48 protein-coding genes and 1 pseudogene (1 of these 49 running past the window's edge) are annotated in these 57,671 nt (G+C 66.5%); 30 read left to right on the top strand and 19 right to left on the bottom strand.

Going from position 1 to position 57,671, the window contains the following annotated elements; genetic code table 11:
- From NET02_RS03375 to NET02_RS03355, 5 genes are all read left to right on the top strand, one after another.
- On the top strand, positions 1–495 hold the 3' portion of the coding sequence (locus NET02_RS03375; protein WP_284055963.1) for a hypothetical protein. 339 nt of this gene lie to the left of the window's left edge; 495 of the gene's 834 nt are visible here — the last part of the coding sequence; the start codon falls outside the window, past its left edge; it ends in the stop codon at positions 493–495.
- Positions 496–525: 30 nt separating this feature from the next.
- Positions 526–1,191, top strand: coding sequence for a hypothetical protein (locus tag NET02_RS03370; protein ID WP_284055962.1), 666 nt, complete (start codon positions 526–528; stop codon positions 1,189–1,191).
- A 130-nt stretch (positions 1,192–1,321) separates the two neighbouring features.
- Complete coding sequence (locus NET02_RS03365) at positions 1,322–2,344, top strand: COG1361 family protein (protein WP_284055961.1); 1,023 nt, start codon at positions 1,322–1,324, stop codon at positions 2,342–2,344.
- Positions 2,345–2,387: 43 nt separating this feature from the next.
- Positions 2,388–2,879 carry a hypothetical protein gene (locus NET02_RS03360; protein WP_284055960.1) on the top strand — a complete coding sequence of 164 codons (492 nt, stop codon included), beginning with the start codon at positions 2,388–2,390 and terminating at the stop codon, positions 2,877–2,879.
- A gap of 22 nt (positions 2,880–2,901) precedes the next feature.
- Positions 2,902–3,381 carry a hypothetical protein gene (locus NET02_RS03355; RefSeq protein WP_284055959.1) on the top strand — a complete coding sequence of 160 codons (480 nt, stop codon included), beginning with the start codon at positions 2,902–2,904 and terminating at the stop codon, positions 3,379–3,381.
- Between the two features lie 1,111 nt (positions 3,382–4,492).
- On the opposite strand, the gene NET02_RS03350 is transcribed toward NET02_RS03355, so the two are convergent.
- From NET02_RS03350 to NET02_RS03335, 4 genes are all read right to left on the bottom strand, one after another.
- A complete protein-coding gene (locus NET02_RS03350) occupies positions 4,493–4,858 on the bottom strand; it encodes an APC family permease (protein ID WP_284055958.1) in 366 nt (121 codons plus the stop codon).
- Positions 4,859–4,930: 72 nt separating this feature from the next.
- Complete coding sequence (locus tag NET02_RS03345; RefSeq protein ID WP_284055957.1) at positions 4,931–5,581, bottom strand: cyclase family protein; 651 nt, start codon at positions 5,579–5,581, stop codon at positions 4,931–4,933.
- A 9-nt stretch (positions 5,582–5,590) separates the two neighbouring features.
- Positions 5,591–6,577 carry a metallophosphoesterase family protein gene (locus NET02_RS03340; protein WP_284055956.1) on the bottom strand — a complete coding sequence of 329 codons (987 nt, stop codon included), beginning with the start codon at positions 6,575–6,577 and terminating at the stop codon, positions 5,591–5,593.
- A gap of 53 nt (positions 6,578–6,630) precedes the next feature.
- Positions 6,631–7,407: a hypothetical protein gene (locus tag NET02_RS03335; RefSeq protein WP_284055955.1), complete on the bottom strand. Its 777-nt coding sequence runs from the start codon at positions 7,405–7,407 to the stop codon at positions 6,631–6,633.
- Positions 7,408–7,670: 263 nt separating this feature from the next.
- On the opposite strand from NET02_RS03335, the gene NET02_RS03330 reads away from it, so the two are divergent.
- Positions 7,671–8,192, top strand: a complete 522-nt coding sequence (locus NET02_RS03330) for a GNAT family N-acetyltransferase (protein ID WP_284055954.1) — start codon at positions 7,671–7,673, stop codon at positions 8,190–8,192.
- A 131-nt stretch (positions 8,193–8,323) separates the two neighbouring features.
- Here NET02_RS03330 and NET02_RS03325 read toward each other — a convergent pair whose 3' ends face one another.
- The 6 genes from NET02_RS03325 to NET02_RS03300 form a co-directional block, all read right to left on the bottom strand.
- The gene (locus NET02_RS03325; protein ID WP_284055953.1) at positions 8,324–8,701 is read right to left on the bottom strand and encodes a hypothetical protein; all 378 of its coding nucleotides are present in this window, start codon (positions 8,699–8,701) and stop codon (positions 8,324–8,326) included.
- A gap of 37 nt (positions 8,702–8,738) precedes the next feature.
- Positions 8,739–9,068: a winged helix-turn-helix domain-containing protein gene (locus tag NET02_RS03320; RefSeq protein ID WP_284055952.1), complete on the bottom strand. Its 330-nt coding sequence runs from the start codon at positions 9,066–9,068 to the stop codon at positions 8,739–8,741.
- 146 nt (positions 9,069–9,214) lie between these two features.
- Entirely contained in the window at positions 9,215–10,105 is an 891-nt protein-coding gene (locus NET02_RS03315; RefSeq protein WP_284055951.1) for an ABC transporter permease, read from the bottom strand.
- A 41-nt stretch (positions 10,106–10,146) separates the two neighbouring features.
- The gene (locus tag NET02_RS03310) at positions 10,147–11,091 is read right to left on the bottom strand and encodes an ABC transporter permease (protein WP_284055950.1); all 945 of its coding nucleotides are present in this window, start codon (positions 11,089–11,091) and stop codon (positions 10,147–10,149) included.
- 45 nt (positions 11,092–11,136) lie between these two features.
- Complete coding sequence (locus NET02_RS03305; protein ID WP_284055949.1) at positions 11,137–12,849, bottom strand: ABC transporter substrate-binding protein; 1,713 nt, start codon at positions 12,847–12,849, stop codon at positions 11,137–11,139.
- A gap of 311 nt (positions 12,850–13,160) precedes the next feature.
- Positions 13,161–13,871 carry a GntR family transcriptional regulator gene (locus NET02_RS03300; protein WP_284055948.1) on the bottom strand — a complete coding sequence of 237 codons (711 nt, stop codon included), beginning with the start codon at positions 13,869–13,871 and terminating at the stop codon, positions 13,161–13,163.
- Positions 13,872–14,061: 190 nt separating this feature from the next.
- On the opposite strand from NET02_RS03300, the gene NET02_RS03295 reads away from it, so the two are divergent.
- From NET02_RS03295 to NET02_RS03275, 5 genes are all read left to right on the top strand, one after another.
- Positions 14,062–15,159 (top strand): C45 family autoproteolytic acyltransferase/hydrolase, encoded by a 1,098-nt coding sequence (locus NET02_RS03295; RefSeq protein ID WP_284055947.1) that lies wholly within the window; start codon positions 14,062–14,064, stop codon positions 15,157–15,159.
- A gap of 150 nt (positions 15,160–15,309) precedes the next feature.
- Positions 15,310–17,151, top strand: coding sequence for a peptide ABC transporter substrate-binding protein (locus NET02_RS03290; protein WP_284055946.1), 1,842 nt, complete (start codon positions 15,310–15,312; stop codon positions 17,149–17,151).
- 85 nt (positions 17,152–17,236) lie between these two features.
- On the top strand, positions 17,237–18,211 hold the full coding sequence (locus NET02_RS03285; protein WP_284055945.1) for an ABC transporter permease: 975 nt from the start codon (positions 17,237–17,239) through the stop codon (positions 18,209–18,211).
- Positions 18,208–19,164 carry an oligopeptide ABC transporter permease gene (gene opp4C / locus NET02_RS03280; RefSeq protein ID WP_284055944.1) on the top strand — a complete coding sequence of 319 codons (957 nt, stop codon included), beginning with the start codon at positions 18,208–18,210 and terminating at the stop codon, positions 19,162–19,164. Before NET02_RS03285 ends, opp4C begins: the two co-directional genes overlap by 4 nt.
- Positions 19,165–19,202: 38 nt before the next feature.
- Positions 19,203–20,069 carry an alpha/beta hydrolase family protein gene (locus NET02_RS03275; protein WP_284055943.1) on the top strand — a complete coding sequence of 289 codons (867 nt, stop codon included), beginning with the start codon at positions 19,203–19,205 and terminating at the stop codon, positions 20,067–20,069.
- Between the two features lies 1 nt (position 20,070).
- On the opposite strand, the gene NET02_RS03270 is transcribed toward NET02_RS03275, so the two are convergent.
- Positions 20,071–21,249 carry a hypothetical protein gene (locus tag NET02_RS03270; RefSeq protein ID WP_284055942.1) on the bottom strand — a complete coding sequence of 393 codons (1,179 nt, stop codon included), beginning with the start codon at positions 21,247–21,249 and terminating at the stop codon, positions 20,071–20,073.
- 91 nt (positions 21,250–21,340) lie between these two features.
- On the opposite strand from NET02_RS03270, the gene NET02_RS03265 reads away from it, so the two are divergent.
- Positions 21,341–22,012 carry a helix-turn-helix transcriptional regulator gene (locus NET02_RS03265; protein WP_284055941.1) on the top strand — a complete coding sequence of 224 codons (672 nt, stop codon included), beginning with the start codon at positions 21,341–21,343 and terminating at the stop codon, positions 22,010–22,012.
- Positions 22,013–22,034: 22 nt separating this feature from the next.
- Here NET02_RS03265 and NET02_RS03260 read toward each other — a convergent pair whose 3' ends face one another.
- Both NET02_RS03260 and NET02_RS03255 read right to left on the bottom strand, forming a co-directional pair.
- Positions 22,035–22,604: a peroxiredoxin gene (locus tag NET02_RS03260; RefSeq protein WP_284055940.1), complete on the bottom strand. Its 570-nt coding sequence runs from the start codon at positions 22,602–22,604 to the stop codon at positions 22,035–22,037.
- Positions 22,605–22,628: 24 nt separating this feature from the next.
- On the bottom strand, positions 22,629–23,783 hold the full coding sequence (locus NET02_RS03255) for a M24 family metallopeptidase (protein ID WP_284055939.1): 1,155 nt from the start codon (positions 23,781–23,783) through the stop codon (positions 22,629–22,631).
- A 193-nt stretch (positions 23,784–23,976) separates the two neighbouring features.
- Between NET02_RS03255 and NET02_RS03250 the strand changes: the two genes are divergently transcribed.
- The 7 genes from NET02_RS03250 (at position 23,977) to NET02_RS03220 (ending at position 35,576) form a co-directional block, all read left to right on the top strand.
- On the top strand, positions 23,977–25,878 hold the full coding sequence (locus NET02_RS03250; protein ID WP_284055938.1) for a CocE/NonD family hydrolase: 1,902 nt from the start codon (positions 23,977–23,979) through the stop codon (positions 25,876–25,878).
- A gap of 582 nt (positions 25,879–26,460) precedes the next feature.
- Positions 26,461–30,966 (top strand): LAGLIDADG family homing endonuclease, encoded by a 4,506-nt coding sequence (locus NET02_RS03245; protein WP_284055937.1) that lies wholly within the window; start codon positions 26,461–26,463, stop codon positions 30,964–30,966.
- Positions 30,967–31,446: 480 nt separating this feature from the next.
- Entirely contained in the window at positions 31,447–31,779 is a 333-nt protein-coding gene (locus tag NET02_RS03240) for a hypothetical protein (protein WP_284055936.1), read from the top strand.
- A gap of 10 nt (positions 31,780–31,789) precedes the next feature.
- Entirely contained in the window at positions 31,790–32,098 is a 309-nt protein-coding gene (locus NET02_RS03235) for a hypothetical protein (RefSeq protein WP_284055935.1), read from the top strand.
- 230 nt (positions 32,099–32,328) lie between these two features.
- The gene (locus NET02_RS03230; protein ID WP_284055934.1) at positions 32,329–33,765 is read left to right on the top strand and encodes a radical SAM protein; all 1,437 of its coding nucleotides are present in this window, start codon (positions 32,329–32,331) and stop codon (positions 33,763–33,765) included.
- A gap of 35 nt (positions 33,766–33,800) precedes the next feature.
- Positions 33,801–35,033 carry an MFS transporter gene (locus NET02_RS03225; protein ID WP_284055933.1) on the top strand — a complete coding sequence of 411 codons (1,233 nt, stop codon included), beginning with the start codon at positions 33,801–33,803 and terminating at the stop codon, positions 35,031–35,033.
- A gap of 3 nt (positions 35,034–35,036) precedes the next feature.
- Positions 35,037–35,576, top strand: coding sequence for a GNAT family N-acetyltransferase (locus tag NET02_RS03220; protein WP_347710993.1), 540 nt, complete (start codon positions 35,037–35,039; stop codon positions 35,574–35,576).
- 1,209 nt (positions 35,577–36,785) lie between these two features.
- On the opposite strand, the gene NET02_RS03215 is transcribed toward NET02_RS03220, so the two are convergent.
- The gene (locus tag NET02_RS03215) at positions 36,786–37,541 is read right to left on the bottom strand and encodes an SDR family NAD(P)-dependent oxidoreductase (protein ID WP_284055932.1); all 756 of its coding nucleotides are present in this window, start codon (positions 37,539–37,541) and stop codon (positions 36,786–36,788) included.
- A 380-nt stretch (positions 37,542–37,921) separates the two neighbouring features.
- Between NET02_RS03215 and NET02_RS03210 the strand changes: the two genes are divergently transcribed.
- The 4 genes from NET02_RS03210 to NET02_RS03195 all read left to right on the top strand — a co-directional run bounded on the left by NET02_RS03210 (position 37,922) and on the right by NET02_RS03195 (position 43,515).
- The gene (locus NET02_RS03210; RefSeq protein ID WP_284055931.1) at positions 37,922–38,572 is read left to right on the top strand and encodes a PadR family transcriptional regulator; all 651 of its coding nucleotides are present in this window, start codon (positions 37,922–37,924) and stop codon (positions 38,570–38,572) included.
- 183 nt (positions 38,573–38,755) lie between these two features.
- On the top strand, positions 38,756–40,438 hold the full coding sequence (locus tag NET02_RS03205; protein ID WP_284055930.1) for an MFS transporter: 1,683 nt from the start codon (positions 38,756–38,758) through the stop codon (positions 40,436–40,438).
- Positions 40,439–40,500: 62 nt separating this feature from the next.
- On the top strand, positions 40,501–41,805 hold the full coding sequence (locus tag NET02_RS03200) for a glycosyltransferase family 4 protein (RefSeq protein WP_284055929.1): 1,305 nt from the start codon (positions 40,501–40,503) through the stop codon (positions 41,803–41,805).
- A 72-nt stretch (positions 41,806–41,877) separates the two neighbouring features.
- The gene (locus NET02_RS03195) at positions 41,878–43,515 is read left to right on the top strand and encodes an FAD-dependent oxidoreductase (RefSeq protein WP_284055928.1); all 1,638 of its coding nucleotides are present in this window, start codon (positions 41,878–41,880) and stop codon (positions 43,513–43,515) included.
- Positions 43,516–43,690: 175 nt separating this feature from the next.
- Here the strand turns inward: NET02_RS03195 and NET02_RS03190 are convergent, their stop codons facing one another.
- Positions 43,691–45,475 (bottom strand): M28 family peptidase, encoded by a 1,785-nt coding sequence (locus NET02_RS03190; RefSeq protein ID WP_284055927.1) that lies wholly within the window; start codon positions 45,473–45,475, stop codon positions 43,691–43,693.
- 283 nt (positions 45,476–45,758) lie between these two features.
- On the opposite strand from NET02_RS03190, the gene NET02_RS03185 reads away from it, so the two are divergent.
- The 5 genes from NET02_RS03185 (at position 45,759) to NET02_RS03165 (ending at position 50,518) form a co-directional block, all read left to right on the top strand.
- The gene (locus NET02_RS03185; RefSeq protein WP_284055926.1) at positions 45,759–46,538 is read left to right on the top strand and encodes a hypothetical protein; all 780 of its coding nucleotides are present in this window, start codon (positions 45,759–45,761) and stop codon (positions 46,536–46,538) included.
- Positions 46,539–46,760: 222 nt separating this feature from the next.
- Entirely contained in the window at positions 46,761–48,659 is a 1,899-nt protein-coding gene (locus NET02_RS03180) for a S9 family peptidase (RefSeq protein WP_284055925.1), read from the top strand.
- A gap of 28 nt (positions 48,660–48,687) precedes the next feature.
- Positions 48,688–49,551: an EamA family transporter gene (locus NET02_RS03175; RefSeq protein ID WP_284055924.1), complete on the top strand. Its 864-nt coding sequence runs from the start codon at positions 48,688–48,690 to the stop codon at positions 49,549–49,551.
- 348 nt (positions 49,552–49,899) lie between these two features.
- Complete coding sequence (locus NET02_RS03170; protein ID WP_284055923.1) at positions 49,900–50,211, top strand: hypothetical protein; 312 nt, start codon at positions 49,900–49,902, stop codon at positions 50,209–50,211.
- The gene (locus NET02_RS03165; RefSeq protein WP_284055922.1) at positions 50,189–50,518 is read left to right on the top strand and encodes a hypothetical protein; all 330 of its coding nucleotides are present in this window, start codon (positions 50,189–50,191) and stop codon (positions 50,516–50,518) included. The genes NET02_RS03170 and NET02_RS03165 overlap by 23 nt, the downstream gene beginning before the upstream one ends.
- Positions 50,519–50,772: 254 nt before the next feature.
- Here the strand turns inward: NET02_RS03165 and NET02_RS03160 are convergent, their stop codons facing one another.
- On the bottom strand, positions 50,773–52,050 hold the full coding sequence (locus tag NET02_RS03160) for a hydroxyacid-oxoacid transhydrogenase (protein WP_284055921.1): 1,278 nt from the start codon (positions 52,048–52,050) through the stop codon (positions 50,773–50,775).
- Between the two features lie 373 nt (positions 52,051–52,423).
- Between NET02_RS03160 and NET02_RS03155 the strand changes: the two genes are divergently transcribed.
- Positions 52,424–54,118 carry a M48 family metallopeptidase gene (locus tag NET02_RS03155; protein WP_284055920.1) on the top strand — a complete coding sequence of 565 codons (1,695 nt, stop codon included), beginning with the start codon at positions 52,424–52,426 and terminating at the stop codon, positions 54,116–54,118.
- Between the two features lie 79 nt (positions 54,119–54,197).
- Complete coding sequence (locus tag NET02_RS03150; protein WP_284055919.1) at positions 54,198–54,563, top strand: hypothetical protein; 366 nt, start codon at positions 54,198–54,200, stop codon at positions 54,561–54,563.
- A 689-nt stretch (positions 54,564–55,252) separates the two neighbouring features.
- On the opposite strand, the gene NET02_RS03145 is transcribed toward NET02_RS03150, so the two are convergent.
- From NET02_RS03145 to NET02_RS03135, 3 genes and pseudogenes are all read right to left on the bottom strand, one after another.
- Positions 55,253–55,600 (bottom strand): hypothetical protein, encoded by a 348-nt coding sequence (locus tag NET02_RS03145; RefSeq protein ID WP_284055918.1) that lies wholly within the window; start codon positions 55,598–55,600, stop codon positions 55,253–55,255.
- A gap of 129 nt (positions 55,601–55,729) precedes the next feature.
- Positions 55,730–56,347, bottom strand: coding sequence for a DUF4352 domain-containing protein (locus NET02_RS03140; protein WP_284055917.1), 618 nt, complete (start codon positions 56,345–56,347; stop codon positions 55,730–55,732).
- A gap of 304 nt (positions 56,348–56,651) precedes the next feature.
- Positions 56,652–57,671 (bottom strand): annotated as a pseudogene (locus tag NET02_RS03135) (glycosyl hydrolase); the annotation flags it as partial.

Raw genomic sequence — 57,671 nt, 5'->3', positions numbered from 1 at the left:
CGGGTACGCTGGCCGCCGACGACGGAGCGGCACACTTATACGGCATACAACGTGGATCTCGTCGTGGTGTGGGTCGATCTGGCCAGTGGCCAGGTCGTGCAGGTGGAGCCGACCGGCCCGTACACCACGGTGGCGCGGGAGGAGGATCCGAGCGAGTTGAAGGAGCCGCTGCGCTCGCGAGCCATCGAAATCGCTCTCAAGGAGCCGTGGCTGGCAGCGGTGCTGGCCGGTTCCAGCTACCGGATCGAGAGTGTAAGCCGGATCCAGGCACCGGACGGCACGCTCGTCGGGGCGCTCGTGTGGGTGAAGACGGAGGGGCCGGTCACGCTCGGGGGCGAGGTCCCGATTGTCACCCGCGATTTTGAGGGGGGATGGCAGTGGCCGCTTCCCACAGCGGCGCGCGCGAGCCGGGACCTTCCTGATCGGCCAGTAACGAGTATTGTCGTGCTCGTCGACTTCGATGCGAACCGGGCTGTCCTCTACCACGGTGAGTAATCGAGGAATGACGAACGCGAGGTGGGAGCAATGCTACGACTGGTGTCACGCGCTGCTATCCTGCTCGCGTTGATCCTGATAGCACTCGGCGCGGGGTCGGCGCTGGCTAACTCAACGACGACCTACCAGGTGCTCACCTTCGGCGATGACTCGTTCTATAACTGGGACAATGAGACGACGCAATGCGGAGGCTCGGGACAACCGGCGTGCACGGACCGGGTCGACTGGCCCGTGAACATGATCTTCTACCCGAACGCGGACGTCAACAAGGCGAAGGATGCAGTTGGGAGAACCAACCACCTTGCCTCTTCAATGAACTTCCGTGGCAACGATGGAGCCGGATGGTTCTGGGATTCGGACGAGGGGGAAAAGCACCAGTGGTCAGGGGATAGCGATAGCTTTCACCATATCCGAATCTACGCGCCACCGTCGACCGACTACTTCTACAACACTAGGTGGAGCCGCTACGTCGTCGCTACCACCCATATCGACAAAGATGAATCGTCATTCTCTCCAAAATATGGCTGGAGCGAGACAGCCGAGGAGTATTTCGTTGGGAAGCTTCGCGACAAGGGCTACCACGTCGTCGATGATGTTACCTGGATGGCGAACAACGATAGCTGGCCGACTACCCGCCAGGATGGCAACGATTACTATCTGAACAACGGCTATGCGTCGCAAGTTACTCTCCCGTAAGGCACGATAGACTGCTTGTTTGAGCCCAGCTTTTCCGCTCTGGTCCACAGGGGGTGAGCACAGGGCGGTGGGACTGGCGCCGCTATGGCAGGTGACTGGGATTCAAGGACAGCAGCCCGGGAGTACAGGCGTGCGGGCGATACGACTAACTGCCGTACTGCTCCTGATGGTGACCGGCCTTGGATCTTCCGTCGCTGCATCTGAGGAGCCGAGACGGATCGCTGGCTACGGTTACTGGTCGCTGCGCGAGCTCGGCGCAACCCGGCTGGAGTGGCGCGACCCACGACCGGGGCGCTATACCCTCGCCCGCTACACGCTGGCGGACGCGAGTCAAGGATCCGGACGAACCATCGTCGTCTGGCTTCACTATCGGATCGTCCTGGCACCGGACACAGCACCGGGCGAGCTGCAGCTCTGGGACATGGCCAACGAGTGGAGCGCAACGCTGGTTCGGGTGCGCGTCCATCGAGCAGACGACGGAAACGTGTTCCTCACCTGGAATACGCTCGACCTCTACGACGGGGTGCGAGTGGGGACGGCGCTCGGGACGGCGTTGGAGCTGGTGGTGCGGAACGCCGTGCCGTTCCAATGGCCTCGCCTCGGCGAGAACACTTTGCAGCTCGGGATCGATATGACACCAGGGGTACGGGTGTCCCGGCTTGTCGTGGAGGACGACTCCGGGATTCAGGTAGCCCGCCGCGGGCCGCCGCAGCTCAGCCTCGAGCTGGGCCTGCCGCGTGGCCCGCTCGCTGTGCGCGAGGATGTGACACTGCGCTTCCGGGTGCGCAATACCGGCAGCGAACCGGCACGCGACGCGGTGGTGCGCGTCGACGATCCGACTGGCGCATTCGCCGTAGCCGGTGCGCCGGCATGGCAGGCACCGGTCGTCGAGCACATGGCTACTGGTGCATTCCACCTACACCTGCTCAAGGCGGGGACATTTCCGGTCGCGGTGGAGGCGGCTGCGCGCGGCGGTGGCGGCGAACGACTCGAACTTCGGGTCACAGTTGGGCCGGCGGAGGGGACGAGGGCCGTAAGGTGGCAGTGGTGGGCGCTCGCCGCCGGGGCAGGGCTCGTCCTGATCGGGCTGCTGGCAGGATGGTGGGAACGGCGACGTGGTCCGCTGCGGACCGCAGCAGGGCCACAGCGGTGAGCGACCCTTGCGCTGGACCTGCCGCCCGTCAAGGGCTGGCGTGATGCGGAAAGTGGTGGAGGTCAGCGGTGTTCGCCTGGCACTGCCGGCTCAGCCGGGTGATGGGAGGGATAGGACTGGGACTGGCCGCGATCGCGATGTTCTTGGCTGGGTTCGGCTTCGCGATCCTGACGAGGTGCACGGCGACACCCGGCTGAGCTGGGCGGCAATGGGCGCGCTGGCGCTCGGGCTGGCGAACGGCGTGGCTGCGGGGACGATGCTCTCCTGTCCACGCCGGACCTGGGTATGGGGGCTGGCTGCACTCGTTGCCGGGGTCGGTACCGGACTCGGTATGGTTTGGTGGGGCAGCGTAGCGACCCTCCACCTGGCCGTTACCGAGGGCCGACCGGCCTTCGCCTGGGCGCGGATGAGCTCGCTGCCACTCGTGTTCAACGCCCTGCTCGTGCTCTATCCCTGGCTCGCAGCCCTCGTGCTCCTCGGCGCAGCCAGGGGTGGTTCGCGGCGAGTGGCAGCGCGAGATCGGGCGGCGCAGTAAGAGTTGACAAGGAGGCGATCTCGTGGAGTGGAGCACCGTGGCTCGTCGCGTGCTCGGGCTAGTTGTGCTCGGCTGGTCGGCATTGCTCTCCTGGTGGGCCGGCTGGTTCGCAGCCGACCCGCCGAGGTGGCTCGTGCCCGAGTCGGTGCTCGATGCCGCTGGGTTGGCACGCTGGTTAACAGGGTACGCGCTGCTCGGGGCGCAGGGAGCCCGGCCGCTGCTCTTCGGGCGCGATGACCGGCGCCGGTGGTTGCTCCTTGCTGGGCTGTCGCTCGCTGGCTTCCTGGCCTGGCCGCTGTACCTGATCGTCGAGGCAGTCATCGCTCTGCGGTCTGTCTTCTTGCCACTCGGGATAGGCGCCGATGGTCTTCCGGTGCCCGCACGACCAGGATGCCTAATCCTGGCCATCATGTCCCTGGGGTTCGCGCTTCGTGCTAAACGCTCCTGGCCCCGCGACGCGGTGGCAGCCCCGGGATCGACAGCCGAGTCCGAGCCGCTCTGACGCCAGCAAGCTGCCAGTGCGGCACCTGGAAGCATGCTACGGCATACGTCCCGATTCGGTCCTCAGGAAAGCTCTAGGGTCATGGCTTAACTGCACGATCGAGGGACCTGTTCGGGAATCGGAAGGTGGTCATGATACGGGCATCTCAGGACCCCTAAACACGCCGGGCCAGCTCGCGGGCCGGCAGGGTGGATCCAGCGCGATGATATGGCGCTTAGTGTGGACCCAGAGCGGCACAATCGGCTTAATTAAGCCAAGGGCTCTTGCGCGGCAGCGAGCTGACCACGATCCGCACCCCCTCGCCGGTCTGTTTGACGTGAAGGTTGCACTCCCGCATCCAGCCGCGCACCACCTAGCCGCCGTACCAGGGGAACCCGCAGCAAGGCCATCTTGCCGCGTGTGGCCACCGTCTCGGGCGTGAAGGCGGCCCGGAGGGTGCGGGGGTGTGAGGAACCCTGCCTCAGCGCCGCGATCCGCTGCTGACTGCACGCATGGAGGGCGGTCCGCTCGTTGTCGCTCAAGTGATGGGCAATCGATGGTACGGTCTTGCCGCGGGCGCTGGCGAGCAGGATCTGGCTGCGGTGGACAGTAAGTGTGTCGGCCGAGCGACAGGCCTGCCGCAAGGGCCTGTCGCTCGGTGTCGGAGAGAGTGCGAGCGGAGAGAAGGTTTCATGTGGCCCAAGAGAGCACACTCCCTACGATCTCGTCCGATGCGGCATTAGGAAAGGGACGGAACGTAACGCGAACAGTAGCCGCGACGATCCTCATCGGGCTTCTAGCCAGTACGCTGGTGTTCGCCACTGTCTCACGGTTCACCGACGATCCCGGTGTTGTTACCGCACAGGGAGGAGAGCAGCAGGCCACACCAGCCGGTGTACCCGTACCCCAGCATGAAGCAATCGCAGCCGTCCCAAAGAGCACGGCCAATGCTCAGCCAGGGACGCCCTAGACAGGTCAGGCATCCGCGTAGGGTATCCCACGTCGCTGTAGCCGGGACAGGCGGCTGGACGGTGAGTGAGACGGGCATAACAGCCACAAACTGGAATGTCAGCATGGTTGAGGCGCAGACTCTTGTCGCTGTGCTGAGTCATCATATCACTCAGCATATGACTCAGCCGACGAGAGAACCTGTACCGGTCGTATTCCAGTTGCTCATCATGCCGAAGGCCGGGCCGAGCACGCGGCTGACGTACACGTAGTCGCCGCCGCTCCGCGGCATCGTAGCCGCCAGCATGCCGTAGGTCGCCGCGGTGGGCAGCGCGAGCGCGGCGCAGAAGATCAGCGAGAGCGGCACGCTCACCCCGCCGTAGGAGGACATATAGAGCAACATCAGGGCAACCATCAGCCCGATGCTGATGAAATTGACGTTGTAGATCAGCGCGTCGAGTAGCCCCGCCTCGCGCACCAGGCCAGTCGCGGCCCGAGTGAACACTCGCGGAGCACCGGCCGGCACACCTCGCTGCTGTGCCTGCTCCATCGACTCCCCTCCTCACTCAGCGGCGAGCACTCGTTCCGAGCGCTCGCCTGCCAACCCTCTCAACTCACGCGCTCAGGTAAACCGCGTGTCGCTCTCCCAGGCCACTGCGCGCACCGGCGAGCCGTCGCCCCCGCGCACCGGCAGAGGTAGGAAGCTGAAGACATAGCGCCGTCCAGGGACAAGTTGATCCAGCCCGCGGAGGTTCTCGACGATCAGCACCTCCGCGCTGAGCAGCCGCTCGTGCACTCCGGACGTCCCCCGCACGGTCGAGTCGACGTTGAGAGCGTCGATCCCGACGATCGCGACGCCGGCTTCGACGAGGAGCCCAGCGACGGATTCGCTCAGGTAAGGATGGCAAAAGTAGCGGGGCTGGCCCCAGTAGCGCTCCCACCCGGTCGCGAAGACGACCGCGTCACCGGCTCGGACGCGCGCGAGGAACGGTTCCAGCCGCTCTGGCTCGACCGGCTCGTCCTCTGCCAGGCCAGCCACCGGGATGACCAGGCCCGGGCGGACGAAGTGCGCTGGCGGGAAGTCGGCGATGGCGCGGCCTTCCGGGAAGCGATGGCTGGGCGCGTCGATGTGGGTGCCAGTGTGCGTGCCCAGCTCTAGCGCACTCACCTGCCAGGGCGGCGCTCCACGCCCGGGGATCACGCGTGGCTCCGGGTCGCCGGGGAAGAACGGCATGCCGTTCTCGATTCGGTGCGAGAGGTCGTAGACATCCATCTGTTACTCTCAACCACTCACGAGCTGGTAGCTCGCTACCCGGTCACCCTCCAGCACGACGAGCGCGCCGTGCAGCACGCCCTCGCCGTAGGCGCTGCCGGGGTTGATGCAGAGCGTCCGGCCGATCCGCACCGCGCCGCGCGACTCGTGGATGTGGCCGTGAAGGCTGAGTACTGGCTGGTAGCGCTCGATCGCCGCGCGCACGGCTCGGCTACCCACCGGCACCATGTTCGGCTGGCCACCGACCATCACGACCGACAAGTCCTCCCTGAGCTGGGGAGCGCTGTCGAGGGTCGAGTTGAAGGGCGGACAGTGGAGGTTGAAGATGGCCGGCACACCGGGATCGAGCTCGCGAGCGAGGCGCTCGATCCGAGCCGCCAGCTCCTCCTCCGGCAGCTCGCGCGGGCTGTTCCAGGGGGTCGGGTTGGCCCAGCTCAGGCTCAGGAGCTGGTAGCCATCGAGCTGGACGACGCGCCCATCCGGGTTGACGATGACGTCACTGTGTGCCAGCGCCTCGTCGATGTCGAACTCGTCGTCGTTCCCCGGCATGATGAAGCAGCTCACGCCCGAGCCGCGCAGCCGCTCCTCAGCTAGCCGTACCCAGCGCTCGATCGCTTCCCGCATCGTGCGCCGGAAAACCTCGACTGCGTACTGGGGATCGGCCTCCATGCGGGCTAGCTCCCGCTGGTCGCACCGGTACGGGTAGAAGCCGTTGAAGCGGATCCGCTTCTCCGCCTCGGCGACATCCGCCGGCGTGGCCAGCACTTCGTGCCGACCCAGGAAGGTCATCTCCCAACGGCCATCGATCTCGACGATCGGCACCAGCACCTTGCCGGTGAGGTCGCCGCCCAAGACCAGCGTGTCGACCCCGTAGAACTTCGCCGCGTTGAGGAATTTGAGGAAGCAGCGCTCGGAGCCGTGGACGTCGCTCGTGTAGTAGAGTGCCAGTCGCGTTGACCTGCTGGCTGGCTCGTTCCGTCGGAAAAGTCGCACCACTCCTCGCCGCCCCCTTTTCTACCCCACCGGCTTCTCGACCCGCTGCACAGCAGTCAGTCGCGCCGAACCTCTTCCGGCAGCTCGTACCAGCGCTTGCGCTCGCCGATCACGGCACGCATCTTCCAGGCGCGGCTCTTGGGAGCCGCTTCGACCTGGCGCCAGAACTGGTCTAGGCGCTCCACCACGTCGAACTCTGCCGCGAGATCGTGGTGAGCGAGGAACGCTTTCGTGCGCTCGACGTTCTCCCTCGCCGTGCGGTACCAGCCCCAGTCCGACGTCAGCACGTCGAGAAGCCGGTCGAGATCGATCGTCTCGTCGTTCCCCCGGCCGAAGGGGTGGTCGTGGACGAGAGCGACGATATCGGTTAGATCCTTCTCGTTGATCTCCCAAATCTGCAGCTTCGACAGCAGCAGGTCGGCGAGCGAGACGGTGAGGCGATCCAGAGTCAGCCGGTCGCGCAGGTCGAGCGTGTGGCTCATGCGCAGCATATCGAGGAACACATCGATCTGCCGCTGGTTGACCGGATCCCAGAAGTAGAGGCGCTGGTGGCCGTGGAGCGCGTTGAACTCGCGATCGGCGAGATAGCCGAGATCGGCGAAGAGCGCCTCGATCGCCCGCTTCTGGGCCGAGAGGCCAGCGAGGTCAGCGTCGCGATACGTCCGCTGGAGTGCGCGGTGCCGGGCGCTCGGACAGTGGAAATAGACAGCCACGCCGCCGAGCGCGCGCAGGATGATGTCTCGCTCTTCGGCCGCGGCCAGGATCCGTTGTACCTCTTCGCGCACGTCTTCGAGCGGCTGCATCGACGTGCCCCGGCGGACCGCCTGTTCCAAACGAGCACCTCCTCAGCGGCTCCTCACCGCGCCCCTCGCTTCGCACAGGGCGGGCAGCGATGAATGCCGGATCGGCATTCAAGAGACGTTCCAGAAGACCGGATGGACCACAGTAGCTCCGTTCGAGGCCGGCATGCACACCCGGTGAGTATAGGCGGTTCGCCGCCTCCCGGGCAATCGTTGCGCGATCACCTGCTCGTGTCACAATCGCACGGGCGGCAGAACGCCGCAGCGTGTGACGCCGAGCTGAGGGAGAGCCACCGGTGAGCGATGAGCCGCGAGACGAAATCCGAGTTACCGTTCGTCCAGGCCGGCTCGACGACACTGCCGTCGAGGCGGCGCTCCATGCTTCAGCCGACTGGTGCTATGACGACGAGGCGATCATCGCCGAGTACCACGACGACGCGTATGAGCCCTCGAGCGTGCTGGTCGCCGAGCTCGACGGCCAGGTTGTCGGCAAGCTCGAGCTGTTCCGGGCCTACAAGGCGCGGCACGGTTTCTTCGCGCTCGTCCGCCGCTTCGTCGTCCACCCCGACTACCGCGGGCGGGGGGTCGGCCGGGCACTCCTGGAGAGCGCGATCGCGCGGGCACGGGAACAGGGCTGCAGCTTCGTCGAGCTCACGGTGGACGTAACGAACCCGCAGGCCTACGCCTTCTACCACCGGGAAGGCTTCCGGCCTGATCGGGTGGAAGTCGTACTACGCAGACCGCTGGACGGGCGGGAGCACCGCTCGGCGCACGCGGCGCAGCGCATCGAATGGGGTGCCAGCACGGGCGAGGGGTAAGCGACGCTGCTCGCGTCCAGCGCTCGATCGTCCACCAGGCGGGTCAGCCACCCGCCCGGAAGGCATGCAATGGCCACCATTCGGCCCAGCACAGTCTCCCATGCGCTGGGCGGATCGCACTGCCCTGTCCGCTATCTCCGCCGGCTGACCGTCCGCACGAGCGCGCGGACTGCCGCGATCCGACCATAGGTCCGTATGATCGGCCGGGCCACCGACTCGCCGACGAATTCGACGGTACCGCGAGCGCGCACTGCGGTCTGCGTCGCCACTTCCAGGAGTGGGATCAGGCGGTCTTTGATCAGTAGGCCGAGCCAGATGCCGACGCCGACCAGAACGCCGAGCAGGAGGACCACCAGCACCATGGCCAGCGCGAGGAAGATGACGGCGATATCGCGAACGCGCTCGAGTGCGGACTGCTCCGGGCCACCGAGGACGTAGAGCAGGATGAAGAGCCCGATGAAGAGGGCAAGCAGCCCCACAACGATCAGAATCACCCAACCCCGACGCATGCCCCTTCCTTCCCTCCCAATGCCCCATGCCCACCGGCTAGTCGACGGGCGCTCGGCGATGCCGGAGCATCGAGGCCCGGCGTGTGTCTGCAACCCGCCGCCGGCTCCGCGGTGGGGCAGGAGTTGTCAGCAGCCAGCCGATGGCGAGGGCGACCAGCGCGCCGGCTAATCCCTCGGCCACCGGGACCGTGCCGATTCGAAGGAGCGCTCCGCCCACGACCCCGCTCGCGATCTCGCCAGCGAGGAACCCGATGATCGCCGCCGCCCAGTAGACTGGGAACTGCCAGAGTCTCCGGCCGAACAGGCTGTGGAAGAGCAGTCCAACGATGCTGGCGAGCGTGAGCGCGAGCAAGAGCCCGGGTGACACGGCAAAGACCCCTTCCGGCGATCTACGCTGCCGGCGAACCCTACGGGGGTGCAGGCATCACCGTTGCGCCCGCACGGTCCGATTGAATCTATCACAGCCGCAAAAGCAGGCGCGAGCCGAGCTGGATCGGGACACGCTCGGCCGGATCAGGTCATTCGCCGGCGCACCCGCGGGTCGATCAGGTCGCGGATCGTATCGCCGATGAGGTTGAGACTCAGCACCGTCAGGGTGAGTGCGAGGCCGGGGAGCAGCATCATCCACGGCGCCTCGCGGATGTAGAGCCGCGCCTCCCCGAGGATGTTGCCCCAGCTCGGGAATTCGGGCGGCGGCCCCACCCCGAGAAAGCTCAGCGTCGCCTCGCCGAGCACGCCCTCGGCGAAGATGAAGGTCCCCTGGATGACGATCGGTGACCAGGCATTCGGCAGCACATGGTGCACTAGAACGCGAAGATCACTGGCTCCGACGGCACGCGCGGCCTCGACGAACTGGCGCTCGCGTACGCTGAGGACGATACTGCGAACCACCCGAGCAACGCGTGGGATGAAGATCACCCCGAGCGCGATGATCACGTTGGTCAGGCTGGGGCCTCTCGCCGCGACGATGCCGATGGCCAGGATGATGCCCGGGAAGGCCATCATCGCGTCCATGATCCGCATGAGCACGCCGTCGAGGCGACGATAGTAGCCGGCCAGGAGCCCGAAGACGATCCCACCCGCCAGCGCCAGCACCGCCACGCCGAAGCCGGCGGTGAGCGAGATCCGGGCGCCGTACAACGTGCGGGCATACAGATCCCGGCCGAAGTTGTCGGTGCCGAACGGGTGACCGGCCATCGGCGGGCTGAGCCGGTTGGCCGGATCGACCGATGTCGGGCTCTGGTCGGTCAGCGCGCCAGCGAACACGGCGATGAGCAAGACGATGACGAGCACCAGGCCGCCGACGACCCCACCCGGATGGCGACGCATCCCCTGGCGGATCACCTGGCCGAGCGGGCGCCTCCGCTGTGCTGCCGGGGCAAGCGAGATCTGTCGCGCTGTCACCTCTCGCCTCTCACCTCGTCAGTGCCCTCACGTCGTGGCCGCTAGGCGTACCGGATGCGAGGATCCAGGAAGGCATAGAGGATGTCGATCCCCAGGTTGATCAGGACGTAGACGAGCGCAATCAAGAGCACGATCCCCTGGACGAGGGGGAAGTCGCGTCGCAGCACGGCCTGGATCAAGAGCCGGCCGACTCCCGGGATGTTGAAGACCTGCTCGGTGACGACTGCTCCGCCCATCAAGATCGCGAATGTGAGACCGACGACGGTCACGACCGGGATCAGCCCATTGCGGAGGACGTGCGCGAGCAGCACGCGCGGCTCCGAGAGCCCCTTGGCCCGGGCCGTACGGACGAAGTCCTCGGAGAGGACGTCGAGCATCACCGAGCGGGTCATGCGGGCCAAGAACGCCCCCTGCCCTGCCCCCAGGGTGACCGCGGGCAGGATCATCCGGCTGAGGTTCTCCCACAGCCCGTCTTGGAACGGCTGGTAGCCCTGTGGCGGCAACCAGCGCAGGCTCACCGCGAAGATGAAGATCAGATTGAGCCCCAGCCAGAACGTCGGCATCGAGATGCCGACCATCGCAACCAGCATCGAGCCGAAGTCGAGCAAGCGCCCCTGCCGGATGGCTGCCAGGATCCCCGTCGGCACCCCGATGAGGATAGCGACGAGCGACGCCAGGATGCTCAGCTCCAGCGTCGGCGCCAGGCGCTCGAGGATGGCTTCCGTCACCGGCTTATTGAGGAAGATGCTCTGCCCGAGGTCCCCGCGCAGCAGGCCGGTGAACCAGCGGGCGAGCTGGACGTGTACTGGGTCGTTCAGCCCGAGCTGGTCGCGGAGCTGCTCGATCTGCTCGGTCGTGGCATCGGGACCGAGCAGCACCGCGACCGGGTCACCGGGCGTCATATGCAGGAGCAGGAAGGTCGTGACCGCCACGATGAGCATGACCGGGACGGCCATGATCAGCCGGCGCAGAATGTAGGCGGTCATCGCGTTCGCCTCACTCTTGCCTGGCCCCTTCCTCTTCCTGAGGGCTCACTCTTCGAACCAGCAATTCCAGAAGAACCAGTCCGGCAGGCTGGCATAGCCCTTCAGGCGCGTGCGGTAGCCGCGGAGCGTGGCACCTTCGCAGACCTTGATCATGGCGGCGTCTTCCCACCAGACCTTGTCGAGCTCGGTGACCAGCTCCTTGATCTTCGCCTCGTCAGTCTCACCCATGAGCTGCTGCAAGAGCTCATCGCGCCGCGCGTTCGACCAGAAGCCCGGCCAGGTCTCGTTCATGTACGGCTGCAGCACCGGATGCTGGTACGACTCGTGCCCGGTGATGAAGATGTCCCAGGCATCGCGCTGGCTCCGCGTCTTGACCAGCGTGGCCCAGTCCATGACCTGGAGGTCGATCACCGCGCCGATCGCCTCGAGCTGCTGCTTGAGCACCAACGCCATGTTGTAGTTGTACGAGTACTCTTTGGTCGACAGCCAGCGGATCGGCCGCCCATCGTAGCCGGACTCCTGGAGGAGCTGCTTGGCCTTCTCCGGATTCTTCTGGTCGTAGTACTCCGCGCCGCCCTCGGTGTGCCAGGGCGTCTCCGGGGCGGACATGCTGGAGTAGAGCCGGTAGAACTCGCTGCGCGAGAAGCCGGCCTTGGCGATCGGATCCATCTCGACCGCCGCCAGCAGCGCCTGCCGGAGCTTCAGGTTGCTCATGATGCTTTCCTGCGACTTGTTGAAGTGCGCGCCGTAGAAGTAGTACGGCAGCGTCACCTGCAAGCCCAGATCCGGCTCGGCCGTGAACGCGTCGTAGTTGTCCAGGCTGAGCTGCTCGGCGAAGTCGAACTCGTCGGTCACCAACCCGTCGCCGCGCACCGCCTGCTCCGGCACCGGGATGAAGCGGATCTCGTCGAAGTACGGCACCCGTGCGCCGCCGTAGCCGTCGGCCGCGCCTTCGAGCGGGACGTAGTCGTCGTTGCGTACCAGGCTGATGTGACGGTCGGGCAGGCGCTCCTTGAACTTGAACGGGCCGGTGCCGATATACTCGCCCAGCTCCTTGTCGGGATAGGCCTCGGCCAGATCCTTCGGAATGATCATCGCGTCGACCTGAGCCAGGAAGACCGGGGCGATGCCGGTCGGCTCGTTGAACTCGAACCGCACCGTAGTGTCGTCGACCTTGTCCAGGTTGGCGACGCGAGTGAAGAAGTTCTTGCCGCGCCCCGAGAGCTGCGAGTAGCGGGTGAGCGAGGCAATGACATCGTCCGCAGTGACTGGCCGCCCGTCGTGGAACTTGATGTTCGGCCGCAGCGCGATCACCAGCACCTTGTTGTCGTTCTGGAACTCGAACGACTCCGCCAGCATCGGCTTGGGGCTGAAGCTCGCATCGCGGGTGAAGAGCGACTCGAACATGTGCCAGGTGATGTTGGACGTGATGGTCGCCGTCGTAAAGGTCGGATCGAGCGCTGGCGGCTCGCCGATGATCGCCACCCGGAGCACGCCGCCCTTCTGCCCACCGGTGGCCGGGCTGGGCTGAGCAGCCGCCGTGGGCGAAGCCCCGCCAGCAGCCGGTGACGCGCTCGTAGCCGGAGTGCCGCTCGCCCCTCCGCCCTCCTCAGTCGTTTCGCCACCGCAGGCGGCAAGCAGGCTCGCCAGCGCCCCGCCGCCGAGCAGCGCCGCCGAACTGCGCAGGAGCAGCCGACGGTCGAGCCGTCGCTGCAGGGCGAGCATTAGGGCACGCTGGGCCTCATCGTGTGACCGCATCGGTGTCCTCCTCACTCCTCGACCTCCAGGGCGCCGGCTTTCGTCACTACCTGCACCGGTTCAGCATGCTGGCCACTGGCGACCCGGTTGGCCGGCACATCTATCCCGTCAGAGCGGGACTATAACGGGTGAGCTCTCCGTTGTCAATGCGTATGCCACACTCGTTTGCCGATTCGGCTATAGCGGACGCGCTTCTCGTAGCGATGCCGGAATTCGCGCGTGAATGACCGCCCCGATGGGGAGCAGGGCTATCGGCTCACGCTCGCCTGGCACGCCGTGCCGCGCCCGCCTGCGGGGTGGTCTGGAGCAGGTCAACTCCCCTCGGACAAGTGGTGGGCAATAATCTGGGCACGCAGTGCGTTCTGGGAGTGCTCGCGGGCCAGCCGCTCGGCCGCCTCCTCATCGCGCCTGGCGATCGCCTCGTAGATGGCGCGGTGCTCCTGCACTGCGGCGACGGCGCGCTCGGCCGGGCTGAACTCGTGCAGTCCCACCGAGCGGTGCGAGTCGAAGAGGAGCGAGATCAGCTCCGGGAGCCGGGCATGACGCGAGCCTGAGCGCACTAGCCGGTGGAACTGCGTGCTGGCCTCGCCGAGGGCAGCCAGATCGTTCGCCGCCAGGGCCCGCTCCATGCGCTCGACCGTCTCTCGCAGCGCATCGATCTCGGCCGGGCCCATCCGCTGGGCAGCCCGCCGGGCGGCCAGCCCCTCGAGCACACCGCGGATCTCGTAGATTTCGATGAGGTCGTCGATAGTGATCGTCGGCACGACCAGCCCGCGCCGCGGCACGTTCTCAACCAGCCGCTCGGCCTCCAGCCGGCGCAGTGCCTCGCGCACCGGCGTCCTGCTCATGTCGAGGGCGGCGGCCAGCTCGACCTCGACCAGACGCTCGCCCGGCCGGATCACGCCCAGGCGTATCGCGTCGCGAATCGTCCAGTAGGCGATCTCGGCCGCCGCACCGTGGTGAGCGCGCCGCTCCCGTAGCTCCATCAGGCTGGTCCGGCGTTCCTCCAGCGCTCGGCTCACTGCGCACCTCGCGTCCGTCGAGCTTTGCCCTATCCTACCGTATCTGTCCCGGCCAACTGGGCACGACTCGCTCTGTGCTCTGTTGTATACAGTACCATGCATTGACATACGAGTGCGTGCATGCTAGACTGCACCCGACCCGCAGCGCGACACCGCCAGCGCGGGAAACAACCAGGTCAGGGGAGGTAGCGTGGTTACGAGCACACGGGTGTTCCCGTCTTACCGCTTTACCGGGACCCATCGCCAGATCGGCCGCCAGTTCGGCGAGGCCTGTGCTGAGCTGATCCACCGTCATCGCGACCTGGCGCTCGCCCGATTGCAGAAGCGGAGCGGCATCGCGCCCGAGCAGGCGCTCGCGAAAGCCATGCGCTATCGCCCGTTCGTCCGTGACCACGCGCCCTTCTTCGACGAGGAGATCCAGGGCATCGCCGAGGGCGCCGGGATCTCCCTGGCCGAAGCCTACATGCTCCAGTTGCGCGCCGAGCTCGCGACACCCGTCGAGCCGGGCGACGAGTGCACGACCTTTGCCATCCTCGCCGAGGCGAGCGCCGACGGCACACCGCTGATCGGCCAGAATGCCGATCTCCCCGCGTTCTACGCCGAGATCGGGGTCGTCGTCGAGCTGGTTCCGGATGACGGGCCGGCCGTCTTGATGCTCACGCCGGCTGGCCAGGTCTCCTACATCGGCATCAACGAGCGTGGCCTCGGCGTGTTCGCCAACTACGTCACCTGCGACGGCTGGCGCGTCGGCTTCCCTCGCTACCTGCTCTCCCGGCTGGCGCTGCTCTACGAACGGGTGGACGACGCGATCGCCGCCGTGCGCCGCGTCCCGAGGGCATCCTCGCGTAACCTGATCATGCTCGATGCTAGCGGCACGGCGGCCGATCTGGAGACGACGCCGACACAGGACGCGCGCCTCGACCCAGTAGACGGCTTGCTCGTCCACAGTAACCACTACATCGCCAGGGAACTCCTCGAGGAGGAGCGCTCGACCGGCCGGCATCTCGAGAACTCCCGTGTCCGCCTGCAGCGGATGCAAGAGCTGCTCCAGACTCAGCGCGGCCAGCTCAACGTCGCATCGCTGCAGGACATCCTCCGCGACCGCGCCTGCTATCCAGACGCGCTCTGCCGGATGCCCGGCGACGACGAGGAGTCCGACATCATCACCTTCGCCTCGGTGATCGCGCGGCCGACCCATGGCGAGTTCTGGGCAGCGGTCGGCCCACCGAACCAGCACCCGTACCACCGCTATGCCTTTCGCACAGCAGGAGGATCGGATGTCCAGTAAGCGTTGGCGACGTCCGCGCGGATCGAGGTGACGACTGCGAGGGGGACGGATGTCCCGCTTGCCCCCCGTGGGGCATCGGGAGCGGCGTCAGGCGCTCCCTGCGCTCTCGAGCGAGCCGGCGGCCTGAGGGCAACGAGAGGAGGACGAGGTATGGAAGATCGCCAGTTCCGGGCCGCACAACAGCTTATCCGTGACGTGCTGGCGGGTCGGTTGACCCGCCGGGAGGTCATCCGCCGAGGCGCGGCGATCGGTCTGTCGTGGACGATCGTCAGCACGCTGCTGGCGGCTTGCGGTGGTGGCGAAGGTGGTGAGACACCCCAGCCGACCGCTGCCGGCGCGCGCTCGACGCCGACAGGCGGAGGCGTCGACACACCCGTGGCTGCCTCGACGGCGACACCGGGAGCTGCCGGTACGCCGAAGCGTGGCGGGCGCGCCGTCATCGCCCTGATCCAGGAGCCGGGGCAGATGAACGATTTCTTCAACGGCCAGTCCGGCTCGTTCCTCTCAGTGCTGGCCGTCGAGCCGCTCTTCGTCCCCGACCGCAACGGGGAGTACCAGCCGGTGCTGGCGGCCGAGATCCCGACCCTGGAGAACGGGGGCATCTCCGAGGACTTCCTCACCATCACCTACAAGCTCAGAGACGGCATCACCTGGAGCGACGGGCAGCCCTTCACCGCAGAGGACATCGTCTTCACCGTCGAGGTGTACCAGAACCCAGAGAGCACGCCGCAAGTCGGCGCGGCCTGGGAGAAGATCGAGTCCGCCCGGGCCATCGATCCATTGACGGTCGAGGTGAAGATGTCCGAGATCAACCCGGGCTATCTGGATCTCTTCCAGCAGGTCCTGCCCAAGCACAAGTTCGAGTCGACGGCGATCACCCAGGAGCACCCGCTCGCTCGCTTGCCGCTCGGCACCGGCCCCTTCGTGTTCGTCGACTGGAAGACCGGAGACCAGATCACGCTGGAGCGCAATCCCAATTACCGCGACCCCGAGAAGCCGTATCTCGATGGCATTACGATCAAGGTCACGCCTGAGAAGGAAGCGGCCATCGCCTCGTTCGTCAATGGCGAGTTCGACTATGTCTACTTCATCGTGACGGGAGACCTCCCCACGCTGGTGACCGCCGAGCAGGAGGGCAAGCCGGTTCACGTGGAGCTGCTCGAGGGAGGAGCCAGCGTCGAGTGGCTCTGGTTCAATCTCTCTGACAACGGCGATCCCACTAAGCCTCACCCGGTACTCGGAGACCCGGCTATCCGCGAGGCGATCGACTATGCGATCGACCGGCAGGCGATCATCGACCAGGTGCTTGGCGGATTCGGATCTCTCACCGGCGCATTTATCTACGCGGGCTGGGCTGCCGTGGATCGACCGCCGACCCCGTACGACCCGGAGAAGGCCAAGCAGATTCTGGATGCGGCTGGCTGGGTGCCGGGTGGCGACGGCATTCGAGTCAAGAACGGCGTGCGGGCGAGCCTGCGCTACCAGACGATCGCTGGCGACCAGACGCGCGAGCTCTACCAGCAGCTCGTGCAGCAGAACTGCAAGGACGTCGGGATCGAGCTGCGCATCGAGAATGTCCCGTCGAACACGATCTTCGGGAGCTGGCAGGAGGGCGGCCTGCTGGCGCGCGGCAACTACGACATCGTGATGAGCCGCGACGGCTACGAGGTCGATCCTGCCGACTGGGCCGCTATCTTCACTAGCGCGTCCATCCCGAGCGAGCAGAACCCAGGCGGCTTCACGTACTGTCACTGGCGCAACGCCGAGTTCGACGCCGCGGTCGAAGAGGCGAACTCGACGCTCGACCCGGAGGTTCGCCGCCAGGCCTACCAGCGGGCGGTCGAGATCTTCGCTCGGGAGCGGCCGGCGCTGCCGCTCTACCGCTCGGCCTCAGCGGATGCGTGGAGCACCCGCCTGAAAGGCATTAAGTCGATCTGGTTCAATCCACGCGGGACACTGTACAGCGCAGCCGACTGGTACCTAGAGGAGTAACCCGGCTCTGGGTCGGCCGCGGGGGCGAAGACGGGATCGACGTTCTCCGCCCCCGCGAGTTGTGCCCGGCCGAAGGCAGAGAGAGATGACGTCGTACGTCGTCCGCCGCGTGCTGCAAGCCGTTCCGCTGCTCGCCGGCATCAGCGTGCTGATCTACGTGTTGCTCCAGATGACGCCTGGTGGCCCGCTGGCGATCGCTGAGAATCCCGGCAGTGCCGGTCGGGTCACGGCGGAGCAGTTGGAGCGCCTGCGCAACCGGTACGGCCTGGACGATCCCCTCTACGTCCGCTATCTCCGCTGGGCCGCCGACCTGCTCCGGGGCGACTTCGGGACATCCTTCAACACCGGCCGGCCGGTGCTGGAGATGATCGGTGAGCGGATCCCCGTGACCTTCCTGGTGACCGGGCTCTCCTTCCTCGTCACGCTCCTGCTGGCCTTCCCGATCGGGATCGTCTCCGCAGTACGCCAGTATTCGGTCTTCGACTACCTTTCGACCAGCGTTGCGTTCCTCGGTGTGTCCATCCCCAGCTTCTGGCTGGCATTGATGCTGCTCTACGTGTTCACCTTCACGCTGGGCTGGCTCCCCTCCTTCGGGCTCGAGGATCCACGCCAGGACTACGAGGGACTCGTCGCGCTCTGGGATCGAGCGCGCCACCTGGTCATGCCCGTCACTGTGCTGGCGCTCGTCTCCACCGCCAGCTTGACCCGCTACATCCGCGCCGCCATGCTCGACGCCATCGGGCAGGACTACACGCGCACCGCGCGGGCCAAAGGGTTGAGCGAGCGCGTGGTCATCCTCCGGCATGCCCTCAAGAACGGGGCGATCCCGATCGTGACGATCCTGGCGCTGGAGATCCCCGACCTCTTCATCGGCTCGGTCATCGTCGAATCGATCTTCGCGATCCCGGGCATGGGCCGCCTCTTCGTCGAGTCGGCGCACCTCCGGGACTATCCAGTCCTGATGGGGATCCTGATGATCGCCTCACTGCTCGTGATCCTCTTCAACCTCCTGGCTGACGTGCTCTACGCCGTGCTCGATCCGAGGATCCGCTACCGATGAGCGAGGCGACGAAGGGCGACCGGCTCGAAGGAGCGCACGTGCTCGAACAGGCTAGACTCCATGGACCCAGCGTGCCGTCCCTGGCTTCCCACGAGCGGCCACGCTCCCTCTGGTCTGATGCCTGGCGGCAGTTCCGGCGACATCGTCTCGCCCTCGCGGGGCTGTTCACGCTCGCCTCGATCGTGCTCGCGGTCATCGCCGGGCCAGAGCTGATCCCGTACGACCCGGAGCGCATCGACTTCCGCGCCAAGAGCAGCCCGCCGACACTCGCCCATCCGATGGGGACCGACGAGCTCGGACGCGATCAGCTCGTGCGCGTGCTCGATGGCGGCCGGGTCTCGCTGGCGGTCGGGCTGGCGGTGGTACTGGTGGCGATGTCGGTCGGGGTAGCGATCGGGGCAATTGCTGGGTACGCAGGGGGATGGGTCGATAATGCGCTCATGCGCGTCGTCGACGTGTTCTACTCGATGCCTGGTCTGTTCGTGATCATTCTACTGGTCACGCTGTTAGGGCCGAACTTCTGGACCATCGTGATCTCGCTCGGCCTACTGCGCTGGATGACGACGGCCCGGCTCGTGCGCGCCAGCTTCCTCTCGCTCAAGGAGCAGGAGTTCGTGGAAGCGGCGCGCGCGATCGGAGCGAGTAACGTCCGCATCGTGCTGCGACACATCTTGCCGAACGCGCTCAGCCCCATCATCGTCGCAGCCACGCTCGGCATCGCCGGGGCCATCCTGGCCGAGTCGGCGCTCTCGTTCCTCGGGCTCGGCTTTCAACCTCCGCAGGCCACCTGGGGCCGCATGCTCGAGGAGGCCCAGAAGATGGTGATCCACGAGGGGCACTGGTGGCGCGGCTTCTTCCCCGGGCTCATGATTTTCCTCACCATCATCTCGATCAACTTCGTCGGTGACGGGCTGCGGGATGCGCTCGACCCGCGTCGCCTCGAACGCTCGTGAGACCGTGAGACGCGAGCGAGGGCAAGAGAGGAGATCGCATGAGCATGACGCGCCGCACCCAGCATCGCACCGGCTACGGGATCGGGCCGACGACGCTGTTCGCCTCGCGTGCCGACCAGCGCTTTTCCTTTTGCCTCTACGTCCCCACGAGCTATCACGAAACCGGCACGCGGCACTATCCCCTCGCGGTCGTCGTGCACGGCACCAACCGGCCAGCGCTCCAGTACCGCGATGCCTTCGCCGACTTCGCCGAAGCGCAGGAGTGCATCGTCCTCGCGCCGCTGTTCCCCGGCGGCATCGATCAGCCCGGCGAGATCCACAACTACAAATTCATCACGTACCGCGATATCCGGTTCGACCTGGTGCTGCTCGCCATGATCGACGAGGTCGCCGAGGTCTACCGGATCGACAAGCGACGCTTCCTCCTCCACGGGTTCTCGGGCGGTGGCCAGTTCGCCCACCGGTTCTTCTACCTTCACCCGGAGCGCCTCCTCGGCATCTCGATCGGCGCTCCCGGCGTGGTCACGCTGCTCGACGAGCGTCGAGACTGGTGGCTCGGCGTGCGCGACGTCGAGCAGAAGTTCGGGCGACCGCTCGATTACGAAGCGATGCGCCAGGTGCCGGTGCAGATGGTGATCGGGGCTGAGGACACTGATAACTGGGACATCATCCTGGCTCCAGATAGCCCGCTCTGGCAGGACTACTGGATGCCGGGAGCCAACGATGCCGGGCAGACTCGCGTCGAGCGACTCGAAGCTCTGCGCGCGAGCTTCGAGCGTGCCGGGATCGCTGTTCGTTTCGACGTCGTGCCAGGAGTGGCCCACGAGGGGTTCAAGATCCTCGAACCGGTGAAGGAATTCTTCGCCGCTGTCCTCGAGGGGTACCGGGGTGCAGGGTCGCGGTGAGTCAGGCACGCTCGCTCGGCACCAGCGGTACCGGCGGCGCCACGATCCGGCCGGGGTCGACCGGGAGCGAGGCTAAGGCAGCGGCATTGGCACGCTCGAACTCCTCGAGATAGCTCTGGAGGTCGCGGAGCTGCACCGGCGACGGGTCGCCGTCGAACCAGGCGACCAGTCGAGTGCGCTCGCCTCGTACCACCGAGACGACCGCGCCCTCGGCCAGCGCCGTCTTCTGCACCGGAGCCCCGAACATCTCCTCAGCCAGGGAGTCCAGCGCCGACATCATCCCAGCGGTGAGCGCTTCGTCCAGCGGGAAGTGACCCCAGGAGAAGACCGGCGTCCCCGCCGGGTCGATCACGGTGAGCATCACCAGCTCGGCCCGTGGGAGAGTCGTCATAACTGCTGGAGGTGGCGGCGCTGGCTGGGCGATCGGAAGGCGCTGCGTCCAGGCCGCCAGCTCGCGCTCCAGCTCAGACAGGTAGCGCAGAAGCGACTGCTCGGCCTGGCTGAACTGCCCCAGGCTCAGCTCCCCGAGCCCGAGGAGATGACGCAGATGCGCCAGCCGAGCGTGCACGGCATGGATCTGCTCTTCCAGCTCGGTCATCCGCGCGCGGCGCTGGCGCTCGGCCATCGCCACCCGTGCCGCCTCCCACATGCGCGCCAGGCGGTGCTCCCAGAGCGCGCGCGCCTCCTCGCGGAGCACGGGCTCGTCCGGCCGCTGGGGAGCCGCTCTCAGCGGATGCTCGGGCCAGTCAGCGTTTAGGAATGCCCGCACATCGGCAGTCCGCCCAGCGAGCGCGATCGCCAGACCAGCGAGGCTGAGGAGCCAGATGCCCACCGAGACGAGCGATGGAACCAGGATGAGCGAGCGGTCGAGACCAGGCGCCCAGGGGACACCGGCGAGCAGGGTAAAGGCAACGGCGATCGCCAGCCGCAGGGCGAGAGTCAGCTCGAACCCGGCTCGCGCCGCGGCCAGCCCGAGGAGCAACGCGGTGACCACCGCCGCGCGGGCGAGGTGCAGAGCCAGCGCCACCCGAGCGTGCCGGAGCACGAAGGGCCGCTGCAGCGGCGAGATCACGATCAGCAGCGCGCCAGCGCCGAGATAGGCAGCCGCTGCCAGCAGCCGGCTCGGCCAGGATGGCCGGGTAAGGGAGCTTTGCCCGCCGGGAGTGCGCAGCTCGACCACCTCGCTCCTCCATAACCGGACGGCGATACCGTCGCCTTCATTCTCCGATCCGCGCGCGGCTTTTATGGTATGATAGCGCCAGGAGGCGACCATGGGTACTCGCGTCGCGGCGTCGCTGCCGCGCAACGGCACGCGGCAGACCATCCTGAACCTCCTCAAGAAGAGCGACGGGCTGACTGCCGACCAGCTCGCCGACCAGCTCGGCATTACGACCATGGCAGTCCGCAAGCACCTGGCGACGCTGGAGCGCGAGGGCTTGGTCGAGACGACCCCGAGTCGACGTCCAGTCGGTCGCCCGGCCCGGGTCTACCGGCTGTCGCGGCGGGCCGATGAGCTCTTCCCCAAGCAGTACGACCTGCTGGTAACCGATCTCCTGGCAGACCTGCTCGAGCTGGACGGGCCAGGGAAAGTCGAGATGCTGCTGGCACGCCGTGCTGAGCGGACGCGGGCTGAGCTGGAGCACCGCCTGGCGAGGGCGCGGAGTTTCGACGAGCGCGTGCAGATCCTGGCCCAGGGCATGGACGAGCTGGGGTACCTGGTGGTCTGGGAGAAGCTGGACGACTCCACGTATCTGGTGAGCCAGTACCACTGCCCGATCCGCGAAGTCGCATCTGCCTTCCCAGCAGCATGCCGGCTGGAGGCTGAGATGTATCGCGACCTGCTGGGCGTCGAGATCGAACGCTCCTGTCACCTCTTGACCGGCGGTCACTGCTGCTGCTACGTCATCCGCGCGAAGGACACGCCCGCCGGCGCCTGCGCCTGAGCTGAGCCAGCGAACCGGACTCTCACGCCTGGCGCCCTGACAGCCAGGCGATGACGTCCTCTGGGTTCCGCTGCGGGGGGAAGACCGGGTAGAACACCTTCACGATCTGCCCATCCTCGATGACCAGCGTCAGGCGCTTGATCAGCCGCATACCCTCGACCGTGAACGTCGGCAAGCGTAGCGCCTGAGCGAAGCGCAGATCGGCGTCGCTCAGGAGCTCGAAGGGAAGGCGCAGGCGTTCGACCGCTTCGCGCTGGTAGTCGGTGTCCTGCATGCTGAGGCCGAAGACTCGCGCGCCGAGCGCCTGAAGCTCTTGATAGTGGTCACGAAAGGCGCAGGACTGCGCCGTGCAGCCACGGGCGCCAGGGATCTCGTCCCAGCCGGCCGGCAGCGGCTCGCCAGGCCGCCCGGTGCGGGGATAGCAGTAGACGACCGTCGTCCCCAGCAGCGTCGATAGGTCGACGATCCCACCAGCGGTCGACGGCAGGGGAATAGACGGAACCCGCAACCCCGGCAGGTGATCACAGGCGCCGTCGTCCTCGGGAACCGGGAGATGCTCTGGAAGCTCGTACAGGTTGCCTGCTCGCGCCATCGCAGCGCCTCCGCTCCTCTCCGCTCAGCCGACGATGACAAGGTTATGCGGAGCTCGATTCAGCGACTGCCCGCCTCGCTCGGTCACCAGCACCACGTCCTCGACCCGGTTGCCGAAGCGACCGGGTACCACGACGCTCGGCTCCACGGTGAAGGTCATGTTCGCCTGGAGCACCGTCTGGTCGACGACGTCGAGGTATGGCGGCTCGTGGACGGTCACCCCGATCCCGTGTCCGAGCCGGTGGGTGAATCCCTCGCCGTAGCCGGCCTCCTCGATCACGCGGCGGGCGATGGCGTTCACCTCCGCCGCCGTGACCTGGCCAGCCCGCATCGCGCTCATCGCCTCGGCCTGGGCCTGGAGCACCAGCGCGTGGACCCGGCGGTACTCCTCCGGCGGCTCGCCGACGAAGGCGCAGCGGCCGAAGTCGGAACAGTAGCCGTCGAGCACGCAGCCGAAGTCGAACATCACCGAGTCGCCATGCCGCAGCCGGCGCCCGGTGCTGGAGCGCGTCGTGCCCTCGCGGCCCGGCTCACCGCCACCGATGAAGAACACGCCGGTCTCGAACGAGGTGTACTCGGCGCCGAGGAGAGCGAACTGCCGCTCGATCTCCAGCGCGACCTCCAGCTCGGTCACCCCGGGGACGAGCTGCCGGGCAACCGCCTCGAAGACCTGGTCGGCCAGCGCGGCTGCCCGGCGCATGGCGGCGATCTCCTCCTCGTCTTTGATCATCCGCAGCGGCGCCATCAGGTCGGACGCCAGCGAGAACGTGGCCTCCGGCAGGAACTGGCGCAGCTCCAGGGCGGTCCGAGCCCAGAGCCGCTCATCGAGCGCCACGCGTCGAGGAGAGCCGGCGACAGCCTGCACGGCGCTCCGCAGCACCGCTGCTGGGTCTTCGGACTCGAGGATCAGTCGCACCTCGCGCACCCAGGGCTTTCCCTGCGCCTCCTCGCTGTAGAAACTGCCACCCATGCGCGGGGCCAGCACCACGACGCCGTCTCGCCGGCCGACCAGCGCGATGCTGGCCCAATCCCCGTAGGCGTTATGGTCGGTGCCGTGCTCGAGCGGCCGGCGGATGCCGGTCAGGTAGAAGAGGTTGGCTCCGCGGGTCAGGCAGACCAGGTCTACGCCGGCCTGCTCCATCCGCGCCTGGAGCGCGTCGATCCGTCGCCGGAAGTCCATCGCGGTCTCCTCTCGCAAGCGCTCTCCTCCGCGCTTCCGCAGTATATGACGGATAGCCCGCGCGACACACCACCGGACGGTTCTGTGTAGTAGCGCCCGTAGCCGGTGCTCGTTCAGCCGACCCCGTGCCTGGGCCTGTCAGCCGTGCGAGAATGCGGCTGTGAGCGGCAGAGCCACGGGAGGGGAGCAGGCGATGGCACACCGAGCGAGCTCGCGACCGGAGCACGGCGTGGTCGTGGCGCTCGACCTGATGGTTCCGATGCGCGACGGCGTGCGGCTGGCGACCGATGTCTATTTCCCGGCCCAGGGCGGGGTCGCCCTGCCAGGGCCCTTCCCGACACTCCTGATCCGCACGCCGTACGACAAGCGTGGGCAGGAGACGGCGGTGAAGATGGGCGAATACTTCGCCCGGCGCGGCTACGCAGTGGCGATCCAGGACTGCCGTGGCCGCTACCGCTCCGAGGGCAGCTTTACGTTCCTGGTGCAGGAGCCGGAGGACGGCTACGACACCGTCGTCTGGCTGACCCAGCAGCCCTGGTGCAACGGCAAGGTCGGCACGCTGGGCACCTCCTACCTGGCCTGGGTGCAGAACGCGCTCGCCTGCCTGAATCCGCCCGGGTTGGCGGCCATGTACGTCAACCAGGGCGGGGCTAGCGCCTACCACAGCTCGGTGCGGCACAACGGCGCCTTCGAGCTGCGCTTTATGGCTTGGGCTTTCATGGGTGCGGCCACCAGCCCCGAGGCAATGGCCGACCCGACGATCCAGGCGGCGCTGACCTCGACCCGCTTCCGCGATTGGCTAGGCCGGCTGCCGCTCCGGACCGGACTCAGCCCGCTCAGCTTGGTACCCGCGTACGAGCGCTGGATGTTCGACATCTGGACGCGCGGCGACTACGACGAGTACTGGGAGCAGCCCGGCTTCAACTTCCTCGCCCACGTCGACCGTCATGCCGACGTGCCGATGCTCTTCTGCGGCGGCTGGTACGACTCCTACACCCGCTCGACGCTCGAGAACTTCGTCGCCTTCTCACGCCGCAAGCGCGGGCCGGTGCGGGCCATCGTCGGCCCCTGGACGCACGGCACCGAGACCCCCGACCTCACCTACGCCGGCGACATCGAGCTCGGCCCGGCCGCCTCGATCGCCGGCAACCTAGCGGAAGACGTCTACGACCACCACCTCCGGTTCTTCGACTGGTGGCTCAAAGGCCTGGACACCGGCATGGCCGAGGAGCCGCCGCTCCGGATCTTCGTCATGGGTGGCGGGGACGGCCACCGCACGCCGCAGGGCCGGCTCTACCACGGTGGGGCCTGGCGGGAGGAGCGCGAGTGGCCGCTCGCCCGCGCGGTCGACACCCCCTTCTACCTGCAACCCGGTGGTGGGCTGTCGACCCGCCCGCCGGAGGTCGACGAGGCGTCGACCAGCTTCCGCTTCGACCCGACTGACCCAGTACCGACGATCGGCGGCAACATCTCCTCCCTGGCCGACTTCTACCCGGTGCCTCCGGAGATCGCAGCCCGCGTGCGGTTAGAGGAGCGATGGGCCAGCATCGTGGCCGTCGGCGGGCAGGACCAGCGCACGAGCCCGGCCGTCTTCGGTGCCCGGCCGCCGTACCTGCCGCTCGCCAGCCGGCCCGACGTGCTGGTGTTCCAGACAGAGCCGCTCGCCGAGCCCGTCGAGGTCACCGGGCCGATCACGGCGGTGCTCTGGGTCTCCTCCTCGGCACCGGACACCGACATCACGGTCAAGCTAGTCGACGTCTACCCACCCAACCCGGACTACCCGGAGGGCTACGCGCTGAACCTCTCGGACAGCATTTTCCGCCTGCGCTACCACGCGGGCTGGGATCGACCACAGGCGTTGGAGCCGGGGCGAGTCTACCGGATCGAGATCCCGCTCTACCCGACCAGCAACCTCTTCGGGGCCGGCCACCGCATCCGGGTCGATATCTCGAGCAGCAACTTCCCGCGCTTCGACGTCAACCCGAACACCGGCGAGCCGCTGGGCCAGCACACGCGCACGCAGGTGGCCATCAACACGATCCACCACGATCGCGCCCACCCCTCGCACCTGCTGCTGCCACTCGTCCCGCGCTGACGAGTGCGAGGGGATCTCGCTGCGTGGACCCCTCATTCCGTCACGAGGGCCATCCTGGGGAGATCGAAGGGTTGCTCCAGCGATGTGGACGAGGCATTGCGCCATCGCGGCACCCCGCGCGGTGTGCCGAGCGCGCCCTGATGGCCAAACAGATGACCAGGACAGATAGCTCGGAGCGTCCGTACGCAGGGCTTGCCAGGAGCACAGCACTCCGCTACACTAGGCTCGGGCTGTACGTATAGCTCAGGTGTTCCAAGAGACGGCGGCAGGCGCGGGCTTCGAGTCGACGAGTGTGCCTTTCTGACAAATCTAGACACGGGTGCGAACAGCGACTACACTAGATCTTGGGTCACGAAGGCGCCTCGGCCCAAGATATCGTGGTCGCGGGGTCATACCTCGCCGAATTCGGCGTTCGGGCCACCCCTGCCCGCAGCGAGACCGGAATCCCGAAGATCACCCGATCGAGGCCGAGCCGGTGGATAGTCGGGTCCTCTGGTCCAGCGGGCATCCTGGAACCGGCGAGATGCCGCCGGCGCAACAGCGGAGGACATCTGTTTCGGTCAGTGTGGGGGAACGAGAGTCATGGCGCAGCGAGCCAAGGCGACCAAGAGTGAGACAGCCAGCACCGCCAGACGGCCGGGAGGGCTCCGGATCGCCCGGGTGTTCACCCGGGCGGGTCAGAACCCCTACGAGACGATCCCCTGGACGCGGCGCACCTCCCGGATCACCAACCCGGACGGCTCGGTCGTCTTCGAGATGACCGACGCCGAGGTGCCCGAGCCCTGGTCACAGGTCGCGACCGATATCGTCGTCTCGAAGTACTTCCGCAAGGCCGGCGTCCCGCAGTACGACGAGCAGGGCAACTCGATCCTCGACGAGCACGGGCAGCCGGTGCTCGGCCCCGAGCGCAGCGTGCGCCAGGTCGTCCGGCGGCTGGTGGGCTGCTGGCGCGACTGGGGCGAGCGCTACGGCTACTTCGCCACGCCGGAGGACGCCCAGGCGTTCGAGGACGAACTGACCTACATGCTCCTCCACCAGATGGCCGCGCCCAACTCGCCCCAGTGGTTCAACACCGGGCTGTACTGGGCCTACGGCATCACCGGCCCCGCCCAGGGCCACGCCTACGTCGACCCCGACACTGGCGAGCTGAAGAAGTCCACCGACGCCTACTCCCGCCCCACCCCGCACGCCTGCTTCATCCAGTCGGTCGAGGACGACCTGGTCAACCCCGGCGGAATCTTCGACCTGGTGATGCGCGAGGCGCGCGTCTTCAAGTACGGCTCCGGCTCCGGCACCAACTTCTCCAAGATCCGGGCTGAGGGCGAGCCGCTCTCCGGCGGCGGCACCTCCTCCGGCTTGATGAGCTTCCTGAAGGTCTTCGACCGGGCGGCCGGCGCCATTAAGAGCGGCGGCACCACGCGCCGGGCAGCTAAGATGGTCGTGGTCGATATCGACCACCCGGACATCGAGAAGTTCATCCGCTGGAAGGCCGAGGAGGAGAAGAAGGTCGCGGCGCTGATCGCCGCTGGCTACCCGGCCGACTTCAACGGCGAGGCCTACGCCACGGTCTCCGGCCAGAACTCCAACAACTCGGTGCGGGTCACCGACGAGTTCATCCAGGCCGTGCTCAACGACGGGGACTGGCACCTGCGCTGGCGCACCGATGGCCGCGTCTCCAAGACAGTCAAGGCCCGTTACCTGTGGGACCTGATCGCCGAGGCGGCCTGGCAGTGCGCCGACCCGGGCATCCAGTTCGACACGACGATCAACGACTGGCACACCTGCCCGGCCTCTGGCCGCATCAATGCCTCCAACCCGTGCTTCACGGGCGATACGCGCATTCTGACCGAACACGGGTTGATGCGCATCGACGAGCTCGTCGGTGAAGGGATCGAGGGGCGCTTCATCCGCGTCTTGCGGCGTGATGGTAGCCCGTCACGTCCCAGCCAGCTTATGTTGACCGGCGTCAATCCGATTCTCAAGGTAACCCTATCAGATGGGCGAAGACTCCGTACAACGCCAAATCATACGTGGATCCTTCGCGATGGAACCCGTAAGCCCGCTGCGGAGCTGGTCGACGGCGACGAGGTGCTCATTCATGACTTTCCCGTTGAGTACGAGGGCATCTGGGAGCTCCCGATCCGCATTGACCGCCAGTTGGGCGAGCGAAGCCTTCCGGCCATGCCCACGCGATGGTCACCCGAGTTGGCCGAGATTCTCGGCCACCTAATCGGCGATGGCTGCATCGACTCGACCGGCGTCACCGTACTGGTCTACGGCACGCATGAAGATGAGCGGGAGGAGACGGCCGAACGACATAAGCGATGGCTTGAGACGCTCTTCGGCATTGCGGTGAGTGATACGCGTGTTGGGAACGGCTGCCGGCAACTCCGTATCTCCCGACGAGCAGTTGGTCGCTTCTTCGCCGCCCTTGGAGTCAAGACAGCGCGCGCGCACGATAAGCGAGTGCCTAATTCTCTCTTCACGGCACCGAAGGAGATCGTTGCCGCTTTTCTGCGCGGCTACTTCGGCGCTGACGGTACATGCTACGGTCGCGGTGAAATGGGAGAGTGCGAGGTTTCCGCAGCGAGTGCGGCCAGAGGGTTGCTCGAAGACATCCAGCTCCTCCTCCAGCTCTTCGGCATTCGTTCCTCGATTGGTGAGATGCGCGGTGCCGAGAAGGAAGGGTTTGGGGGATATACCTCTCGAGCCTGCTATCGTCTCCGGGTACATCCCCAGGATCTCGAGCGCTTCAGCACTGATATTGGGTTTTCTGTCCGCTACAAGCAGGAGCGGCTTCGGAGCCTTCTGGGCAGCCGGCGAATGAGCAAGGCGGCCGACCGGCCGGTGCACGTCGTACGGGTCGAAGAGGACGGCGAGGAGCTGACCTACAATCTGACCGAGCCACATGATCATGCAGTCTGGGCCAACGGGGTTTATATTGCGCAGTGTTCTGAGTATATGTTCCTCGATGACACTGCCTGCAATTTGGCTTCCCTGAATCTCATGAAGTTCTACGACCCGGAGACGGGCGTCTTCAACGTCGAGACCTTCCGGCACGCCGTCCGGCTCTGGACGGTTGTGCTCGAGATCAGCGTGCTGATGGCCCAGTACCCCAGCGACGCCATCGCCTGGAAGAGCTACGAGTTCCGCACCCTGGGGCTCGGCTACGCCAACTTGGGCTCGCTCCTGATGACCATGGGCCTGCCCTACGACTCCGACGAGGCCCGGGCGATCGCCGCCGCCATCACCGCCATCATGACCGGGGAGGCCTACGCCACCTCAGCCGAGATGGCCGAGGCGCTGGGCCCCTTCCCCGGCTTCGCGCCCAACCGCGAGCACATGCTGCGAGTGATCCGCAACCATCGCCGGGCCGCCTACAACGCCCACCCGGCCGAGTACGAAGGGCTGCACACCCCGCCGGTCGGTTTGAACCCGGCGCACTGCCCGCCGTACCTGGTGCAGGCCGCCCGGCAGGCCTGGGATCGCGCGCTCGAGCTCGGCGAGCGCCACGGCTACCGCAACGCCCAGGTCACGCTGCTGGCGCCGACCGGGACCATCGGCCTGCTGATGGACTGCGACACCACCGGCGTCGAGCCGGACTTCGCGCTGGTCAAGTTCAAGAAGCTGGCCGGTGGCGGCTACTTCAAGATCGCCAACCGCTCGATCGCCCCGGCGCTGCGGCGCCTGGGCTACTCGCCGGAGCAGATCGAGGACATCCTCCGCTACGTGCTCGGCACCCTCTCGCTCGAGGGCGCGCCGCACATCAACCGCGAGTCGCTGCGCCAGCGCGGATTCACCGATAACGATCTGACCCGGATCGAGCAGGCGCTGCCGTCGGTCTTCGAGCTCTCTTTCGCCTTCAGCCCCTGGACGCTGGGCGAGGAGACGATGCGGCGATTGGGGTTCGCGCCGGAGCAGTGGACGCGGCCGGACTTCGACCTGCTGCGCGAGCTGGGCTTCACCCGGCAGCAGATCGAGGAGGCCAACGATGTGATCTGCGGCCGGCAGACCGTCGAGGGAACGCCGCACCTGAAGCCCGAGCACCTGCCGGTGTTCGACTGCGCCAACAAGTGCGGCAAGCACGGCACGCGCTTCATCCATCACCTCGGCCACATCCGGATGATGGCGGCCGTGCAGCCGTTCCTGTCCGGCGCCATCTCCAAGACCATCAACATGCCGAACGAGGTGACGGTGCAGGACGTGGCCGACGCCTACCTGGAGTCCTGGCGACTCGGGCTGAAGGCGTTGGCGATCTACCGCGACGGCTCCAAGCTCTCGCAGCCGCTCTCGACACGGGCCGAGAAGAAGGCCGAAGAGAAGGAGCCGGAGGCCCAGCCGGAGAAGCAGGTCGTGATCGTCGAGCGCCCGCGGCGACGGCCGCTGCCGCCGAAGCGACGCGGCATCACCTACGAGGGGCGGGTAGCCGGCCACAAGATCTACCTGCGGACCGGCGAGTACGAGGACGGCACGCTGGGCGAGATCTTCGTCGACATGCACAAGGAGGGCGCCGCCTTCCGCAGCCTGATGAACTGCTTCGCGATCGCCATCTCCAAGGGCTTGCAGTACGGCGTGCCGCTGGAGGAGTTCGTCGACACCTTCACCTTCCAGCGCTTCGAGCCGCAGGGGCTGGTCGAGGGGCACCCGTACATCAAGATGGCGACCTCGATCGTGGACTACATCTTCCGCGTGCTGGGCTACGAGTACCTGGGCCGCACCGACTTCGTGCAGGTGCAGCCACCGATCCACGGCGGCGATGCCGACGAGGTACCGCCGCGTGGCGGGAGCGTAGCCCCGGCGCCGGAGCAGCGCGCAGGCGAGACCAAGCCACCAGCCGCCGGTTCGCCGCAGAACGGCGCGCACTACCAGAACGGCCAGCGCCAGGAGGCCGAGGAGCTGGTCACCGTGGTCCAGGGGCCGACCCAGGCCGCCGGCCAGCGCGGGCCACGCCCAGCCGACGCGCTGAGCGAGCAGCTCTCGCAGCTCATGGGCGACGCGCCGTTCTGCGATGTCTGCGGCCACATCACGGTGCGCAACGGTTCGTGCTACAAGTGCCTCAACTGCGGCAACAGCCTCGGCTGCAGTTGATCGGGAGATCGAACCCCGCCCTCGAGACGCGGAGCACAAACGAAGCCCGGTGCCCGACTGCGGCACCGGGCTCGTGTTTGACCACAATATTTGAGCAGTCTCTGCAAGATTGGAATAATACGCCTACTTGTCTATTCTACTACTTCGACAGCTACGGCGATGTACACATCAATACCTATTGGGGCGAGAATGACGGCCTTGCTGGATTCGCTGTCCCATACTGCAGCGGCACAACGACCACTGCGTACGACGTCATGGGTAATACCTACTACGATGCACTCTATGGCTACTCTTCAAATCATCGAAGGTCAGTAACTGGTCATGAGCTAGGGCACGGATGGAGTCTTGGCCATATTGCCGATTCGGGTATTGCTCTGCTTGGTAATAATCCAGATTCAGAAATCTACTATACACCGCAACAACTAGATATTGATCTTGTTAACCAGGTATACTGGTAGTATACTGAGGAAGGAGATCCAGGTGGTTTCCCAGAGGGCCTTCATCCGCCTGTCAGTATTATCCCTCGTGCTCGTAGGGCTTGCCGCCCTTACGAGCTGCACGGCACAGCGTACTGGACCGTCACCCACCGGTGGAGAACAGGGGGCAGCGCAGGCCAGCTACATGACCGCGCGCACGCTGGACGAGCTCATCGCCCAGTCGCCGGTGATCGTCGTCGGCCGGGTCATCGGTCCCGGGGAGATCGTCAACATGGCCAGGAAGCCGGGCAACCCGCGTGAACCTGACCCAGAAACCTTCATTCTCGGCCAGGTCTACGATGTTGCCGTCGAGCGCTACCTCAGGCACCGGAGGTGACATTCTGCACGTGGTGCAGAGCGAGGGGTTCATCAATGTGAACCGGATGCCGGTCAGCGAGCAGACCATACAGCAGGCGCGTGAGACCTTTCCGCACATCCCGATGGAGGCTGGGCAGACGTACCTTCTGTTCCTCGCCCCTCTGTCCTGGGATCCGCAGTACCATGCGGGCAGGCTGCATCCCTGGCGGTTTGTCCTCACTCCGGACGGGATGGCGGAGCCGGAAAGCCCGTGGCACGACGCCCCGACGGTCTTCTCGCCGGTACCATCGGAGCGCCTGCGCGGTCAGGTCGAGGAGATGGTCAACCAAGCGGGATAGCACTGGTGGGGTTCTTCATCGGATGGGATCCGGACGCTTAGGCGCCTGCCCCTTGGCTCCCCGCCTCACTGGGCCAGGTCAGGATCCATGTGACCGATCACCAGCCATAGCGTCGATGCTAGGGCGATTCTCCTTCGCCGTTACGCTGCCCGCCATAGGGGTTGACAGACTAACCACAACGTTGTAGAATGACATTGGCCCAAGGAACCGATAAAAGGCAAGGGGGGTCTATGGTCAAGCGATGGTGGGATGTGACCGATGATCACCTTTGGCTTAGAGCTGGATGGGATACACTAACCCCAGCACCACCTAACAGGAATAAGCTTTTCTTGTCGCGAAGAGCCAATCAGTTTAGCACAGATACGCCTGTTTTGCTTAGCGACGATGTTCGCCTTCGGCGAGAGAGATCTTTCGGAATCGTCCAATATCGGACGTTAGTCTACTTCCTCACCGCTGAAGCTACAACAATTCTTGAAAGGCTTGTCTATCCAAAAACTCTTGTTCGACTATCCACTGAAATCCAACACGATGGGATAGCAATAACCCCCGGTGATCTTGGAGCGTTTCTGCAAGAACTTTTCGCTGTTGGTGTTTTAGTGCCGGCTACTGAGTCACAGCAAAAGTCAAATGCCACTATCTACTCAATGAGAGTATCAGTGGATCCCAATATGGTTTATCAATCCCCCTTTGGTCTGGAACTCGAGATAACGAACAAATGTTACCGGAACTGTATATACTGCGCGTACGAGTCTGGTCCGAATCCCAAAATCCCTTGTCAGGTGGAGTTATCGACGGAGCAATGGTTTACCGTGTTTGACGAGATAGAGCGAAATGGTGTTATTGCTGTGGAGTTAACAGGCGGAGATCCTTTTGCAAGGAATGATATATGGGAGATCCTGACATATGCGGACAAGAAGCGTATCATAATGTATATTAACTCGGATTTAAGTATCTTGAAGACAACAGATCTTGAGAGACTGCAAGCAATACAGCATTTAGCGGCGATTCAAACCAGCCTAGACGGTGCAACACCCGAGGTGGCCGACGCATCGCGAGGACGAGGGGCTTGGCAGATCACCGTAAAGCAGCTTGGATTGCTTAGCTCTTTGGGGATACCGATTGGTGTGGGCACAACTGTTCACAAGGGAAATTTTAATACGGTTAGGGAAATAGCTGAGCTTGTTAGCCAGTTTGACGGGCAGTACTATGTTGGTCCAATGTATCCGGTCGGAAGAGGGTCACGCCTATGGCATCTAGTGCTCTCTCCGGATGAATGGGATTGCGCTGTCCGACAGTTCGTCGAGGCAGTTAGAATTGGGCTGGTCATGCCGGCAGATGCGCTTTGGCACAAGCTAATTGATGTGGTTCCTGCCTCGAACCCTGTTCGCGATCAAGTGTACATAACCAATAAGGCGGATCGGACTCTTCGGATTGATCCAACCGGAGCTGTCTACGTCTCAGCCAAGCTTCGTCATTGGTGTCCGAGGTTTCATACTGTTGGCCATGTGACCACTACTTCGCTGCAGCAGATCTGGGAAGGATCAGAGCAATTGCAGGAGCTCCGATCGCTGGCATCCCCCTCTAATCCCTTTAGGGGCATCGATATTCGCGAGATCCCAGGAGCGCTTGTTAGAACCGAAGTGATACCAACATTATCTCGCCTGTAGCCTACTGAACGGATTGGGATATTCATTGGCAGCCTATGTGCTCTCGTTCGGACGCACCACCGAAACTTAATCACGGTGATTTGAATGAAGACTCCGGATCCTCCCGGGGTCTTCGAGCATTTTGGATCGGGCAAGGGATTTCCTACTTTGGCGATCAACTTCTCCCTTTTGCTCTAACTTGGTGGGCTGTGACCTATACAGATTCAGCTGTGGCGGTATCGTTTGTTTCACTCATCATGGCAGTAACCAGTGCTATCACTGCTCCGTGCGCAGGCATATTGGTTGATATACTCAATCATAAGAAGCTCATGATCACCACTGTCATTGTGTATATACTTATCGTTCTAATAAGTGGTAGCGCGATGTTGCTTGATCGAGTCTCTCTTGTGGCTCTCTACGCCATTGCCTTTGCTGTCGCCTCCCTCGACCAGCCATACCTGCTCTTGCAGCAAGTCCTGCTGAGGGAGCTCGTATCACCGGATGGTCTTTCCCGGGCGAATGGCAGGCTTGAAACGATCCGTGCCGTAGTTGGTATTCTCTCACCTGCCTTTGCCGGCTATATTGCGGCACAGGCAATCGGATTGCTCTTTTGGGTCAATGCCATAACGTTTGGTGTACTCCTGTTGTCGCTCCTGTGCATTGAGGTAGCAAATGTTGAGACTCGGGGTACTAGAGCCCACCATAGCCTCAAAGAAGCTCTGGTGTTCCTTGGACATACCCCGCATCTACTCGTGCTAACATTTCTGACAGCAGTGGTCAGCCTGACACTTGCCCCCCTTGGCTTTCTCGTGCCTCTTGCAGTGAAGCAAGACTTCGCACTTGGCTCAGCCGCAGCGGGGCTTTCTTCATCAGCATTTGCCGTTGGCGTCCTTACAATGAGTGGACTACTGTCAGTATTCGGAAGAAGCCGGCGTGTAGGCTCGCTGCTGGGGATTAGCATCATACTGCTTGGGCTAGGCAATGTCCTATTCGGTTTTTCTCCAGTGTTCGCTAGCGCTTTATTCGGATCCTTTTTGGCAGGTGCAGGGACGATTGCCACAACAATCTTTGCACGAACACTGTATCAACGCGACGTGCCAATTACTCTGCTTGGTCGGGTCACAGCCCTCCGTCAGTCGCTTACCTTTGTTATTAGACCTATCGGCATACTCTTGGGTGGTGGACTTGCCGAATCTTTTGGTCCTAAGGCGAGCATTGCCGGAATGGGATCTGTGATGACGATGCTCGGGATCATTGCGCTGTGCTCAAGAACGCTTAGAAGGGCATAGAGAATGCTTAAAAGCCAGCGTCTAATGCTTCTCCCAATGGAACGACACATGGCGTCAAAAGTACGGGAGTGGTTGCTTGATGAAGACGTAGCGCAATGGGCTGTCTTCGGTGACCCGCGGCCACTGACTGTTGAGGAGATTGAAGAGCAAATTGTTGCCGCCCGCGCTGATCCTCGAATACGGATGTTTGCAATAGTTCCACTCGATTCTATCTCACCTATTGGTGAAGCTATCCTCCAAGGCATTGACTGGAAGAATCGTTCTGCTCAGTACGGTCTAATAATAGGGGATCGTCAAATGCGGGGACGGGGAATTGGCCAAGAGGTGTCCAGAATAATAATAGAATATGCGTTCTCGGATCTTGGCCTTCATCGTATCGAAGCCTTGGTGCTATCCGGTAACGTGGCTGCGATTCATTGCCTTGAGAAGGTTGGCTTCACAAGAGAAGGGGTTAAGAAGGAAGCAGTATGGAAAAATGGACAGTGGTATGACGTAATGCTTTTGGGAATCACGGCGCCCTCATCCTTACTTACCGCGAAGTAACCCTTGCAACTCCTCCACGCTGTGCGGCCGGTGATCGAGGGGAATCACCGGCATGTGGGCCAACCACGCTCGCCGCTCTAGCGCGGCCTTGCCCCCAGCATCACCCACCGCGGCCGCACCGCATCTGGCAAGGCGTCCAACGCACGCGCTGTCCGCCCCCTTTGCTGGCACATGCTTCGGATAGACCGCGGCCAACAGCACGAGCGCTGGCCGCCAGCGTCAGACGGTGTTCACGACGTCGGCTACGGGCGTGTTCGCACCAAGGTAGTGCAGCTCATAACCAAACGATTCGACTAGGCACGCCGCCATGTACAGCCCAGCTCGTGCAGCTCTCCCTCCACGCAAGCCGCCATCGAGAGCCAATGAAGTCAGATCGAACCGGCACTCTGGTACACCACAGGGCGGCTACAGCAATCGATACGAACGCCATCATCGATATACCGGCACCGACAACACACCCCTTGAGAAATGCGCCCGCGTTCCGGTTCGCCATAATCCCCTCGATCTCCGCAATGGCCCTGCCGTCGTCTAGCTCAAGAGCCTGCCCCACGGGATGGCACGACAGGCTCCCAATCGTGCTGCGGTCGCTCTGCATCCTGATAATCCTTTCGGATGGTCGCAGATTCTGCTTGACAGCGCGAGCCCATCGAAACGGTATACGAGGCTGGCCCTGGGCTGTCCGGGGCCAGCCTCGCACTCGCTCGCGGCCTGACGGTCAGTTCAGCGACATGAGGATCTTCCAGGCACGCGCCTTCTCTTGCACCCGCCAGCCGACGACCGCCGCCAAGGCGCCCGGGCTCGCGAACGCAGAAGACGACGGCATGCCCGTCCGCCTAACGTGGCACGCTGACCGCAATCCTGACCGCAATCGCATGCGGACACAAGCAGAAACCGGCAGCACCTGGGGAAGCGAATCCCGCGTACGAAGGGGCCTATCAGATACCCTAAGCGACGCCATCCGCAGCACGTCTCAGTTGCCTCAACTGCGGCAACAGCCTCGGCTGCTCGTAGCCGGAACGCCTGTGAACCGGCCGGCCCGGCGGGCGTCTTCCCGCCGGGCCGAGGCTGTTTCTCCTCCAGGTCGCTCCGCGTGACATCCTCGGATCTGTGGTGCCCGGGGACACTGTTCCCGCGGCGCACCGAGGGAGGACACAGTATGGCCCCTGCCAGCGAAACGAGGCACAGTGCTCCTGGCGCGCTCACTCCAGCTCACTGGGCCATCCATCCGCCGTCGATGACCAGGATCGAGCCGGTGATGGCGGCGGCATCGTCGGAGGCCAGGTAGAGCGCGGCAGCGGCCACCTCCTCCGGCAGGACCAGCCGGCCCATCGGCTGGCGGGCTTCGAGGGCGCGCCGGGCGGCCTCCGGGTCGGGCACTTGGGCAACGAGTCGCTCCACCCAGGGCGTGTCCACGGTTCCCGGGCAGATGCAGTTGCAGCGGATGCCCTGCTTGACGTAGGCCACGGCGATCTGCTTGGTCAGGGTAACGACCGCTCCCTTGCTCGCACAGTAGGCGGCCCGCTGGGGAAGTCCGATGAGTCCAGCCACCGAGCCCATGTTGACGATGACGCCGTGCCGGCGCGCCAGCATGCTGGGGAGCGCGTGCTTGCAGCAGAGGAAGACCCCGCGCACGTTGACCGCGAAGACGCGCTCCCACTCCTCCAGGTCGGTCTCGACGATGTCCTTCGTCGTGCCGATCCCCGCGTTGTTGACGAGGATGTCGATCTGCCCGAAGCGCTCCAGCGTCGCCTGCACGAGCCGCTGGACGCTGGGCTCGTCTGTGACGTCGACCTGATGCGGCACGATCTGCTCGGAGAACTTGGTCGCGGTCTCCTCCGCTGCGGCGAGGTTCAGGTCGGCGGCGACGACGGCCGCGCCAGCCCCGGCGAAGCGGTGCGCGATCGCCCGCCCGATCCCCGACCCCGCGCCGGTCACGATCGCAATCCGCCCGGCTAGCTCAGGCATCTGCCCTCCCTTCGTTCCCTGCGACGACGGCCGCGCCTTCTGGCTCAGCCGCGCACCGCGCCCAGTAGCCCGCGGGCGATAAAGCGCTCGAGGACGGGTGCCATCACGATGACAAGCCCGAACTCGTGCAAACGCCCACTACGACGTTCTCCCCATGCTCTGGGAGCACATCCTACCGGAGGTGCCGCGCCACAGCTAGACCCAGCGAGCCGTGCCACAGTGCCCCAAGAGCTCGCCAGGCTCCGAGACACAGCGCCAAGCCGGAACAATAGACCAGGCTAGAGTTCCGCACTCGCCAACTCGTCCGCGGCTTGACAGCGGGGGACGGAGACTGTATAGTCGATATCGACTAAACGAGATCGACTAGTGTGAGGGTCGAGATGGCAACGAAGCGAACCGTCCCCAACCCGCTCGCGCTCGCCGTACTGGCGCTCCTCTACGAGCGCCCGATGCACCCGTACGAGATGGTGACCACCATGCGCGAGCGCGGCAAGCACGAGTCGGTCAAGCTACGGTACAGCTCCCTCTACTCGGTCGTCGAGGCGCTGGAGCGAGCCGGCCTGATCGTGCCCCGGGAAACGGAGCGCGCCGGCCGCCGTCCGGAACGAACCGTCTACGCCATCACCGAGGCCGGGCGGGTCGAGTTCCTCGACTGGCTACGCGAGCTGGTGCGGGTGCCGGAGAAGGAGTATCCCCGGTTCATGGCCGGGCTCTCGTTTCTGGCGGCGCTCCCACCGTCGGAAGCGCTGAGCTTGCTCAAGGAACGGATCCAGCTCCTCGAGGACCGGATCTCGCGGGTGCGCGGCGGTCTGGCCCAAGGCCGCGCCCTGGGCGTTCCCCGGCTGTTCCTTATCGAACACGAGTACGAGCTGGCACTGCTGGAGACCGAGGTGGCCTGGGTCCACGCACTGGTGAAGGAGATCGAAGCGGGGACGATCGAGGGGTTGCATCTGTGGGAGCTCTTTCACTCGTGGACCGAACCGGTCGCGGTCGAACGGTCAAGGGAAGGAGGACGAGATGAGCTGAGGTAAGCGACGACCTCCGGCCAGGTGTTGCCGCACCCGGAGCCGGAGGCCTGATGCCCAGAGCAACCGATCCCGCGGAGCGAGACCAGTTGTCCGAGGCGCGCACTTCTAAGGATAGCAGGTCGAACCGCTCCGCCGGAGGTTGCCCGAGCTCGCGCGCACAAGGGCACGGAGCGGAGGTTCGACCTGATGTCACCTCATGATCTGCGAACGAATCCCTGGGCGGTGCTGGCCGTCCTGTGCCTGGGCCTCTTCATGGCCCTGCTGGACACCACCATCGTCAACATCGCGATTCCGGCGATCGGTGCCGGCCTGGACGCCTCGCTCGACGAGATCGTGTGGATCGTGAACGCCTACGTTCTCGTATACGCGGCCCTGCTGATCACAGCGGGCCGGCTTGGCGACATCGCCGGCCCCAAGCGGCTGTTCCTCGCCGGCATGGCGCTCTTCACCCTCGCTTCGGCACTCTGTGGCCTGGCACGCGATCCCGTCCAGCTCATCGCAGCCCGGTCCCTGCAAGGCGTCGGCGGCGCGTTGATGTCGCCCCAGCCGATGGCGATCATCACTCGCCTCTTCCCGCCGGAGCGCCGGGGCGCCGCCTTCGCCATTCCGGGGATTCTCGGTGGCCTGGCAGTGGCAGCCGGGCCGATTTTGGGAGGCGCTCTGGTCGACACGTTCGGGTGGCCGGCGATCTTCCTCGTCAACGTGCCGGTGGGAGCGATTTCGCTCGCGCTCGTCACGCTCGTGGTGCCGGACCTCCGGCCTGGGCAGCGGCACCGGCTCGACCTCTTCGGCGTGCTACTGGCGACGGCCGGCTTGCTGGCGCTCACTTTCGGCTTGATCGAGGGCGAGCGCTATCGCTGGGGGACGATCGTCTCGGTCATCGCCATCCCTCACGTCATTGGGCTGGGCATTCTCGTGCTGGCACTCTTTCTCCTCGTCCAGTACCGGCGACAGGACGGCGAGCCGCTACTCCCCTTCGAGCTGTTCAGGCACCGCAACTACGCGCTGACGACGGGGATCGCCGCAGCGATGGGCTTCGCCATGCTGGGACTCTTCCTCCCATTCACGATCTACCTGCAATCAGTGCTGGGCCTGGATGCATTCGATGCCGGCCTGACCGTTCTCCCACAGGCGCTGGTGATGACGGTCGTCGCCGGCCCCGCCGGCTCGCTGGCTGATCGGCTCGGGGGCAAGCACATTCTGCTCGCCGGGCTCACCCTCTTCGCCTCCGGCATGGCCTATCTGGACATGATGGCACGGGCCAGCACCGCGCGCTGGGATCTGCTCCCCGCACTACTCCTCATGGGCACCGGCCTCGGATGCGTCTGGGCGCCACTGTTCAGCATCGCCATGCGCCAGATCGAGCCTCGAGTCGCCGGCACGGCGGCTGGAGTGATCGAAACCATCCAGGAGATCGGCGGAGTCATCGCTGGAGCTGTCGTGGGAGCACTACTGCAGCACCGCTTGGCAACTGCCCTGCGCGAGCAGGCTCTCCGGAGGTCCGGCGAGTTGCCCGGGGAGCTTCGCGAGCAGTTCCTCGACGCCGTCGCGGGCGCAGCCAGCGGCGGGCTGCACGTGGAGGCCGGACTGAGCGCGCCAGGCGTGCCGTTCCCGGCCGAGATCCAGCAGCTCGCCGTCGAGGTGTTCCGGCACAGCTTCGTGGACGCCATGCATCTGGCCCTTCTGCTGCCGATCGTGGTGGTGCTGCTGGCGGCGGGGAGTTGTCTCGCGATCCGTCAGGAGAAGCCTCTGGTAGAGACTGAACCGGTGACAGCAGCTCCGAGCACAGGCTCTGGACAGGATGCTCGAGCCGGGGTTCCGTCCAGCGGCGGACCGACGCGCCCGGAGAGAACGGGAGGTGAAAGGTGACGATGCGGCACGGTTCGATAGACGAGCCGATGACCGGCAAGGAATCGGAGAGGAGCACAGCGATGCTCTCTGAGCTGCCGCGCCTGCGCGGGCCGGACATGACTGACCCCGTAGCCGGAGTCGCGCGCGGTCCCTGGCGACTGGCGATCGTGTTGCCCTACGACCGGCGTCATGCTGGGGGCGTGGCCGACACCGCGATCGCGATGGCAGCCCGGCTTCGGGCGCGAGGGCACACCGTCCACCTGGTGACCGGCGATGACGGCGAGGGGAGTGCTGATCCCATGATCCGGCCGATCCCGAGCTGGGTCGTCTCGGTGCCGCTCAACGGCTCGATCAGTCGAATCGTCGTGCCAACGGGGCCAGAGTCCGATCAGGCCATCGACCGGCTGCTGGCTCGGGAACGCTACGATGCGTTGATCGTGCACGAGCCGGTGCTGCCGCTCGGCCAGGCTCTCCTGAGCCGATCGACGAGCGCCAATGTGGGCGTCGTCCACGCGTTCAGCGAGCAGGGCCCGCCACCGTGGCTCGACGTCTCGGCACGACGGGGGCATCTCGATCTCGTGGCCATGCTGCGCCGCCGGCAGGTGCCGCTGTGGCTGCTTAGGGATCTGCTCACTCCAGGGCTCGATCGCCTGCATGCCCTGGCGGCGGTGTCGCCCGCGGCGGCCGAGTTCGCGCGCTCGTACCTCGAGCTGCCGGCCGAGATCGTGCCGAATGGGGTCGATGTCGATGCCTTCTCCGCCGCCAGAGAGGCGCCGCTCGCGCCCGATCCGACCGTCCTGTTCCTGGGCCGACCGGAGCCACGCAAGGGGCTGGCCGTGCTGCTCGACGCCTTCGCTCACCTCGCCCGGCTCGTGCCGCGGGCGCGGCTCGAGGTGGCTGGCGCCGGGGACGAGATCGCCTGGGCACCGTACCGCGCGCAGGTGGAACGGCTGGGCCTCGCCGGTCGTGTCGCCTTTCTCGGCCCGGTGAGCGAGGCGGAGAAGCGGGCGGCCCTCGGGCGCGCTTGGGTTCTGGCCGTACCGTCGCTAGGCGGCGAGAGCCAGGGCAAGGTGCTGCTCGAGGGGCTGTCAGCCGGCGTCCTGGTGGTCGCCTCGCGGATACCCGGTTACGCCGAGGTGCTGACCGACGGCGTGAACGGGCTGCTGGCTCCGCCGGGCAATGCGCCTGCCCTGGCGGCGGTCATGCGGCGTGTCCTGGTCGACCGCAAGCTGGCTTGCCGCCTGGCCACGCAGGGTCTCGAGACTGTGCGGGAGCGATACGACTGGCGCGTGATCACGCCGAGGATCGAAGCCGTCGTGGCCAGGGCGATCGCGATCCGTCGCCAGGAGGAGACCGTGACCTGGGCGGCTGGTTCGGTCGCCTAAGACTCCGCTGGGATACGGGAGCGCCAGGTCACCGTCCGGTGATCTGGCCTGTCGAACAGGGAGAATGACGAGATGAACGGCCTTCCGAAGATGGAGACAACCACAATCACGGAGTACACCCCGGTACTGATCGTGGGCGGCGCGCTGACGGGTCTCTCCAGTGCCGTGTTCCTGGCCTGGCACGGCGTGCCCTGCGTCGTCGTCGAGCGCCACCCCGACCTGCTCATCCACCCGCGCCTGCGCGGTCTCACCCCGCGCACGGTCGAGCTGTACCGCCAGGTTGGCCTCGAGCCGGCGATCAGGGCGGCGAGCTATGCGAGCAACGAGCAGTTCGAATGGATCGCCGTGCGCGCCGAGACGCTGGCCAGCGAGACGTACCTGCCCGCCGTGGAGCGAGGCGAAGTCGACGAGACGGAGAGCGCGAGCCCGTGCGCGTTCGGCGCCATCGACCAGGACAGGCTGGAGATGCTGCTGCGAGAGCGAGCGCGGGAACTCGGGGCAGACATCCGCTTCGCCACCGAGCTGGTCTCGTTCGAGCAGGACGACGGCGGGGTCACCGCTCTACTCTGGGATCGCCGTACTGGAGCTGAACACGCGCTGCGGGCAGATTACCTCATCGCCGCCGATGGCGCCAGTAGCGGTATCCGGCAGCAGCTCGAGATCGAGCTCGATGGCCCTGGTCTCCTCTTTCATGCGATCACGGCGATGATCGAGGCAGATCTTACCCCGGCCCTGCGGGGGAGACGCGTCAGCATCGCCTACCTCGAGCGGCCGCAGCCATACACGCTCCTGATGGCGCACGATGACGCGGGACAGCGCTGGATCTTCGGCACCGGCTACGACCCGGCACGCCAGCCGGTCGAGACCTTCACCGATGAGCGGGTCGCCGCGTTAGTCCGGGAAGCCGTGGGGCTGACCGATCTGAAGGTAACCCTGTTTCCGCAGATCCCGGGTACCGACCGGAAGGTACTGGGCTTTGCCATCGGCGCGCAGGTGGCACGGCGATACCGCGTGGGGCGGATCTTCCTGGCTGGCGACTCGGCCCACCTCGTCCCGCCCACCGGTGGGTTCGGCGGGAACGCGGGCGTGCAAGACGCGCACAACCTGGCCTGGAAGCTGGCCATGGTGCTGCGCGGACAGGCCAGCCCAGCGCTGCTCGATACCTACGAGGTGGAGCGGCGCCCAGTAGGGCTCCTCACCATGCAGCAAGCCCTGGCCCGGTTCGGCGCCCGGATGGGGCCAGGCGCCGAGATGCCGCTGCTCGACTACGCGGCCGTAGCGATGGGCTACCGCTACCGCTCGGCGGCCGTTGCCGGCGCGCCTGACGATGACACCCCAGTGCGCCCGCGGGAGCTGTCCGGCCAGCCAGGTACCCGCGCACCACACCTCTCAGTTTGGAGAGATGGGAGAGAGATCTCCTCGCTCGACCTGTACGGGCGGCGATTCGTTCTCCTCGCCGGCCCGGCAGGAGCAGCGTGGATGACGGCGGCAGAGCGAATCGCAGCGCGCGTCGGGATCGCGCTCGATGCCTATCGTTTCGGCGTAGAGCTCGGCGGCGCCGACGGAACAGCCGCGCACGGCATCGGACCGGACGGCGCGCTGCTGGTTCGCCCCGACGGCTTCGTGGCCTGGCGCAACGAGGCTGGGGCAGAGGAACCCGAGCGAGAACTCGAACGCGCGCTGTCGCGCGTACTGGGCCGAGCGTCCTAGACGCCGAGCGAGGATCCGGCCGCGGGGCGAGGCAGCGCGCACACCGCATCTTCCGACAGGATCACCCCCGGGGCGCGCCCCGGGGGTGATTGCCTCGCTGGCGAGCGAGACCGGCCGCTCGGCTCACGGGCCGACGCTCCGGTAAGCCAGGCAGCGGTCGCCAGGGTCGAGCGGGCTAGGGCAGGATCTCGGCGATGCGCCGGTGCGCTTGGCGCAGGCTCCAGACGACGTAGTTCTGCCCGCGCGCCAGATGCGTGCGCAGGGTGTGCCAGCGATCGCTGCCCGCCGGAACCTGCCCCAGCTCAGTAGCCGGCGCGATCTCCGGGAGCGGCGGGATCTGCTGCGCCGGGTCGTGGCGGAACCGTCCGGCCCGTACATAGCCCAGCGGCACCAGGTGCCGGGCCAGCGCGCGCTGGGCCGCGTTCACCCGGCGCACCTCGGGGTCGTCGACCTCGCGGTCGAGCAGGCTCTCGACGAGCTCATAGAAGCGGTCGAGGGTGGTCAGCAGGTTGCCGGCCGCCTGGAGCGCGGGCCGGAAGTCGAACGCGTCACCGGCCGCCTCCTGGTAGCGCTGGAGATAGCCCTCGATCTCGCGCACGGTAGCCCGGTAGTCGAACGGATGCACCGGCGCGTTGAGCGTGCGCAGCAGCACCGCGGCGTAGACGCGCATGTCGCGCAGTAGGTTGTCGCGATCGGCGATCTCGAGGGTATCGTCCTCGGTATGCCACTGGATGTTGCCACCACAACCGCCGACCGGGTAGTAGCCCTTTTCCCGGATCAACGCTTCGGGCATGGTCGAGGAGAGCATGAAGTAGGTCGTGAGGCCCAAGTTGTTGAAGGAACAGTCGCCCGCGCGCAGTGGCCGGGAACCGGTCGCCTCCTGGCCAGTCACGTCGCGGATGGTTGCGCGCACCAGTTCGCCCGCCTCGGCCATCCAGGCTACGTCGCGATACTCGGTCGCCCAGCGGCAGCCGGGAGAGTCGCAGTTGACGTGCGCGATGCAGTTAGGCATCAGGTCCTGGGCAAAGGTGTCGGCATACCAGGTCGAGCCGGCATAGCGCCCGTGCGAGTGCCCCGACCACCAGGCGATGCGCAGCGTGCGGCGCAACCGGTCGCGGTGCTGCCAGAAGACGCGGGCGATCTCGAGCAGTGTGGCGTCTCCGGTCGCGTTGTCGCCGATGCCGACGTGCCAGGAGTCGAGGTGACCGTGGAAGAGCACGAACTCATCGGCTGCCTGGGTGCCCGGGATCTCGGCGACCACCACCGGGATCGGCCGCCAGCCGGTATCGACCGTGGTCGAGAAGGCCACCTGCACTGACCCGCGCGCGAGCTCGGCCTTGAGCGACTCGCCGTCGGGCCGGCTGATGGCCAGGATGGGCACCGGGGGTACCCGGCCGAGCGAGTCGAGGTCGGGCGAGCCCCAGGAGGTGGTCGCGATCCCCTCGTGGATGTAGTCGCCTGGGTTGATGAAGATGGCGCCGATCGCGCCGGTCTTCGCCAGATCGAGGCCGCGGGCGGCCAGTCCCAGCCCCTCGGTGAGGACGACCTTGCCGCGCAGGTCCTGCTCGATCTGCGGCCGAGCAGCGCCGAGCAGTTCGGCTACACCCCGGGCGTGCGCGGAGGGGACGTAGACCAGCTCGCCGGTGATCTCAGCGCCGTCGGTGGAGGGGGAGAAGGAGAGCGTCTTGGCCCGGATAGGACGCGGGCTCGGGCTCACCACGCGGAGCGTGGCTCGCACCGGGATGCTGATCAGGCAGACCGGGTGATGGACACGATAGGGCACCCCCCAGGCATCGAGTCGGCCGGTGAGATAGGCGACGGCTTCGGCCTCATCCTGACTACCAGAGAGCCGGACCAGGGTATTGAAGCGCTCGAGCAGCGCCCAGGGCTCCTCGATATCGATCGCGTCGAGCACGACACGCTCGGTCTCTGGATCACGCCACCTCGTGTGCGCCTGCATCGCTCCCTCCGCCTGGTGCGTCTCTCCGTTTTCCACCGGCACGGTATCGTATCCCAGCCTGGAGAGGCTCGCTAGTCCATACGGTCTACTCCCAGCGAAAGCGCAGCGCGGCCCGCAGCGCGCTGCCCAACCCGACGCCCGGGACCGCGAGCGCGCTCAGCCGCACATCGTCCCGCAGTCGCAGGCGTTCTCTTGCCTACCTGGCTAGACGGGTTACCGCGGTCATGCCACAATTAGTCATCGATGCTGGCCACGCCGCCCGTGGTGACTCAGGAGTCCAGCCGTGTCAGACGAACCCGTCCGTGACGGCCAATCGGCCGAGGATGACCTGTTCGAGGCCATCCAGCGTTTTCTCGCCGAGCAGTCCGGTGACGCGATCGATGGCGAGCTCCGCGCGGCGTTCCAGGAGGCGCGGCGCTTCGTCCACCGCGAGCTGCGCGGGCGCCCGGAGTACGAGCGGATGCTCCGCTCCCTCGAGCGGCTGCTCGAAGACGAGTTCCCTGGCCTGTTCACGGCTCCGGTTCGCTCGCACCTGGCGGAGACACTCTATCTCTACGGCCTCGCGCACTTCTCCCTGCTCCAGGGGCAGGGAGCCGCCGTCTTCTCCTCCGGCGAAGCGATCGAAGAGGACCAGGACGAGGAAGACGAGGCCGAAGTCCGTCCCCTCGTGATCTACGACCTCTGGTTCCCGCAGGATATCGCGCTGGAGCACGCCGAGGACGGCTACTACCTGCACGTCAGCGACGGCCGCATCGACCTGGCCCTCTACCTCGGCACCGAGCCGAACGAGCGCGGCGCGCTCACCGATCTCCTGGGCCACCTCCGCTACGCGCTCACGCACGCGCCGCCCGGTGAGCCGGCACACCAGAGCGACCGGATCACACCGGTCCTGACCGTCGAGCTCGACTACAGCGGCTCGGAACTGATCGAGGCCAACGACCACGTCGACATCCTGTTCCTCGACCCCGAGGGCGAGCCGATCGTCCGCATGCACGCCCGGTCGACCGAGCTGCGCCTGATCGTCGACGAGATCCAGGCCATCGGCCGAGACGGCGGGTTCTAGGCCAGTCCATCGCCCCCTGCACTTCTCCCCGCGGGTGCCCGGCACGCGACGCGCGCTTTGCCACAAGCGCGGCCCCCTCACTCTCGACATGCGAACCGGATTCCTCAGCAGCGCCTCCCGGAGGTTGTGGCGAGGATCCCCCCGAGGGGGTTGCCGCCTGCGAGCGGCTGGGGGAAAGTAGGGCGACGTTCCGCCGCGTGCGCGAGAGAGGAAGGAGGCGGCGTGCGACGCTATACGCCCGAGCTCGCAGTCAGCTTGCAGGTACCCGGCGACGTGCAGGTTTCGCCCGATGGCAGCCGGGTCGCCTGGGTCACCGCGCCGATCGGCCACGCTCAGCCGGCACCAGCGTCATCGCTCTGGTGGCGCCAGGTCGACGGGACGAACGAGCCGCGCCAGCTTACGGCCGGCGACGCAGAAGACCGGGCGCCGCGCTGGTCCCCCGATGGCCGGCTGATCGCCTTCCTCTCCGACCGCGAGCAGCGCGCGCAACCGGACCGTGCCCACCAGCTCTGGATCATCCCGTCCGAGGGCGGGACAGCCCAGCGGTTGACCAGCTTTCGCCGCGGCGTCGACCTCCCCGCCTGGATCCCGGATGGCCGCGCCGTCACCGTGACCGTCGACCGCCTAATCCTGGCCGGGGCGGAGGATCCACCGGTCGACGTCCGGGTCGCTAGCCTGCTACCCCGGCCACGGGTCATCGTCCGGGTACCGCTCGACGGCGGGCCGCCGAGCGTTCTCGGCCCAGCCGCCGGCCACGTCTGGGACTACGCCTGGTCTCCGACCGGCCACGAGCTGGCCGCTGTCGTGTCACCGAGCGACCTGCTGGACTCGACGCCCGACCAGACGCGCGTGATCCTGCTCGACGCGAGCACGCGGGCCGAGCGCGAGCTGTTGCGGCTGGCCCGGCTCCCCGCCTCGCTGGCCTGGTCACCGGACGGACGCCGGCTGGCGATCGTCGGCATACTCCCAGGCCACCCCGACGACCAGCGGGTGATCCTCCTCGATCTGTCGCGCGGCCACGTCAGCACCCTCGACCCTGGCGAGACCACGCCGCTCTGGGCAGGCTGGCTGGGAGAGCGCACGCTGCTGATCCTCTCGGCCGCTGGGCTCTGGACCCGGTTCGATCGCTACGAAGTCGAGACCGGTACCTCATGCCCCCTGGAGCCGGTGCCAGCCGGCGGCTGGGTGACCCCGCTAGCCAGCTTGAGCCTCGACCGGCGGACGCTGGGGCTGATTCGGCAGTCGCCGCTCAGCCCGCCGGAGGTCTGGGCCGGACAGTGGGCCGAGGGGCTACGCTGCCTTACGGAACTCAACCCGCAGCTCGCGGGGGTGGAGCTCGCGCCGATGGAGCCGGTCGAGTGGCAGGCGAGCGACGGCCTCGCCATCCAGGGCTGGGTGCTCACCCCACCCGGCTCTCGCCCGGGAGAGCGCCTGCCGCTGGTAGTCGACATCCACGGCGGGCCGAGCGCGGTCTGGGGCGCCACCTTCCACGCCACCTGGCACGATTGGGGACAGGTGCTGGCCGGGGCCGGCTTCGCCGTGCTGCTGCCCAACCCGCGCGGGAGCACCGGCCGGGGAGCTGCATTCACCGCCGCCAACCGCAACGACCTCGGTGGCGGCGACGCCGACGACGTGCTGCGCGGGGTCGACTGGTGCGTGGCCCAGGGAGTGGCCGACCCGAACCGGCTGGGCGTCGGCGGCTGGAGCTACGGCGGCTTCCTCACCGCCTGGCTGATCGGGCACACCGACCGCTTCCGGGCCGCCGTCTGCGGCGCCGCCGTGACCAACTGGGCCAGCAAGGTCGGCACGACCGATATCCGCCCGCTCAACGAGGATCGCTTCCCCGGCCCGCTCCACGAGCAGCCGGACGTGTACTGGGAGCGCTCGCCTGTCCGCTACCTCGGGCGGATCAAGACCCCGACGCTGATCGTCCATGGGGAGGCCGACCAGCGGGTGCCGCCTGGCCAAGGCCTGGAGCTCTATCTCGGCCTGCGCGAGGCCGGGGTGCCGACAGAGCTCGTCCTCTACCCGCGGCAGAAGCACGCCTTCCACGAGCGGGCTCACCAGCTCGACCTGCTGCGGCGCATCGTCGCCTGGTACGAGCGCTGGCTCGCGGAGTGAGTCGCCAGGCCCGAGGAGGCGGTGGCCCATGACGCTCTTCGCCCTCGGCCTCATCCTGGCGGCGGCCTTCTGCCACGCGACCTGGAACCTCCTGGCCAAGCGCGTCGGGAGCGGAGCGCCCTTCATCTGGCTGTTCGGGACGCTCGGAGCCCTAATCTATGGCCCGCTGGCCATCGGGATCATCCTCTGGCAGCGGCCCGAGCTGGGATTACCCCAGCTCGTGTTCATCGTCGGCAGCGCGCTGCTGCACATCGCGTATTTCCTGCTGCTCCAGCAGGGCTACCGGGTCGGCGACCTCTCGCTGGTCTACCCGCTGGCCCGTGGTACCGGGCCGATGCTCTCGACGCTCGGCGCCATCGCGCTCTTCGGTGAGCGCCCCAGCCCGCTCGCCCTCGCGGGTGCGGCGCTCATCATCGGCAGCATCTTCCTGCTGACCGGCGGCGCCCGGCTGCTCCGGCGCCCGCTGTCTGCCGACGGCGCGGTCGTCTTCGGCCTGCTGACCGGCACGCTGATCGCGACCTACACGCTGTGGGACAAGCACGCGGTGAGCGCGCTGGCGATCCCGCCGGTCGTGCTCGACTGGTCTACGGCGGTCGCTCGCTCGCTGCTGCTGACGCCGATCGCCGCGCGGCGCTGGGACGAGGTGCAGGCGCTGTGGCGCGATCACCGGCTGCCGGTGCTGGGAGTGGCGATCCTCACCCCGCTGGCGTATATCCTGGTCCTTACCGCCATGCGCTTCACGCCGGTGAGCTACGTGGCCCCGGCTCGGGAGATCAGCATCCTGATCGGCACGGCGATGGGCGCGCACCTGCTCGATGAGGGGAACGCTCACCGGCGCCTGCTGGCCGCGAGCGGCATGGTGCTGGGCATCATCGCCCTGGCACTCGGCTAGCCAGGCGAGCGGCCTAGACCGCTGGCAGCCAATGCCCGAGTTCAGCCGGGTTGTAGCGGAATTCCGGTCTGGCAGGGGCCGGTTCCAAGCAGGATCTGCGGTGCGATTGTCGACGCCGAGAGGAGCGCTAGCCGGAATGAGGGGATCACGAGTGGCCGCGTCGCAGGCAGGCGAGAAACCAGCATGAGACGTACAGGCAGAGGTCATTCTCAGGGTAGTGCTGAAGGTGGAAATGGGCCAGAAGATCGCCGGCTGCGGCGAGTTGAACAATTGCGGCGAACGAGCGACACGGAGTTCGCGGATGAAGTTCGTCGCCATCAGCAGTCCCGGTGGCGTGCTCCTAGCCTCGTGGAGCATGCCAAACGCCACGCCCGTGACTTCACCGAGATTCTCGGCGCGCCACTGACGCCGACAGAGCTGGACGACTGCAGCCGTGTTGTCCTCCACTCATGGAACCGATTGTTTACCGAGCTAGAGCGAAGCGGCATGGTGTCCTATATCTTCACCTATCAGGTGCAGGGTAAAGTTGCTACACTTGCCGTGGTCACTCGTGCGGGTCTCATTCGCACGGTATTTCCGTTACGAGATGTCGATCTCTGGTGGAAGCGACACCTCGCAGCGGTGGAGGTGACGGAACGTGCCAAACGGCTTGGACTTTGAGGTACGCGTGTATGCGGCGATGGCCGCAGCACTCATGACATACGAGGACGAGCTGGAAGTCGAGGGTGCCCTCAACTGGCGCGATGCCATCGAGGAACGGCTGCACGCCGGCGAGACGCCCTCACCGGAAACCTCGCATCTGCTCGCCGAGGCTGATGCGGCCCTGATCCGGGCAAGCGAGGTCCTCGTCCGTCGCTTCCCTGACCTGTTCCATCCGCAGCGCAAGGCGAATATCCCGAGACAGAATTGGTGGTGGCATCTTGATGAGGGCTCTCAGGTGCGCAAGCACCCCGAGCAGGTTGCCTGAGTACAGCGGCTTCCCCCTCACCATCTGTACCTGCATTCGACCCCGATGAGAGAGAAGCGCTGTTGGAGAGCAGCAGCGCGAGGATTGCACGCTCACATTCGCTGGCGATCAGGCGTTACCTCGGGACGAGATCGGCGGCGCGTTCGTTCACCTGCATAGACTCGGTCCAGACCACCTCGGCAAGCGGCTGAGCCCGATGAAGCCGGCGGGACCTCGACGCGTTCGCTGCCGTTGCCGAGCATCAGGCCCGGCGCTCACCAGTAGCGCATGGCATCGAGGAAGATCGCCCTGAGGTCGTCGGCGGTCACCGGCCGCGGCGAGAGGCCGATCACGGCACGCTGCGGCAGCGTACCCGCCACCAGCGCGTCGATATCGTCCGGCGTGTAGCCGATTGCGCTCAAGCCGTTCGGTATCCCCAGCCGCTGCATGATCCGGATAATGGCGTCGGCCAGGATCGTGCCCGCATCCTCAGGGGCGGCTCCGCGCACATCGACGCCCATCAGCTCGGCCGCCTGGAGGTGCCGCGCCGGGTCGGCGGAGGCCGTCCAGCGGAAGACGGCGGGGGCGTTGAGGATGACCGACATGCCGTGGGGCACCAGCGGGTGGTCGGGCGGGTAGCCCTCGGCCACGTAGTCGCGCACCATGCCGGAGACTGGGTAGGACATCCCGTGCGGCAGGTGGACGCCGGCGTTGCCGAAGCCGACGCCGGCCATCGCAGCGGCGAGGATCATCTGGCTCCGCGCCTCGTCGTCGTCCGGGTCTTCCACAGCCCGCACGATGTGTGCCGAGACCATCCGGATCGCCTGGGCGGCCCAGATATCGCTGATCGGGTTGGCGCCTTGGTAGGCCGGCCGCAGCTCCGGGCGCTCGGGCGCCGGGCGCCGGTAGTACGGCAGGGCAGTGAACGACTCCAGGGCGTGGCTGAGGACGTCGAGACCGGAGCAGGCGGCCACCATGCGCGGCATGGTACGGGTGTTTTCCGGGTCGAGGATGCCGAGGTGCGGCCTGAGCGCGCGATGCCGGATGCCGGTCTTGGCGTGCATCTCGGTCAAGTCGAAGATCGCCACGCCGGTGGTCTCGCTACCGGTGCCGGCGGTCGTTGGGATAGCGATCATCGGCTTGAGCGGACCGGGTACCGGCCGCCCCTCGCCGATCGGTGGGTTGACGTAGGCCAGGAAATCGGCCGGGTAGGTAGAGTAGAGGTTCGCCGCCTTCATCGTGTCGATGCTCGAGCCGCCGCCGACGGCGACGAAGCCGTCGAAGCGGCCCTCGGTGGCGAAGCGGATCGCCTCCTTGAAAGAGAGGTCGGTCGGCTCGACGCGCACCTGGTCGAAGAGGACGGCGTCGATCCCCTGCTCGCGCAGGGAGGCCAGCGTGATCTCGACCGGCTCGCTGTGGGCCAGGCGGGGATCGGTGACGACCATGACGCGCCGCGCGCCGAGCTGGCGCATGTCGTGGCCGACCTCGCGGGTCGCGCCGGGGCCGTATTTGATGCTGGAGGTGTCCATCGTGAAGGTCGTCTCGAACTGCATGCCTCGCTCCTTTCGACCGCGCTGGCAAAGAGAAGCCGGCACCAGCATTGAAACACGCACTCACGCCGCCCGCTAGCCTCCCCGCGCGGCGCACCGCGCTCTCCAGCGGCTCTCACGCCAGGCGGCCGGTGGCGACCCGTGGGCGGGCAGCAGCCCTGGGCAGCACCCGCGTGTCACCGGGAGAGTCCTGGCTCAGCGCCAGGTAGTCACCGGCGAGCCTGGTACCTCTGCGCGCCAACCCGCCACCGGCTCAGGCGGCCCCGCATCATACAATCGCCTACCACCCAGTCACCGGCGGGAACCCCTGTCTTCCCCGCTAGGGGTTAGGCTGTGGCTCGCCGGAGGCTGCACGCGCAGCGAGAGGGGGATCCGCATGGCTGGGGGGACACCGTCGTCGAAGGGTGGGGCGCAGGGGGAGAGCGAGGCCGGGCTGCCGTGGCTGGGAGCAGCGGTCATCGTGCTGATCCTCCCGGTCGCGCTCTGGGTCGGAGCCTGGATCGTCGAGGCGCGGATGAACGGGGCCTGGCGGGACGCCGTGGAGGCCGAGTACGGCCGGCTGACGGCGGAGGAGTGGGAGCTCGTCCGGCTGGAATCGTTCTGCGACCAGCCCGAGGTGAGCAGCGAAGACTTCTGCTCGCACTTCAACCTGGCTGAGCTGAGCCAGCTCGGCAGCGTGCTCACTGGCGCCGGCGGGGTAGCCCTGCTGGCGTTCGTGGCCTGGGCCGGGGGCGCGGCGCGACGCGACCACCGGAAGCTGCTCGGCCTCTTCCGGCTCTCCTTGGTACTGGTCGCGCTCGGGCTGGTCGGGTTGCTCCTGATCCAGAGCGCGAACCTGGTAGTGGTGCTCTACCTGCTCGAAGTCGTCTTCATCGAGCGGTTTCACCCCTTCATCCTGGCCGGGATCGGCCTCTCCGGCCTGGTCGCCACGCTGGCCGTCGGAGCTGGGGTGCTCCAGGTCTTCCAGCCGGTGAAGGTGACCGAACTGGCGGTGGCGGTCACCCCCGAAGACCAGCCGGGGCTCTGGGAGCTGGCCCGCGAGGTGGCGCGCGTGGTGGGCACCGAGCCACCGCGCACGATCCTGCTCGGGGCCGAGCCGAACTGCTACGTGACCGAGGTGCCGGTGAGCTACCCCGGCGGGCAGAGCCACGGCCGCCTGCTCTACCTCTCGCTGCCCCTGCTCGCGGTGCTGGAGCGCGACGAGCTCCGCGCGGTGCTGGCCCACGAGTTCGCCCACTTCCACGGTGAAGACACCGCCTTCAGTCGCCGCTTCTACCCGCTCTACCGCGGGGCGCTGCAGGCGCTCGGCAACGCGGTCGGCAGCCTCGAAGAGAACCCGCGCTCGATCGCAGTGCTACCGGCCATCCCGGTGCTCGGCTATGCGGTCGCCGCCTTCGAGGTGGCCGCGGCCGAGCGCTCGCGGCAGCGCGAGCTGGTGGCCGACCGCACGGCGGCTCGGGTGGCAAGTTCGCTGGCGATCGCGACGGCGCTGATCAAGGTCCACCTGGCCGGATACGTCTGGCCCGCCTACCTGCACCGCCTCCGCCAGTGGAACACGCAGTATCTCGCGGCCCGGCGCCGATGGGAGGTTGCCACCGAGAGCGGCGAGGACTTCTCCGAGCTAGCCGAGATCGCCGAGACCATGAACGAGCCGGTGCCCCGGATGAGCGCGATCACCACCTCCGAGGCCGCGGATCTGGCACGCAGCCAGTCGGCGCCGTCCTGGCTCGCCGCCCAGACGCAGCCCCACCCGGTCGACAGCCACCCGCCGCTGGCGGCACGGCTGGAGGCGCTCGGCGTGCCATTCGACGAGGGGTGGGCCAGGGTGCGGGCCTCGTTGCGACCAGTCCGGAGAGGGACGCTGACGCTCGGCGGGCGGCCGGTGATCGCTGAGACCCGCGACATCCCCGGCCCGCTCGAGCCGGCCAGCCGGCTGCTGCGGGACGCCGACCGGCTCGAGGGCGCGATCACCGCGCTGACCGCGTTCGTCCTGTTCGACCTCCCGGCCGTGCTCCAGGCGGCGCAGGCGGAGCGCTCGGCCGGTCACCCGGGGCCGGGACAGGCAGCCTGACCCGCCGCGTGGTCACACCGCCGGGAGCGCAGCCCGAGGGTATGCAGCTCAACCCGAGTAGAAGAAGAGGAGCACGCGCATGAGGCGTGCCAGCATGATCACAGCCACGGCTGTAGCCACTGGCGTAACTGCGCTGGCGCTGGTCGCAACCTTCGTGGCGATCGCGCCTCGCCTGGTCGAGAGCGAGGAAGAGCGCGTGGTGCGGCTGGCGGTGGAGTGCCTGGAGCGGGTCGAGGCCAGCCGGGCGCGGCTCACGCCGGCCGCGGACATGGCGTACACGAACCGCTGCCTCGATGTGAAGACGCTGACCGGCACGGCTGACCCGAACCTCCAACGCGCGCTCGACAACGCTCCGGAGCTGGTCCCCTACCGGCTGCGCGCGCTGGAGCGCCAGCGCCATTGGCTGGAATCGATGGATCGGTGGAGGGACCAAGGCGAGGACTGATCGACCGGACCGAACACGCCCATGCGCCCCGGCAACGAGGTCGCCTGCTCAGAGTCAACAGCTTGCGCCCGCTCGCAACGCGCACGCCGACCCTGCACGGCGCTGAAGCACCGCGCTCAGTCCGCAAGCCCCCTGAAAGAGGACTTCCTCCCCCTCACAAGCCGGCTGCGAGCCAGGTCTCCGCTGGCCGCCCTCACCCCGGCATCACCACCCCGATTCCCGCATGCGAAAGCAGGGCCGGTCCTACCGGCAGGTGCTCTCTCCCGAAGGTTCGGGAGAGCCGAGGGGCGCGGGCGAGCTCCGCCTGTATGGCTGTAGGGGCCAATGATCATTCACCCCCTACCGGTGGGTAGGGGCGACCGGCGGGTCGCCTCTCCAGTACCCGAGCGCACTGCTCTCTCACCACTCGCGCCGGGTGGCGTTCCCTCGCACGGGCCGTGCGAGAGGGGAAGCGGGTGAGGGTCGATGAGCGCTTGGATGCATACCCGCGCCCGACAGGCTTGGAGAGTCGCACCGCAGGTGAAAGGACGCGAGTGATCGCCTCTTAGCGATATGCCCTGGGCAACCTCTGCGCCCGCCGAGCCTAGAGCCGAGCGAAGCCATGGGCGTGCTGGTGCACACCGGTGTCCCAGCTCGGCCCGCAGGGGCGGAAGCCCTCGCGCAGCGTTTGGGTCAGCCCCGCGTAGGCCTCAGGCAGCCGCGACAGGGCTGGCCGGGCGCCGCCCGAGGAAGGCGAGCAGCGCGCCGGCCAGCAGGCACAGGCCCGCCGGGATCCAGAACAGCGATACCGCGATGAACCCGCCGAGGCCGGCGATGAGCTGCATGAGCGCGCTCGCGCGTGGGTAGCGCAGGGCCACGCCTCCACCGGCGATGCCGAGCACGCCGAGCAGGATGGCAGCGAAGCCGAGCCAGGTGACCGTGCCGGCGCCCTCCGCCGCGAAGGCCGCCCCGATCCCGCCGACTGTCATCGCGAAGATCCCGGCGACGATCCCGAGCACTCCACCGACGATGCCGAGGATGAGCGCCGCGATGCGCATCTAGTCGACCTCCTCTCACACCTTTGTCTCAGAGAGAAGAGCTGTACTCTCCGGACTCGCGACTGCCGCCCGCGCCCGTTCCCGGACGGGCTGAGCTCTTCACCGGTCCCTCCACGTGCCCAGTTGGCGCTACTCCGCATCGAAGTAAATCTCGCCGGAGGTGAACATGTTCGGGTCGAACTTCAGGAAGAGCGGCTGCGCGTCCTGCGGGATCTCGAAGACAACGATCCCCTGCTGCTTGCCGCCAGGACCGACCTCACCGGCCAGCGCTTCCCCCTCGGTGAAGCCGACCGGTGCGAAGACCGGGTCGTAATCGAAGTTGTTCTTGTCGCGGAGCGCCCACTCGCTGCCGATAAGATGCAGCGCGCTGGTACCAGCATTCTCCACAATAACCTGGAAGAGCAGGTACTTCTTCCCCTCAGCAGGCGCCTGGAACATATTCGACGAGGTCGCGCCGTCGACAATCTTGACGAGCGTCACGCGGTAGGTTTGGTCGCCCGAAGTCACTTCCGCGGTCTGCCCCTCGGCCAGCGGCACGTGCACATCTTCCTTGCTCGTGCCCCAGGGCTTAGTCGGGCTGGCCGCCACTGTAGGGGTACTCGTTGGCCGGACCGCCCCGCTGGTTCCGCCAGACGGCGTGACAGCCGGCTGGCTGCTGGTCGTCTCGCAGCCAGCGGTCAGGACCACGACGCTGATCATGACGCAGGTCGCGAGCACGCCTCTGAAGGCCGTCATGAGCCACTTCATCGTAGACCTCCTTACCACGATCCCACCCCGCTCATCGATGCTCTGGACCAGGCACAGGCACGGCCTACCGGTCCTACTCCTGACGATAGTGCTGTGACGGGAAGGCAGGGGTTCCCACCCTGGAGCACGTCACGCAGGTTGCTATCGACCCGCCCGATCCGGTAACGCGGGCCAGGGAAGCGTGTGCCGGGGCGTGCCTGTGGTGCCGACCAGGCACGCTTTTAAGGAGTGAAGCCCCGGCACCCTTGTCCGGCGCCGGGGCTTTCAAGAACGGTATCGTGTCACTGGAGAAGGACTGGAGAGATCATCCTCCGGCCGGCACGAGAGCGGTGCGCGGCACGATGGCTGGCACGCCGGCCGCGGCCAACCGGCGGTTCAGCTCCGCCAGCTCGGTCGCCAGTAGCTCGCGCAGGCGACTGAGCTGCTCGTCGATCGCTCCGGCCAGCGTGGCGTACACCTCGCGCTCCCCCTGCGTCGGGCGGCTGTCGGCACTCTCGACGAAGCTGGTCAGCGCCGCTAGCCGGGCCGCCAGCTTCCAGGGGAACTGCCGGGGATCGTCCATCTTCGGCTGGATCAGCTCCTCCTCGATCTCGACCAGCTTCTTCTCCAGCTCCCCCGCCGCCTCGATCAGCTCCGTCCGGCCGTCCTGCGCCTCGATCCGCTTCCGCCACTCCCCGAGCTGCTGGCGTACACTGCGGATCTGGTTGATCGCGTCGTGCGCCTCCGACACCTTGTCGCGGATCCGCAGCAGCAGGTCGAACTGCTCCCGCAGGTCTTCCTCGGTCGCCTCGATCCGCGGATCGCGACGCACGTCGAACGCCTGCGTCCAGGACTGCTCGCCGACGGTCAGCCGCACCTGATAGGCGCCGGGTACGACCCGCGGCCCGGCCAGATACTCCTCGTAGCTCTTGTCGCCGACGACCCGGCGGGCGCCGGCTACTCGGAGATCCCAGACGAACTGGTGGAAGCCGGCTTCCTTCTCCAGCCGGGGCTCCTCCTTCGGCTTCTTCTCCTTCGGCAGCTCCGGCAACGGATCCGCCGGCTTCTCGCTGGAGAAGCTGCGCAGCTCGTTGCCAGCCATGTCGAGGAAAGTCAGCCTGACCTCCCCTTCCGGCCGCTCGCGAAGGTAGTAGGTGACGATCACGCCGTCCGGCGGGTTCTTCCCCGCATCGAGCGGACGCTCCTCGGTCACCGCGGTGGGCAGCTCTTCGACCCAGGCCGCATAGACCAGCGGGCCGGCCCAGCGGTAGTTGACCGTTCCCGAGACGCTGCTGCCGAAACCGTGGTAGACCTTCATCCGCACGGTGGGGCGGGGCTGGTAGAG

It is taken from the genome of Thermalbibacter longus, assembly GCF_023806485.1.
In the GTDB taxonomy this organism is placed as follows: Bacteria; Chloroflexota; Chloroflexia; order Thermomicrobiales; family Thermomicrobiaceae; genus Thermalbibacter; species Thermalbibacter longus.
This window is presented reverse-complemented; position numbering and strand designations above follow the sequence as displayed.

Coding starts and splice junctions, on each gene's coding strand:
- NET02_RS03225 (WP_284055933.1), top strand. CDS start 33,801: ATGTGCTCTCGTTCGGACGCACCACCGAAACTTAATCACGGTGATTTG.
- NET02_RS03230 (WP_284055934.1), top strand. CDS start 32,329: ATGGTCAAGCGATGGTGGGATGTGACCGATGATCACCTTTGGCTTAGA.
- NET02_RS03205 (WP_284055930.1), top strand. CDS start 38,756: ATGTCACCTCATGATCTGCGAACGAATCCCTGGGCGGTGCTGGCCGTC.
- NET02_RS03155 (WP_284055920.1), top strand. CDS start 52,424: ATGGCTGGGGGGACACCGTCGTCGAAGGGTGGGGCGCAGGGGGAGAGC.
- NET02_RS03150 (WP_284055919.1), top strand. CDS start 54,198: ATGAGGCGTGCCAGCATGATCACAGCCACGGCTGTAGCCACTGGCGTA.
- opp4C (WP_284055944.1), top strand. CDS start 18,208: ATGAGCGAGGCGACGAAGGGCGACCGGCTCGAAGGAGCGCACGTGCTC.
- NET02_RS03360 (WP_284055960.1), top strand. CDS start 2,388: ATGCGGAAAGTGGTGGAGGTCAGCGGTGTTCGCCTGGCACTGCCGGCT.
- NET02_RS03345 (WP_284055957.1), bottom strand. CDS start 5,581: ATGGATGTCTACGACCTCTCGCACCGAATCGAGAACGGCATGCCGTTC.
- NET02_RS03310 (WP_284055950.1), bottom strand. CDS start 11,091: ATGACCGCCTACATTCTGCGCCGGCTGATCATGGCCGTCCCGGTCATG.
- NET02_RS03200 (WP_284055929.1), top strand. CDS start 40,501: ATGCTCTCTGAGCTGCCGCGCCTGCGCGGGCCGGACATGACTGACCCC.
- NET02_RS03275 (WP_284055943.1), top strand. CDS start 19,203: ATGAGCATGACGCGCCGCACCCAGCATCGCACCGGCTACGGGATCGGG.
- NET02_RS03220 (WP_347710993.1), top strand. CDS start 35,037: ATGCTTAAAAGCCAGCGTCTAATGCTTCTCCCAATGGAACGACACATG.
- NET02_RS03255 (WP_284055939.1), bottom strand. CDS start 23,783: ATGGACTTCCGGCGACGGATCGACGCGCTCCAGGCGCGGATGGAGCAG.
- NET02_RS03305 (WP_284055949.1), bottom strand. CDS start 12,849: ATGCGGTCACACGATGAGGCCCAGCGTGCCCTAATGCTCGCCCTGCAG.
- NET02_RS03370 (WP_284055962.1), top strand. CDS start 526: ATGCTACGACTGGTGTCACGCGCTGCTATCCTGCTCGCGTTGATCCTG.
- NET02_RS03325 (WP_284055953.1), bottom strand. CDS start 8,701: ATGCGTCGGGGTTGGGTGATTCTGATCGTTGTGGGGCTGCTTGCCCTC.
- NET02_RS03260 (WP_284055940.1), bottom strand. CDS start 22,604: ATGGCGCGAGCAGGCAACCTGTACGAGCTTCCAGAGCATCTCCCGGTT.
- NET02_RS03210 (WP_284055931.1), top strand. CDS start 37,922: ATGGCAACGAAGCGAACCGTCCCCAACCCGCTCGCGCTCGCCGTACTG.
- NET02_RS03285 (WP_284055945.1), top strand. CDS start 17,237: ATGACGTCGTACGTCGTCCGCCGCGTGCTGCAAGCCGTTCCGCTGCTC.
- NET02_RS03195 (WP_284055928.1), top strand. CDS start 41,878: ATGAACGGCCTTCCGAAGATGGAGACAACCACAATCACGGAGTACACC.
- NET02_RS03245 (WP_284055937.1), top strand. CDS start 26,461: ATGGCGCAGCGAGCCAAGGCGACCAAGAGTGAGACAGCCAGCACCGCC.
- NET02_RS03265 (WP_284055941.1), top strand. CDS start 21,341: ATGGGTACTCGCGTCGCGGCGTCGCTGCCGCGCAACGGCACGCGGCAG.
- NET02_RS03190 (WP_284055927.1), bottom strand. CDS start 45,475: ATGCAGGCGCACACGAGGTGGCGTGATCCAGAGACCGAGCGTGTCGTG.
- NET02_RS03215 (WP_284055932.1), bottom strand. CDS start 37,541: ATGCCTGAGCTAGCCGGGCGGATTGCGATCGTGACCGGCGCGGGGTCG.
- NET02_RS03140 (WP_284055917.1), bottom strand. CDS start 56,347: ATGAAGTGGCTCATGACGGCCTTCAGAGGCGTGCTCGCGACCTGCGTC.
- NET02_RS03175 (WP_284055924.1), top strand. CDS start 48,688: ATGACGCTCTTCGCCCTCGGCCTCATCCTGGCGGCGGCCTTCTGCCAC.
- NET02_RS03350 (WP_284055958.1), bottom strand. CDS start 4,858: ATGGAGCAGGCACAGCAGCGAGGTGTGCCGGCCGGTGCTCCGCGAGTG.
- NET02_RS03250 (WP_284055938.1), top strand. CDS start 23,977: ATGGCACACCGAGCGAGCTCGCGACCGGAGCACGGCGTGGTCGTGGCG.
- NET02_RS03160 (WP_284055921.1), bottom strand. CDS start 52,050: ATGCAGTTCGAGACGACCTTCACGATGGACACCTCCAGCATCAAATAC.
- NET02_RS03290 (WP_284055946.1), top strand. CDS start 15,310: ATGGAAGATCGCCAGTTCCGGGCCGCACAACAGCTTATCCGTGACGTG.
- NET02_RS03145 (WP_284055918.1), bottom strand. CDS start 55,600: ATGCGCATCGCGGCGCTCATCCTCGGCATCGTCGGTGGAGTGCTCGGG.